This is a genomic window from Leisingera sp. S232, assembly GCF_049800895.1.
Lineage (GTDB): Bacteria > Pseudomonadota > Alphaproteobacteria > Rhodobacterales > Rhodobacteraceae > Leisingera.
In genome coordinates this window covers 1-55,148 of the sequence record NZ_JBNAFX010000004.1, presented here as the reverse complement: position 1 = coordinate 55,148, position 55,148 = coordinate 1, and the positions used below count along the sequence as shown (strand labels likewise).

General features: G+C 57.8%; 62 protein-coding genes and 1 pseudogene (1 of these 63 running past the window's edge). 38 read left to right on the top strand and 25 right to left on the bottom strand.

Annotated features, from left to right (window positions below; all coding sequences use genetic code 11):
- The 4 genes from ACP151_RS04475 to ACP151_RS04460 all read left to right on the top strand — a co-directional run.
- Positions 1-914, top strand: the 3' portion of a protein-coding gene (locus ACP151_RS04475) for a threonine/serine dehydratase (protein WP_424977662.1). It extends 7 nt beyond the left edge of the window; only the last 914 of its 921 coding nucleotides appear in the window; its start codon lies beyond the left edge, outside the window; it ends in the stop codon at positions 912-914.
- A 48-nt stretch (positions 915-962) separates the two neighbouring features.
- Complete coding sequence (locus ACP151_RS04470) at positions 963-1,562, top strand: GntR family transcriptional regulator (RefSeq protein WP_424977661.1); 600 nt, start codon at positions 963-965, stop codon at positions 1,560-1,562.
- 118 nt (positions 1,563-1,680) lie between these two features.
- Entirely contained in the window at positions 1,681-2,508 is an 828-nt protein-coding gene (gene dapD / locus ACP151_RS04465; RefSeq protein WP_424977660.1) for a 2,3,4,5-tetrahydropyridine-2,6-dicarboxylate N-succinyltransferase, read from the top strand.
- 199 nt (positions 2,509-2,707) lie between these two features.
- Positions 2,708-4,075 carry a formimidoylglutamate deiminase gene (locus tag ACP151_RS04460; RefSeq protein WP_424977659.1) on the top strand — a complete coding sequence of 456 codons (1,368 nt, stop codon included), beginning with the start codon at positions 2,708-2,710 and terminating at the stop codon, positions 4,073-4,075.
- Here the strand turns inward: ACP151_RS04460 and ACP151_RS04455 are convergent.
- On the bottom strand, positions 4,072-4,605 hold the full coding sequence (locus tag ACP151_RS04455) for a HutD family protein (RefSeq protein WP_424977658.1): 534 nt from the start codon (positions 4,603-4,605) through the stop codon (positions 4,072-4,074). The genes ACP151_RS04460 and ACP151_RS04455 overlap by 4 nt on opposite strands.
- A gap of 117 nt (positions 4,606-4,722) precedes the next feature.
- Between ACP151_RS04455 and ACP151_RS04450 the strand changes: the two genes are divergently transcribed.
- Complete coding sequence (locus ACP151_RS04450; protein WP_424977836.1) at positions 4,723-5,070, top strand: hypothetical protein; 348 nt, start codon at positions 4,723-4,725, stop codon at positions 5,068-5,070.
- A gap of 9 nt (positions 5,071-5,079) precedes the next feature.
- Here the strand turns inward: ACP151_RS04450 and ACP151_RS04445 are convergent, their stop codons facing one another.
- The gene (locus ACP151_RS04445; protein ID WP_424977657.1) at positions 5,080-6,099 is read right to left on the bottom strand and encodes a transporter substrate-binding domain-containing protein; all 1,020 of its coding nucleotides are present in this window, start codon (positions 6,097-6,099) and stop codon (positions 5,080-5,082) included.
- A 338-nt stretch (positions 6,100-6,437) separates the two neighbouring features.
- Between ACP151_RS04445 and dapE the strand changes: the two genes are divergently transcribed.
- Genes dapE through rnr form a run of 3 tightly spaced genes read left to right on the top strand, consistent with a single transcriptional unit; the run spans position 6,438 to position 10,499 of the window.
- A complete protein-coding gene (gene dapE, locus ACP151_RS04440) occupies positions 6,438-7,589 on the top strand; it encodes a succinyl-diaminopimelate desuccinylase (RefSeq protein WP_424977656.1) in 1,152 nt (383 codons plus the stop codon).
- A 6-nt stretch (positions 7,590-7,595) separates the two neighbouring features.
- Positions 7,596-8,168, top strand: coding sequence for a TIGR04282 family arsenosugar biosynthesis glycosyltransferase (locus ACP151_RS04435; protein ID WP_424977655.1), 573 nt, complete (start codon positions 7,596-7,598; stop codon positions 8,166-8,168).
- Positions 8,169-8,216: 48 nt separating this feature from the next.
- Positions 8,217-10,499 carry a ribonuclease R gene (rnr, locus tag ACP151_RS04430; protein WP_424977654.1) on the top strand — a complete coding sequence of 761 codons (2,283 nt, stop codon included), beginning with the start codon at positions 8,217-8,219 and terminating at the stop codon, positions 10,497-10,499.
- A gap of 39 nt (positions 10,500-10,538) precedes the next feature.
- Here rnr and ACP151_RS04425 read toward each other — a convergent pair whose 3' ends face one another.
- Together ACP151_RS04425 and ACP151_RS04420 are read right to left on the bottom strand one after the other, a co-directional pair.
- Positions 10,539-10,955 (bottom strand): DUF1801 domain-containing protein, encoded by a 417-nt coding sequence (locus ACP151_RS04425; protein ID WP_424977653.1) that lies wholly within the window; start codon positions 10,953-10,955, stop codon positions 10,539-10,541.
- Entirely contained in the window at positions 10,952-11,650 is a 699-nt protein-coding gene (locus tag ACP151_RS04420) for a glutathione S-transferase family protein (RefSeq protein ID WP_424977652.1), read from the bottom strand. Before ACP151_RS04420 ends, ACP151_RS04425 begins: the two co-directional genes overlap by 4 nt.
- Positions 11,651-11,739: 89 nt before the next feature.
- On the opposite strand from ACP151_RS04420, the gene ACP151_RS04415 reads away from it, so the two are divergent.
- The gene (locus ACP151_RS04415) at positions 11,740-12,429 is read left to right on the top strand and encodes a helix-turn-helix transcriptional regulator (protein ID WP_424977651.1); all 690 of its coding nucleotides are present in this window, start codon (positions 11,740-11,742) and stop codon (positions 12,427-12,429) included.
- Between the two features lie 113 nt (positions 12,430-12,542).
- Positions 12,543-13,874, top strand: a complete 1,332-nt coding sequence (locus tag ACP151_RS04410) for a lytic murein transglycosylase (protein ID WP_424977650.1) — start codon at positions 12,543-12,545, stop codon at positions 13,872-13,874.
- 117 nt (positions 13,875-13,991) lie between these two features.
- On the opposite strand, the gene ACP151_RS04405 is transcribed toward ACP151_RS04410, so the two are convergent.
- From ACP151_RS04405 to ACP151_RS04380, 6 genes are all read right to left on the bottom strand, one after another.
- Positions 13,992-15,203 carry an ABC transporter permease gene (locus ACP151_RS04405; protein WP_424977649.1) on the bottom strand — a complete coding sequence of 404 codons (1,212 nt, stop codon included), beginning with the start codon at positions 15,201-15,203 and terminating at the stop codon, positions 13,992-13,994.
- A gap of 5 nt (positions 15,204-15,208) precedes the next feature.
- Positions 15,209-16,483 (bottom strand): ABC transporter permease, encoded by a 1,275-nt coding sequence (locus tag ACP151_RS04400; RefSeq protein ID WP_424977648.1) that lies wholly within the window; start codon positions 16,481-16,483, stop codon positions 15,209-15,211.
- Positions 16,484-16,577: 94 nt separating this feature from the next.
- Positions 16,578-17,681 (bottom strand): extracellular solute-binding protein, encoded by a 1,104-nt coding sequence (locus ACP151_RS04395; RefSeq protein WP_424977647.1) that lies wholly within the window; start codon positions 17,679-17,681, stop codon positions 16,578-16,580.
- A gap of 83 nt (positions 17,682-17,764) precedes the next feature.
- Entirely contained in the window at positions 17,765-18,865 is a 1,101-nt protein-coding gene (locus ACP151_RS04390; protein WP_424977646.1) for an ABC transporter ATP-binding protein, read from the bottom strand.
- Positions 18,866-19,232: 367 nt separating this feature from the next.
- A complete protein-coding gene (locus tag ACP151_RS04385) occupies positions 19,233-20,627 on the bottom strand; it encodes an aspartate aminotransferase family protein (protein ID WP_424977645.1) in 1,395 nt (464 codons plus the stop codon).
- A gap of 66 nt (positions 20,628-20,693) precedes the next feature.
- Complete coding sequence (locus ACP151_RS04380; protein WP_424977644.1) at positions 20,694-21,380, bottom strand: GntR family transcriptional regulator; 687 nt, start codon at positions 21,378-21,380, stop codon at positions 20,694-20,696.
- 142 nt (positions 21,381-21,522) lie between these two features.
- On the opposite strand from ACP151_RS04380, the gene ACP151_RS04375 reads away from it, so the two are divergent.
- From ACP151_RS04375 to ACP151_RS04355, 5 genes are all read left to right on the top strand, one after another.
- Positions 21,523-22,611 (top strand): polyamine ABC transporter substrate-binding protein, encoded by a 1,089-nt coding sequence (locus tag ACP151_RS04375; protein WP_424977643.1) that lies wholly within the window; start codon positions 21,523-21,525, stop codon positions 22,609-22,611.
- A gap of 117 nt (positions 22,612-22,728) precedes the next feature.
- The gene (locus ACP151_RS04370) at positions 22,729-23,856 is read left to right on the top strand and encodes an ABC transporter ATP-binding protein (RefSeq protein WP_424977642.1); all 1,128 of its coding nucleotides are present in this window, start codon (positions 22,729-22,731) and stop codon (positions 23,854-23,856) included.
- Entirely contained in the window at positions 23,856-24,737 is an 882-nt protein-coding gene (locus ACP151_RS04365) for an ABC transporter permease subunit (RefSeq protein ID WP_424977641.1), read from the top strand. Before ACP151_RS04370 ends, ACP151_RS04365 begins: the two co-directional genes overlap by 1 nt.
- On the top strand, positions 24,734-25,549 hold the full coding sequence (locus tag ACP151_RS04360; protein WP_424977640.1) for an ABC transporter permease: 816 nt from the start codon (positions 24,734-24,736) through the stop codon (positions 25,547-25,549). The genes ACP151_RS04365 and ACP151_RS04360 overlap by 4 nt, the downstream gene beginning before the upstream one ends.
- The gene (locus tag ACP151_RS04355) at positions 25,549-26,868 is read left to right on the top strand and encodes an FAD-dependent oxidoreductase (protein WP_424977639.1); all 1,320 of its coding nucleotides are present in this window, start codon (positions 25,549-25,551) and stop codon (positions 26,866-26,868) included. Before ACP151_RS04360 ends, ACP151_RS04355 begins: the two co-directional genes overlap by 1 nt.
- On the opposite strand, the gene ACP151_RS04350 is transcribed toward ACP151_RS04355, so the two are convergent.
- From ACP151_RS04350 to ACP151_RS04340, 3 genes are all read right to left on the bottom strand, one after another.
- Positions 26,841-27,647: a phosphotransferase gene (locus ACP151_RS04350; protein WP_424977638.1), complete on the bottom strand. Its 807-nt coding sequence runs from the start codon at positions 27,645-27,647 to the stop codon at positions 26,841-26,843. The two genes, ACP151_RS04355 and ACP151_RS04350, sit on opposite strands and share 28 nt — an antisense overlap.
- A gap of 118 nt (positions 27,648-27,765) precedes the next feature.
- Positions 27,766-28,455 carry a flagellar hook capping FlgD N-terminal domain-containing protein gene (locus ACP151_RS04345; RefSeq protein ID WP_424977637.1) on the bottom strand — a complete coding sequence of 230 codons (690 nt, stop codon included), beginning with the start codon at positions 28,453-28,455 and terminating at the stop codon, positions 27,766-27,768.
- Between the two features lie 4 nt (positions 28,456-28,459).
- Entirely contained in the window at positions 28,460-30,145 is a 1,686-nt protein-coding gene (locus tag ACP151_RS04340) for a flagellar hook-length control protein FliK (protein ID WP_424977636.1), read from the bottom strand.
- Between the two features lie 127 nt (positions 30,146-30,272).
- Between ACP151_RS04340 and ACP151_RS04335 the strand changes: the two genes are divergently transcribed.
- The 5 genes from ACP151_RS04335 to flbT all read left to right on the top strand — a co-directional run bounded on the left by ACP151_RS04335 (position 30,273) and on the right by flbT (position 32,789).
- Positions 30,273-30,566, top strand: a complete 294-nt coding sequence (locus tag ACP151_RS04335) for a rod-binding protein (protein ID WP_424977635.1) — start codon at positions 30,273-30,275, stop codon at positions 30,564-30,566.
- On the top strand, positions 30,559-30,918 hold the full coding sequence (locus ACP151_RS04330; protein ID WP_424977634.1) for a flagellar biosynthesis protein FlgN: 360 nt from the start codon (positions 30,559-30,561) through the stop codon (positions 30,916-30,918). The genes ACP151_RS04335 and ACP151_RS04330 overlap by 8 nt, the downstream gene beginning before the upstream one ends.
- A gap of 201 nt (positions 30,919-31,119) precedes the next feature.
- The gene (locus ACP151_RS04325) at positions 31,120-31,932 is read left to right on the top strand and encodes a flagellin (protein ID WP_424977633.1); all 813 of its coding nucleotides are present in this window, start codon (positions 31,120-31,122) and stop codon (positions 31,930-31,932) included.
- A 78-nt stretch (positions 31,933-32,010) separates the two neighbouring features.
- Positions 32,011-32,382 carry a flagellar biosynthesis regulator FlaF gene (gene flaF / locus ACP151_RS04320; RefSeq protein ID WP_424977632.1) on the top strand — a complete coding sequence of 124 codons (372 nt, stop codon included), beginning with the start codon at positions 32,011-32,013 and terminating at the stop codon, positions 32,380-32,382.
- Between the two features lie 2 nt (positions 32,383-32,384).
- Positions 32,385-32,789, top strand: a complete 405-nt coding sequence (gene flbT / locus ACP151_RS04315) for a flagellar biosynthesis repressor FlbT (RefSeq protein WP_424977631.1) — start codon at positions 32,385-32,387, stop codon at positions 32,787-32,789.
- Between the two features lie 783 nt (positions 32,790-33,572).
- On the opposite strand, the gene ACP151_RS04310 is transcribed toward flbT, so the two are convergent.
- A complete protein-coding gene (locus ACP151_RS04310) occupies positions 33,573-34,901 on the bottom strand; it encodes a FliI/YscN family ATPase (RefSeq protein WP_424977835.1) in 1,329 nt (442 codons plus the stop codon).
- Positions 34,902-34,989: 88 nt separating this feature from the next.
- Here ACP151_RS04310 and ACP151_RS04305 point away from each other — a divergent pair, with 88 nt between their 5' ends.
- Genes ACP151_RS04305 through ACP151_RS04265 form a run of 9 tightly spaced genes read left to right on the top strand, consistent with a single transcriptional unit; the run spans position 34,990 to position 39,558 of the window.
- A complete protein-coding gene (locus ACP151_RS04305) occupies positions 34,990-35,379 on the top strand; it encodes a FlgB family protein (protein WP_424977630.1) in 390 nt (129 codons plus the stop codon).
- A gap of 11 nt (positions 35,380-35,390) precedes the next feature.
- Positions 35,391-35,783 carry a flagellar basal body rod protein FlgC gene (gene flgC, locus ACP151_RS04300; RefSeq protein WP_424977629.1) on the top strand — a complete coding sequence of 131 codons (393 nt, stop codon included), beginning with the start codon at positions 35,391-35,393 and terminating at the stop codon, positions 35,781-35,783.
- A gap of 22 nt (positions 35,784-35,805) precedes the next feature.
- Complete coding sequence (gene fliE / locus ACP151_RS04295) at positions 35,806-36,102, top strand: flagellar hook-basal body complex protein FliE (protein ID WP_424977628.1); 297 nt, start codon at positions 35,806-35,808, stop codon at positions 36,100-36,102.
- Between the two features lie 3 nt (positions 36,103-36,105).
- Entirely contained in the window at positions 36,106-36,378 is a 273-nt protein-coding gene (locus ACP151_RS04290; RefSeq protein ID WP_424977627.1) for a flagellar biosynthetic protein FliQ, read from the top strand.
- Positions 36,378-37,094: a flagellar hook-basal body complex protein gene (locus tag ACP151_RS04285; RefSeq protein WP_424977626.1), complete on the top strand. Its 717-nt coding sequence runs from the start codon at positions 36,378-36,380 to the stop codon at positions 37,092-37,094. Before ACP151_RS04290 ends, ACP151_RS04285 begins: the two co-directional genes overlap by 1 nt.
- A gap of 10 nt (positions 37,095-37,104) precedes the next feature.
- Positions 37,105-37,890, top strand: a complete 786-nt coding sequence (flgG, locus tag ACP151_RS04280; protein ID WP_424977625.1) for a flagellar basal-body rod protein FlgG — start codon at positions 37,105-37,107, stop codon at positions 37,888-37,890.
- Positions 37,890-38,312: a flagellar basal body P-ring formation chaperone FlgA gene (flgA, locus tag ACP151_RS04275; protein ID WP_424977624.1), complete on the top strand. Its 423-nt coding sequence runs from the start codon at positions 37,890-37,892 to the stop codon at positions 38,310-38,312. The genes flgG and flgA overlap by 1 nt, the downstream gene beginning before the upstream one ends.
- The gene (gene flgH, locus ACP151_RS04270) at positions 38,312-39,052 is read left to right on the top strand and encodes a flagellar basal body L-ring protein FlgH (protein WP_424977623.1); all 741 of its coding nucleotides are present in this window, start codon (positions 38,312-38,314) and stop codon (positions 39,050-39,052) included. Before flgA ends, flgH begins: the two co-directional genes overlap by 1 nt.
- Positions 39,053-39,060: 8 nt before the next feature.
- On the top strand, positions 39,061-39,558 hold the full coding sequence (locus tag ACP151_RS04265) for a flagellar basal body-associated FliL family protein (RefSeq protein WP_424977622.1): 498 nt from the start codon (positions 39,061-39,063) through the stop codon (positions 39,556-39,558).
- Between the two features lie 76 nt (positions 39,559-39,634).
- Here ACP151_RS04265 and ACP151_RS04260 read toward each other — a convergent pair whose 3' ends face one another.
- The 10 genes from ACP151_RS04260 to ACP151_RS04215 all read right to left on the bottom strand — a co-directional run bounded on the left by ACP151_RS04260 (position 39,635) and on the right by ACP151_RS04215 (position 49,439).
- Positions 39,635-40,033: a hypothetical protein gene (locus ACP151_RS04260; RefSeq protein WP_424977621.1), complete on the bottom strand. Its 399-nt coding sequence runs from the start codon at positions 40,031-40,033 to the stop codon at positions 39,635-39,637.
- Positions 40,030-41,121, bottom strand: coding sequence for a flagellar type III secretion system protein FlhB (gene flhB / locus ACP151_RS04255; RefSeq protein WP_424977620.1), 1,092 nt, complete (start codon positions 41,119-41,121; stop codon positions 40,030-40,032). The genes ACP151_RS04260 and flhB overlap by 4 nt, the downstream gene beginning before the upstream one ends.
- Positions 41,118-41,897, bottom strand: coding sequence for a flagellar biosynthetic protein FliR (locus ACP151_RS04250; protein WP_424977619.1), 780 nt, complete (start codon positions 41,895-41,897; stop codon positions 41,118-41,120). Before ACP151_RS04250 ends, flhB begins: the two co-directional genes overlap by 4 nt.
- On the bottom strand, positions 41,894-43,927 hold the full coding sequence (gene flhA / locus ACP151_RS04245; RefSeq protein WP_424977618.1) for a flagellar biosynthesis protein FlhA: 2,034 nt from the start codon (positions 43,925-43,927) through the stop codon (positions 41,894-41,896). The genes ACP151_RS04250 and flhA overlap by 4 nt, the downstream gene beginning before the upstream one ends.
- Before the next feature lie 52 nt (positions 43,928-43,979).
- Positions 43,980-44,300, bottom strand: a complete 321-nt coding sequence (locus tag ACP151_RS04240) for a hypothetical protein (RefSeq protein ID WP_424977617.1) — start codon at positions 44,298-44,300, stop codon at positions 43,980-43,982.
- Between the two features lie 128 nt (positions 44,301-44,428).
- Positions 44,429-46,912, bottom strand: a complete 2,484-nt coding sequence (locus tag ACP151_RS04235; RefSeq protein WP_424977616.1) for a tetratricopeptide repeat protein — start codon at positions 46,910-46,912, stop codon at positions 44,429-44,431.
- Positions 46,909-47,778, bottom strand: a complete 870-nt coding sequence (gene motA / locus ACP151_RS04230) for a flagellar motor stator protein MotA (RefSeq protein WP_424977615.1) — start codon at positions 47,776-47,778, stop codon at positions 46,909-46,911. Before motA ends, ACP151_RS04235 begins: the two co-directional genes overlap by 4 nt.
- A 78-nt stretch (positions 47,779-47,856) precedes the next feature.
- Positions 47,857-48,471, bottom strand: a complete 615-nt coding sequence (locus ACP151_RS04225) for a MotE family protein (RefSeq protein ID WP_424977614.1) — start codon at positions 48,469-48,471, stop codon at positions 47,857-47,859.
- Positions 48,471-48,905: a hypothetical protein gene (locus ACP151_RS04220; RefSeq protein WP_424977613.1), complete on the bottom strand. Its 435-nt coding sequence runs from the start codon at positions 48,903-48,905 to the stop codon at positions 48,471-48,473. The genes ACP151_RS04225 and ACP151_RS04220 overlap by 1 nt, the downstream gene beginning before the upstream one ends.
- Positions 48,906-48,914: 9 nt before the next feature.
- Positions 48,915-49,439, bottom strand: coding sequence for a flagellar basal body-associated FliL family protein (locus ACP151_RS04215; RefSeq protein WP_424977834.1), 525 nt, complete (start codon positions 49,437-49,439; stop codon positions 48,915-48,917).
- A gap of 119 nt (positions 49,440-49,558) precedes the next feature.
- Between ACP151_RS04215 and fliF the strand changes: the two genes are divergently transcribed.
- From fliF to ACP151_RS04170, 9 genes and pseudogenes are all read left to right on the top strand, one after another.
- Entirely contained in the window at positions 49,559-51,232 is a 1,674-nt protein-coding gene (fliF, locus tag ACP151_RS04210) for a flagellar basal-body MS-ring/collar protein FliF (protein WP_424977612.1), read from the top strand.
- Complete coding sequence (locus ACP151_RS04205) at positions 51,232-51,831, top strand: ABC transporter ATP-binding protein (RefSeq protein WP_424977611.1); 600 nt, start codon at positions 51,232-51,234, stop codon at positions 51,829-51,831. Before fliF ends, ACP151_RS04205 begins: the two co-directional genes overlap by 1 nt.
- Complete coding sequence (locus ACP151_RS04200) at positions 51,824-52,120, top strand: FliM/FliN family flagellar motor switch protein (RefSeq protein ID WP_424977610.1); 297 nt, start codon at positions 51,824-51,826, stop codon at positions 52,118-52,120. The genes ACP151_RS04205 and ACP151_RS04200 overlap by 8 nt, the downstream gene beginning before the upstream one ends.
- Complete coding sequence (gene fliP / locus ACP151_RS04195) at positions 52,117-52,860, top strand: flagellar type III secretion system pore protein FliP (RefSeq protein ID WP_424977609.1); 744 nt, start codon at positions 52,117-52,119, stop codon at positions 52,858-52,860. The genes ACP151_RS04200 and fliP overlap by 4 nt, the downstream gene beginning before the upstream one ends.
- 165 nt (positions 52,861-53,025) lie before the next feature.
- Entirely contained in the window at positions 53,026-53,349 is a 324-nt protein-coding gene (locus tag ACP151_RS04190) for a transposase (RefSeq protein ID WP_424977608.1), read from the top strand.
- Positions 53,350-53,404: 55 nt separating this feature from the next.
- Entirely contained in the window at positions 53,405-53,638 is a 234-nt protein-coding gene (gene tnpB, locus ACP151_RS04185) for an IS66 family insertion sequence element accessory protein TnpB (protein ID WP_424977607.1), read from the top strand.
- A gap of 41 nt (positions 53,639-53,679) precedes the next feature.
- The gene (locus tag ACP151_RS04180; protein ID WP_424977606.1) at positions 53,680-54,066 is read left to right on the top strand and encodes a transposase; all 387 of its coding nucleotides are present in this window, start codon (positions 53,680-53,682) and stop codon (positions 54,064-54,066) included.
- A 2-nt stretch (positions 54,067-54,068) separates the two neighbouring features.
- On the top strand, positions 54,069-54,416 hold the full coding sequence (gene tnpB, locus ACP151_RS04175) for an IS66 family insertion sequence element accessory protein TnpB (RefSeq protein WP_424977605.1): 348 nt from the start codon (positions 54,069-54,071) through the stop codon (positions 54,414-54,416).
- A 55-nt stretch (positions 54,417-54,471) separates the two neighbouring features.
- Positions 54,472-54,866 (top strand): annotated as a pseudogene (locus ACP151_RS04170) (IS66 family transposase zinc-finger binding domain-containing protein); the annotation flags it as partial.
- 78 nt (positions 54,867-54,944) lie between these two features.
- Here ACP151_RS04170 and ACP151_RS04165 read toward each other — a convergent pair.
- On the bottom strand, positions 54,945-55,148 hold a 204-nt coding region (locus tag ACP151_RS04165; RefSeq protein ID WP_424977604.1), incomplete at its 5' end, for an integrase core domain-containing protein.

Below are 55,148 nucleotides of genomic sequence, written 5' to 3'. Positions count from 1 at the left end.
GGCAGGAAGAGATTGCAGCAGCCGCCAAGCGGATACGGCCCCATGCGCTGCAGACACCGGTTATACAGGTACAGGGCTTCGAGCTTGATGTCCCTGTCGAGCTGAAGCTGGAGCATATGCAGCATACCGGCAGCTTCAAGGCGCGCGGAGCTTTCAACACGCTGCTGAGCCAGCCCGTGCCGGCCGCAGGCCTTGTTGCGGCTTCCGGCGGCAACCATGGAGCAGCAGTTGCCCATGCCGCCCGGGAACTGGGACACAGGGCAAGGATCTATGTGCCCGAAATGGCCGGCCCCGCCAAGATTTCATTGATCAAACGGTCCGGCGCCGACTTGCAAGTGGTGCCCGGCGCCTATGCCAACGCGCTGGAGCAGGCCCAGGCTTATGAGGCAGAAACAGGTGCCATGCAGGTCCACGCCTATGACGCGCCCGCCACAGTGGCGGGCCAGGGTACGTGCTTTGCCGAATGGCAGGCCCAGGGGCTGGACGCCGACACCCTTTTGATCGCTGTTGGCGGCGGCGGGCTGATTGCCGGGGCGCTGGCCTGGTTTCAAGGCGCAAAGAAATTAGTCGCTGTAGAGCCGGAAACTTCCTGCGCTTTGAAAAACGCCCTACAGGCCGGCATGCCGGTTGATGTCGACGTTTCCGGCATTGCCGCCAATGCGCTTGGTGCCAAACGGATCGGCACCATTTGTTTCGAGCTTGCCGCATCCCAGGACCTGCTCTCGGTGACGGTTCCGGACACTGCGATATCTGACGCCCAGACCGCCCTTTGGCAGGAAAGGCGAATCCTTGTGGAACCGGCCGGCGCCACGGCCTTGGCCGCGTTGATAAGCGGTGCCTACCATCCCGAGCCCGGCGAACGTGTTGCGGCTCTGATCTGCGGCGGCAACATTGCCCCGGACCCCTTCGGGTAATCCTCGATAATCCTTGCAGGCTGCAGACAGCGCCGGTATCGCCAAGACATGTCCGAAACAATTGCCGATACCATCTATCGCTCGTTAAGCGAGCGCATCATCACCGGCAGTCTGGCCGCAGGAGAGAAACTGCGCCAAGACCATATCGCGCGCGCGTTCGATGCAAGCCATGTACCGGTGCGCGAAGCCTTGCTGCGGCTCGAGGCGCACGGGCTGGCTCAATCCGAGCCACGCCGCGGCACACGGGTCAGCGCATTGGACCCTTCGGAAATCCGCGAAGTGATCGAGATGCGGGTGTCGCTGGAGGTGCTGGCCCTCACCCATGCCTTTGCCCGGATGACCGAGACGGATATCACCGCCGCCGACGAGGCCCGGCTTGCCTGCGATGCGGCGGAAGATATGGCCAGCTGGGAGCAGCTGAACCGTGCTTTTCACAGGGTGATCCTTGCTCCTTGTGCAATGCCGCGGCTGCTGGCCTCGATTGACGATCTGCACATCGCCGCCGCCCGGCATTTGTTCGCCAACTGGCAGCATCAGTGGACCCGGCGGGTGGACAGCGACCATGCCGCAATTGTCCAGGCTATGGGCCGCCGCGATCCTGCGACCGCTTGTGAAATCCTGCGCCGCCACCTGCGCCGGGTGCGCTAATCGACTGGAATCCGGCGCTACGCCGTCGGGGGCGGTGTTTTAGACGCAATCCGGACATGACCTTCGGTCGGTTTGCCGGTATGAAGCTGCGAATCTAACCGATGCCGGAGGAACATCCATGTCCAACGCCCAGCTGGAAGCAGCAATCGAAGCCGCCTGGGAGGCGCGCGACACCATCACTCCCGCCACCACCGGCGAGCAGCGTGACGCTATCGAAGACACCCTGAATGCATTGGACTCCGGGTCCCTGCGTGTTGCGGAAAAACAAGAAAACGGCGACTGGCATGTGAACCAGTGGGCCAAGAAAGCCGTGCTGCTGGGCTTCCGCATCAAGGACATGGAAATCCACGAAGGCGGCCCGCAGGCTGGCGGCTGGTGGGACAAGGTCGACAGCAAGTTCAACGGCTGGGGCGAGACCGATTGGAAATCCGCAGGTTTCCGCGCTGTGCCAAACTGCGTCGTCCGCAAATCCGCCTATATCGCTCCGGGTGCGGTTCTGATGCCCTCCTTCGTAAACCTCGGCGCCTATGTCGATGAAGGCACCATGGTTGACACCTGGGCCACCGTTGGCTCCTGCGCCCAGATCGGCAAGAACGTGCATCTGTCGGGCGGCGTCGGCATCGGCGGCGTGCTGGAACCGATGCAGGCCGGCCCCACCATCATCGAGGACAACTGCTTCATCGGCGCCCGTTCCGAGGTTGTCGAAGGCTGCATCGTGCGCGAAGGTTCGGTTCTGGGCATGGGCGTGTTCATCGGCAAGTCGACCAAGATTGTCGACCGCGAGACCGGCGAAGTGATGTACGGAGAAGTGCCGCCCTACTCGGTGGTTGTGGCAGGCTCGATGCCGTCCAAGAACAACGTCAGCCTCTACTGCGCCGTGATCGTGAAACGCGTCGATGAAAAGACCCGCTCCAAGACCGGTATCAACGAGCTGCTGCGCGACTGATCTGCGCCGCATCGCTGAACACACGGAACGCGCCCCGCCCGGGCGCGTTTTTCGTTTCCGGGACCCTCCAGCTTCTTTCTGGTCCAAATACCCCGGGGTGAGGCCGCCAGGCCGAGGGGCAGCGCCCCTCCTCTCTAAAACTCTTGCCGCGGAATAAACCTGCGGCTATTGAGATTACATCTAGACATAAGAGGGTCGGATGCAGACAATATTTGCGCAGCACGCCCGCCTGCCCGTGGGATGGGTCGAGAACCTCCGGCTGACAGTCGAAGACGGCCGGATCACATCTCTGAAAGCCCGCTGCCAGCCGCAAGCCGGGGACCTGCGGACAGATGTCCTGCTGCCCTCACTCGGCAATCTGCATTCTCACAGCTTTCAGCGTGCAATGGCCGGGATGACTGAATACCGCGCAGCCGGCAAGGACAGCTTCTGGACCTGGCGCGAGCTGATGTACCGCTTCATGGACCGCATCACCCCAGAGCAATACGAGGCCATCGCTGCACTGGTGTTTATGGAAATGCTGGAAGCCGGTTATGCCTCGGTCGGCGAATTTCACTACGTGCACCATCAACCGGGCGGCACGCATTTCGCATCCATCACGGAACTCAGCGAACGGGTCTTCGCTGCAGCTGGTCAAACCGGTATCGGCCTCACCCATCTGCCAGTGCTCTACTCCTATGGCGGTGCAGGAAGGCAGGCTCTGAATGGGGGCCAGCAGCGGTTTGGCAATTCGGTTGCGGAGTTTTCCGAACTGGTTTCCCGCGCCCGGGAAATTGCCAAGCAGGAGTTGCCGCAGGACACCCGCGTCGGCATTGCACCGCATTCATTGCGGGCCACCTGCCCCGAGGATCTGGCAGAGGTTCTGCAAGTCCAGAACGATTTTCCAGTGCATATCCATATTTCCGAGCAGCCCAAGGAAGTGGCTGACATCAGCACTTGGCTGGGGGCCCGCCCTGTCGAATGGCTGCTGAACAACGCCGCAGTCGACAGCAAATGGTGCCTGATTCACGCCACCCATATGACCAGCGCCGAAACTATCAGTATGGCGCGTTCAGGCGCCGTGGCCGGCCTCTGCCCAATCACTGAGGCCAACCTTGGCGACGGTCCGTTCAACGGGGCGGAATACCTGGCAAATGACGGCACCTTTGGTATCGGATCAGACTCTAACATCCGGATTTCCCTGCCAGAAGAGCTGCGTACACTGGAGTACTCCCAGCGCCTGCGCGATCTGGCTCGCAATGTCCTGGTCCCGGGCGAAGGATCCGTTGGCGAGACCCTGTATATCGGCGCTGCAAAAGGTGGTGCCCAGGCTTTGGGGCGCGATGCCGGGCGGATCGAGGAGGGCGCGCTGGCAGATCTGGTCGCGATTGACAGCAGCATACCGGCCCTGTGCGCGCTAAAGCCCGGACAGATGCTGGACGGGCTGTGCTTTGCGGCTGGCGACGACAGCGTGACCGATGTCTGGAGCGCCGGGCGCCATATTGTGCAGCAGGGCCGCCACATCGCCCGTGACAGCGTCATTGCAGGCTATAGAGCGGCAATCAATGAATTGCTGAACAGTCTCTAAACAGGTTGGAACCACACATGAATGACAGCGCCGCCACCCGAGACAGCTCCGCTGGTGGCGCCGTCTGTTGCCTGCCCCTCTCCGGGGCCGTACCGGCCTTGTTCACTTAGGTCCAAACTTCCGGATACAACAAAGAAAACTTGGCTGCCTGTGACCTCGGGCAGCTTTCCATCCCTCAGAACCCTGGCCTGTGCCGCCACAAGCTCAGGATCATAAATCACGTTGAAGGCCTTACAGGCTCCGCCGCGCAAGCGGCAGTCCAGAGCCAAATTGCCGTCAAAGGTAAGCGGCTCCAGAAGACTGGCCTCCAGGCGGGTTTCTGCGTTGGACAGAACATGCCCTGGCCCCTCGACGATGCAGTGGATACGGGCAAGACCGGGAAAGGCAGAAAATGCGCCGTCCCGGGTGATATCCGCCAGGCTGAGGCGCCAGACCTGCCGACCGTTTTCTTTTTGCACAGCCAGCTCGCGGGTCACGCCGCCGCCGTTCTTCCAAGGCACCGGCGCGGCAGTGAAAGCGGAGAAGCGCATGGGGGGACCTCGCGGGCAGGGACAAGCCTAGAGATAATGGCCAAGCACGGGCCGCTGCAAGCGCCGACTGCAGCAAATGGATTGACCACCCCCCTGCTCCGGCGCTATGGCGGCGGCATGGAAAAGAAGAAACCTTCCCGCCAACAAGTCTATACCCTGCTTGTCCAGATCGGCCGCAAGGACGGAGACGGACTGCCTGATGGCGCCACAGGTGCTGCGCTGATGATCTATGCCTCAGGCATTGATGAGGCCGAAGCGGTGCGGGAAACCGTGGCAATCCTTAAGCAGGCCGACACCGCGCCTCTGGACGTGACCGGATACGGCACACTGGAAGAGCGCGAGGCCGAAGGGCATGAGATCGGCGAGGAGGAGCGCGCTTTGATGCAGCGGGCGCTGGAAGAAAACGCCGTGATCGTCGCCCAGATGACTCCGTTCTTCGACGGCGAAGAGCTGACTTGCCACTAGCCCCAAGCGTCAGTTCTGACTGCCGAACCATTTGCGGTACAGGGCGTCATAGCTGCCGTCTTCCTGCATCGTCAAAAGAACCTGGTTGACCTCTTCTACCAGTGGTGAGCCGGCCGGGAACACCAGCCCGTAGTTTTCGCGCAGAAATGGCTGACCAATGGTTTGACCGTATTTGTGCCCGCCCTGCCGCTCATAGAAGTTCAGAACCGGCGCATCAAAAACGACAGCCTTGATCTGCCCGACCTCAAAGGCTGCCAGCATCTCTTCCAGGCCGGAATAGGTCGCAAAGTCGATCTCGCGCCGCTCCAGAAATCCGGCTGCCGTAGAACCGCCTATGGTTCCAACCGACCTGCCATACAGGTCATTTACCGAATTCACAGACCCGCTGATCGCCTCAACTGTCATCACCGCTGTGATTTTTGCAACGAAAACCGAAACGATAAACAACGACGAGACAACCAGCACCACGCCAAACATCCGACCGATGGGCGTGCGCGGCACCCGCTCTTCAAACCCGCCGTTGACCACAAGGTTAAGCGCCCACCAGAAGGAGGGGAACCAGGCCTCTTTCAAGGGGCGGTCGAAATAGGGCTGCGCGCGACGTTCAAGGACCCACATCAGCATGCCGCCGCCAAACAGAAGCAGAAAGGCGATGCCTATGGCAGCCACCAGATCCCACGACAACAGTGCCCGCAGCAGCGATGGTTCGCGGATGTCGTCGGACTGTACCATGATCTGCAACCCGCTCTCAAAAATCGGATGGCTGAAGTCCATCTGGATTTCGCGCGATGCGGTGATCGAGATATTGGCGGCGGCCAGATCTGCCTCGCCACTGCGGACGCCTTCCAGCATGCTGACAAAGCTGTCAGTGCGATTGACCCGGTATTCCCACTCCATCCGCTCCGCCATGAGCTTGAACAGCTCCAGTGAGAAGCCAGTGTCGCGTCCCTCTTCCACCATGGAGAACGGTGGCCGTGTAACGGTGTTGACCGTCAGCACCTGCGCAGCGAGCAATTGCCCCCAAAACATGAATAGAACGGCTGGGATCAGACGAAGGTACAGCACGGAAACGCTCGGATTGGCCACTGACTAGGGTTTCAACGTCCTTAGGCGGATCGTGCTTTTCACGCAAGCGCCGAGACATCGCAAGCTTATGTTGGGGAAAAACTGTGTCGAGCCGTCCGCCATTTTGCCGGAAAAGCGGTTTCAATGTCTCTCTCCACCGGAAATTCCGGAAGACTGCACCACCCGCCGTTCACAGCTTTGAAACCGCTGCTTCCGGACCATAATTTCGGCTTGGCCTGTGAATTGCGATCCGATCCGATCCGCGCTAGGCCTGTGCCGAATCGAACCTGAGGAGCCAGCAGATGCCGCAAACCGATCCCGCCCGCCTAACCGCTGAGCTGATCCGCTGCCCCTCTGTCACGCCGGAAGAAGGCGGCGCGCTGGTTCTGCTGGAGAAACTGTTGAGCGCAGCCGGCTTCAACTGCACCCGCGTCGACCGCGGCGGGGTTTCCAACCTGTTTGCCCGGTGGGGAGCCAGGGGCCATGCCAAAACCTTTGGCTTTAACGGACACACGGACGTGGTGCCTCTGGGTGATGAGAATGCCTGGAGCATGCCGCCGTTCGGGGCCGAGGAGAAAGACGGCTTTATGTACGGGCGCGGTGCAACCGACATGAAGTCGGGGGTTGCCGCCTTTGCCGCTGCCGCCATGGATTTCGTACAGGAAACGCCGCCGGACGGAGCCATCATCCTGACCATCACCGGCGATGAGGAAGGTCCCGCCCTGGACGGCACAACCGCGCTTTTGGATCACATGGACCGTGAAGGCGAACAGATGTCAGTCTGCCTGGTGGGTGAACCAACCTGCCCCAATGAGATGGGTGAAATGATCAAGATCGGGCGGCGCGGCTCGATGACAGCCTGGTTCACAGTGACCGGCGTGCAGGGGCATTCAGCCTATCCGCACCGCGCCAACAACCCGCTGAACGCCATGGTGCGGCTGATGGATAGGCTGGCAAGCCATGAGCTGGACAAGGGAACCGAGCATTTCGACGCCTCGACACTGGCGGTGGTCACTGTCGACACTGGAAACCCAGCCACAAACGTAATCCCCGCGCAGGCCACCTCTGCCGTGAACATCCGCTTTAACGACGCTCATTCCGGCGCCGGCCTGACGGATTGGCTGCAGCGTGAATCGAACAAGGCAGCCTCGGAATTCGGTGTCGAAATCAAGGTGGATGTCAAAATCTCTGGCGAAAGCTTCATTACACCGCCGGGTGCCTTGTCGGATTTGGTCTGTGCCGCGGTTGAGGCGGAAACAGGCCGCAAACCGGAACTGTCGACCACAGGCGGCACCTCGGATGCGCGTTTCGTAAAGAACCACTGCCCGGTGGTGGAGTTCGGCCTTGTTGGAAAAACCATGCATCAGGTGGATGAACGGGTGGAGGTGGCCCAGATTCACCAGCTGAAGTCCATCTATGCCCGTATCCTGCGCGACTACTTTGCCACTGCGTGATTTCACGTGAAACGCACTCTGATCATCATGGTCAAGGAGCCGCGCCCAGGCCGGGTCAAAACCCGGCTGGGCAAAGGCATTGGCGTGATCCCGGCCACCTGGTGGTTCCGCCACCAATCCGCCGGGCTGATCCGACGCTTGCGTGACCCGCGCTGGCAAATCGTGCTGGCCGTGGCACCGGACCGTGCAGTGACCTCCAGAGTTTGGCCTGCGGATTTGCCCCGTCTGCCGCAGGGTCATGGCGATCTTGGGCAGAGGATGAAGCGGATGCTCCAATCCTTTCCCGGCCCTGTCTGCCTGATCGGTGCAGACATTCCCGGTATCACCTGCAGCTGTGTCGCCCGCGCGTTTTCGGCGCTTGGCGATCACGACGCTGTTTTCGGCCCTGCCGATGACGGCGGGTACTGGCTGGTCGGGGCCAAACACCCCGCGCGTTTGCCGCGCAGGCTGTTCGAAAATGTCCGATGGTCAACGGAACATGCATTGGCTGATACGCTGGCCACACTGCCCGGACAGCGCGTCTCTCTGATCGATACCCTACAGGATGTCGATACAGCTGCGGATCTGGCCAGACGCTGACGTGCTTTTCACCATGACGCCGCCCGTCCGCCGTGATACGCGGGGAACATGAGCCGTATTCCCTCCAAGGCCGAAATCCTCGACTGGATCTCCGCCAACCCGACCCATACCTCCAAACGCGACATTGCCAAGGCTTTTGGCATCAAGGGCGCCGACCGCATCGACCTCAAGCGTATCCTCAAGGAGCTGGAGGCGGAGGGCCATTTGACGAAGCGCAAGAAAACCTATCGCGACCCGGACCAGCTGCCGCCGGTGACTGTGCTGGAGGTGAAGGCGCCGAACGGTGATGGAGACCTGTATGGTCGGCCGCTGGAATGGCATGGCGAGGGTGTAGAACCCATCATCATGATCCTGCCCAAGGCCTCGGATCCGGCCCTGGGCCAGGGCGACAAGCTGCTGGTCAAGCTGCAACTGGTAAAGGACGAGGACCACAATTACGAGGCCCGCCTGATCCGCCGCATCGGCAGCAACCCGAAACGGGTGCTGGGCATCTTCCGGGCCGGTTCCGAAGGCGGGCGAATTGTGCCGATCGACAAGGCCGCTTCAAGCGAATGGATGGTTGCCCCGGATGCCGTGAACAACGCCAAAGACGGTGAGCTGGTCGAAGCGGAACAAGCCGGGCCGAAAGGCCGCATGGGCCTGCCGCGTGCCCGCATCGTGGAACGGCTGGGCGACCCGACCGCGCCCAAGGCCGTGTCGCTGATTGCCATTCACCAGCATGGCATTCCCGATCACTTTCCCGATCCGGTAATGGCTGAGGCGGATGCCGCCAAACCGATGGGCCTGAAAGGCCGCGAAGACCTGCGCGAACTGCCGCTGGTCACCATCGATCCGGCGGATGCGCGCGACCATGACGACGCCTGCTATGCCCATGCTGACGACGATCCCAAGAATCCGGGCGGTCATGTGATCTGGGTGGCGATTGCCGATGTCGCGGCCTATGTGCGCCCCGGCTCGGCGCTGGACCGCGAGGCCAGAAAACGCGGCAACTCGAGCTATTTCCCGGACCGGGTGGTGCCGATGCTGCCGGACCGGCTGTCGGGCGATCTGTGCTCCCTGCACGAAGGTGTGCCGCGTGCCTGTATTGCAGTGCGGATGCAAGTGGACGCCGAGGGCAACAAAATTGGCCACACGTTCGTGCGCGGGCTGATGCGCTCCGCCGCATCGCTGCATTACGCCGAAGTGCAAGAGGCGCAGGACGGCACTGCTAACGAGAAGACCGCGCCGTTCCTCGACGAAGTGATCAAGCCGCTTTATGCTGCATATGCGGCTCTAACCAAGGCAAAATCTGCGCGCGAACCGTTGAATCTGGACCTGCCGGAGCGCAAGATCGTGCTGGATGAGGACGGAAATGTGACATCGGTCGCCTTCCGCGACCGGCTGGATGCCCACAAACTGATCGAGGAGTTCATGATCCTCGCCAATGTTGCGGCAGCTGAAACGCTGATCAAGAAGCGCTCGCCGTTGTTGTTCCGGGTGCATGAGGAACCGGCGCAGGAAAAGCTGGAAGCGCTGCGGGAAACCGCCCAGGCCGCTGGGCTCAGCCTGGCCAAGGGGCAAGTACTGCAGACGCGGCATCTGAACTCATTGCTGAACCAGGCGGCCGGAACAGATGATGCGGAACTCATCAACATCTCCACCCTGCGGTCGATGCAGCAAGCCTATTACAACCCCGAGAACTTTGGCCATTTCGGCCTGGCGCTGCGCAACTACGCCCATTTCACCTCACCGATCCGCCGTTACGCGGATCTGATCGTGCACCGGTCGCTGGTGTCTTCGCACGGCTGGGGCGATGACGGGCTGGACGCGGCGCAGATTGAGCGGCTGGAAGACACCGCCACCCATATTTCCGACACCGAGCGGCGCTCCATGATTGCTGAACGGGACACAACCGACCGGTATCTTGCCTCCTTCCTGAGCGAGCGGGTGGGCAACGAGTTTGAAGGTCGGATCAGCGGCATTGCCCGCTTTGGCGCCTTTGTGAAACTGGATGAAACCGGGGCGGATGGTCTGGTGCCCGTTCGCTCAATCGGGCGGGAGTTCTTCCATTTTGATGCACAGGCCGGGACATTGATGGGCGCAGACACCGGAATGACGCTGGCCATTGGCCAGCGGGTAACTGTGCGGCTGGTGCAGGCAGCACCGGTCACTGGTGGGCTGGAGCTGGAACTGCTTTCCATCGAAGATCAGGAACTGCCCGCCGGCGGCGGCGGAGGCCGCAAGGGTGGGCGGCGCAGCCCAGCAGGACGCACAGCTAAACGCAAAGCAGCCAAGTCCAAACACAAGGCCGCTAAAGTAAAACGCAAAGTGGAACGCAAGCGGCGGAATTGATCGTCTGCCCCGCCCCGGGCAGACCAACATTCTGTCACACTAGGCATCCAGCGGCGGGCGCTTTTTGTATATCAGCGCCCGTTTAACCAGCCAGCCGTGTCGCAAAGGCTCCACCTGCCGGGGATCGTCGAACAGTACCGCGCGAGTTCCCTCTAACCGGTCCCAGGCTGGAAAAACCTTGGCAAACTCCGGGATCAGTTGGCTTTGGCAATGCACAAAAAGCGCAAAACGCGCAGCTTTTGGCACTCCCAGCCGGATCGTTGAACCGATCTTGGTGTCAGGCGTGATGTAGGATGGCTGCCCCCAGCGCAGCACTTCCTCCACTCGCCCGGCCTCTGGAGTTTCGGCAACGGTATCAAGTATCAGCCGTCGCAGCCGGAGCAGCCCCTCTTGCGCGAGCGGATCAGAAACCGCAAAAGCGGTCTCAATCTCTGGTCCGGCAAAATCAGGTTTCATGGCAAGGGCACGGTTTCGAACACCCGGCTCAGATATGCGCATAGTATCTTGTCATCGCGCAAGCGTTTACTGACCGCAGAGGCCTTTGACGTTTGCAGCATCGAGACCAGGAACGGCGCGATGCTCAGATCCGCAGAAGAGATTCTGTCTCCCAAAAGAAAGGGATTTGCAGAGGCAAGCTCGGCGATAGGCTGCAAATCCTTTTCCAGCCGATGCATCCGTTCCGTCTCAGTAAATCGCGCAAGGCCTTGCCACTGCAACCCGGCCTGGATTTCTGTCCTGACCGGCGAGCTGACCTCTTCGCGCACAGCCTCCGGGACCGCTTCAAAGATTTCATCCCGCACTTCCGGCCAGACTGCATCATCATTCCAACGCATCTGCAACAAGTGCAAACCCAAGTGGTTTTCTGCCAACCGCACCCAGGCGCGGGCATGAGCACGCGCCGCTGAATTTAATCCCTGGTCAAAATCCGCCCCTTCCCCTTCCAGCCAGTCTCGAATGCCCTCGCTGTCTGCGATTTTGCCCAAAGGTGTTTCCAGAACCGGCAATTTCTGGTGTGGCATTGATGTCGGATCCAACATGTCGCTGCGGCGCCAGGGCTGACCAGACAGCACCAGCATCATCGCAGATTTGATGCAGAAGGGACTGATGCTGAACAGCCCGAAGCCTGCGGGGAAAGTAAGGAGAGAAAGCATTTTTGAAATCCCGTTGATTGCATTTACTGGTTCTTTCTCTAAACTCGCCTAATGACAAAAAGCGTCATCAGCGCATAAGATGATCAGCCATGTCCCGGACCCACCGTCTTTTTCAATTAATGCAGGCCCTGAGACTAGGGCCCGGCCCACATACGGCTGCGCGGCTGGGTAATGAACTCGGCGTGTCGGCCCGCAGTATCCACCGTGATATCGCCACCCTGCGCGAGATGGGGGCGGTTATTGATGGCGAAGCGGGCTATGGCTTTACCCTGATCGAGGACAATGCCCTGCCGCCGATGGGGTTTCGCGATACAGAGCTGGAAGCCCTGGTGCTGGGCCTGCGAGAGGTTGAGCAGATTGGAGACCCGGAGTTGGCCACAGCCGCCTCTGAAGCCTTGCGCAAACTTCAGGCCAGACTGCCGCCCCGGCAAGCACACCGTCTGCGCCATGCAGTTCTGGCACCATACCGTTTTGACCGGCCAATCCCGCCCGCGATTTCTTCGCAGGACTTGCGGCAAGCCGCCTGGACAGAAGTCGAAGTGCGTTTTGGATACACCGATGGCCATGGTGCTGTGACAGAAAGGCAAGTGAAGCCGCTGAGCGTGGTCTATTTCGACCGTTCCACAGTTCTGATTGCCTGGTGCGGCCTGCGCGAAGCGGTGCGGGTGTTCCGGCTGGACCGCATGTGCGACCTGGAGGTGACGGACCAAAGTTTCCGCCCGCACCGCGTACCAATGCTGCGGGACGCTCTGGACCAACTTCGGCAGAAACACCATTGAGAACGCGGCCAAGGACCCCGGCAGGCGGCCCCCCGCACATGAAATGACTGGCCTCTTTACCCGGGCTTAGCCGCCGTTAGACTGGTGTTGAGCAGTGAACAACGAGGGGCATCATGCGTAGATGGGTAGCGTTTTCGATGGTGATGGCAGGCAGTGCAATGGCAGCGGAGGCTGCGGCAGCCAATTCCTTGGCCGCTTCAGAGCACCCGGGCACCATCAATGAGGAGGGGCAAAATGACAGCTTTCAGCTGGCTTCAGCCACATCCTTGAGACCGGCCGCCAAGCCTGTTGCGCTTCAAGCGAGAGCTGTGGAACAGGCCGCGGCCGAAAGGGACTTCAAAGGGTGGATCACGGACTTCAAAGGCCGCGCCATGACGCAGGGGATCAGCCCGCCGGTGCTGGACAAGGCCTTTGACGGCGTGGTCTACGATCCCGAAGTGATCCGTCGGGACCGCAATCAGTCGGAGTTCACCAAGACAATCTGGGATTATCTGGACAGTGCGGCCTCGGCCCTGCGGGTGAAGAACGGCAAGGCAGCATTGCGTCAGCAACAGGCGCGGCTGGCGCAGATCGAGGCGCAGTTCGGCGTCGAGAAAGAGATTGTCGTGGCGATCTGGGGGCTGGAGAGCAGCTATGGCGCCTTCCGCGGCAAGATGAATGTGATCCGCTCGCTTGCGACGCTCGCCTTTGACAGCCGCCGTGGTGCTTTTTTCGAAGGGCAGCTGCTGGCGGCGCTGAAGATCCTGCAGGCCGGAGACGTCCCCGCCCGCGAGATGACCGGAAGCTGGGCCGGTGCGATGGGACATACCCAGTTCATCCCGACATCCTATCTCGACTACGCCGTTGATTTTACAGGCGACGGCAAACGGGACATCTGGTCGGACGATCCTGCCGATGCACTGGCCTCGACCGCAGCCTACTTGAAGCAGTTCGGCTGGGTGACCGGCCAGCCATGGGGAGTCGAAGTGGTCTTGCCCAAGCATTTTGACTACACACTGGCCGACCGGGAAATCGAGAAGCCGCCAGCTGACTGGGCCGCCTTGGGCATAAGAGGGCTCGACGGCCATGCGGTGCAGGACCACGGGCCCGCTTCCATTCTGCTGCCGGCTGGCAGTGAGGGCGCGGCTTTCATGATCTTCCGGAATTTTGCTGTGCTGGAGCGTTACAACACGGCGGATGCCTATGTGATCGGCGTCGGGCATCTGGCCGATCGGATCAAAGGCGGCGCACCGATCAAGTCCGGCTGGCCACGCAGCGACCGCGCATTGTCTTTGGCCGAACGGGAAGAGATGCAGACGCGGCTGACCCGGGCGGGTTTTGACACCGAAGGCATTGACGGCAAGATCGGGCCTAAAACCATCGGTGCTGTACGGGCCTATCAGGTTGCAAATGGACTGACACCAGACGGCTATGCCTCGCCGCGGCTGCTGGAAAGGCTGCGGTAGATAGGCCGGGCAAACCCATCTTGGCCTGCGGCCCATTCCTCCCCGGGATGCTTCCGCAGCAGGAAATACAAAAGGCCCCGCTTTTGGCGAGGCCTTTTGTTTGTGATTTGCCTTGGATCAGGTCGGCGACATGCCACGCAACCGTTCGGAACGGCGGCGCAGCATTTCGACCGTGGCAAGAAGCATGATGGAGATCGCCACAAGAATGGTCGCCACCGCCAGAATGGTCGGTGAAATCTGCTCGCGCAGACCGGTGAACATCTGCCAGGGCAGGGTTTTCTGGCCGGCTGAGCCGACAAACAGAACCACCACGACCTCGTCAAATGAGGTGATGAAGGCAAACAGTCCGCCGGAAATCACGCCGGGCAGGATCAGCGGCATCTGCACCCGGAAGAAAGTGGTAACCGGGCCTGCGCCCATGTTGGCCGCGGCACGGGTCAGCGAATTGTCGAAACCCACAAGCGTTGCAGTCACCGTAATGATCACAAACGGAATACCAAGGACAGCATGCGCCAAAACCACTTTGACATAGCCGACAAAGGACTTGGGCAGGCCCAAAGAGCCTTCCAGCCAGTTGCCGATGTCTGAATAGAAGAAGAACATGCCCGTTGCCGAGATGATCAACGGCACGATCATCGGTGAAATCAGGACCGCCATGATCGCGCGGCGGAACGGCACATGGCTTTGGCTGAGGCCGATGGCCGCCAAAGTCCCCAGGCTGACCGAAATGACCGTGGCAATCGGTGCGATGATCAGCGAGTTCTTAAAGGAACGCTGCCATTCATTGTTGTTGAAGAAATCCTGATAGTGCTTCAGCGAATACCCGGCGGGATCCAGCCGCAGCATTTCCGGCGTGAAGGTGAAGAAGTCCTGCGCATTAAAGCTGAGCGGCATCACCACAAGGATCGGCGTGATCAGGAAAACAAAGATCGCGCCGCAGATCACGCGAAAGCCATAGTGCCACAGCACCTGTTTGGGCGTCAGATACGGCAGCAGCCGGGCGCGGTAGCGACCTTCGTACAGCCAGTAGATGAACCAGTGATAGAACCAGCCCGCCAATGCGCCAACGATCATCAGTGCAATCCCGCCAAGCAGGAAGCCGACAACAGCCATGCTGGCGATGGTGATCCACTTGGCCAGCGCTTCGTTCTTCAGAACGAAGATATAGAAGGCTGCCAAACCTGTGATGATCGCCGCCCCAAGGACAACGCCCAGAAGGCCAGAGCCGTTGGCCGTGCCGAGGAAGAGGCCGAAAAAACCGCCAGCCGCTGCCGTCACGGGCAGTACCATCGACATGGGTTTGCGGGAGATAGGTGTCAGTGCCGCCATGATGCTTAACCCAGTTTCACGTTGTCGATGCCCACGATTTTGTCATAGGCCCAGTAGAGGATCAGAACCACCGCCAGCAGGATGGCGCCAAGCGCCGCAGCGAGCCCCCAGTTCAGAGAGCTGGAGATGTGGTAGGCGATCCGGTTGGAAATGAAGACACCCTTGGTGCCGCCGACGATTTCCGGCGTGATGTAGTAGCCGATCGCCAGAATGAAGACGAGGATCGAGCCGGCGCCGATACCCGGAACTGACAGCGGGAAATAAATCCGCCAGAACGCGGTCCAATCGGTGGCGCCCATGGATTTTGCGGCACGCACATAGGTCGGCTTGATTGTCTGCATCACCGAATACATCGGCAGGATCATGAATGGCAGCAGGATGTGGGTCATCGCCACGATAGTGCCGAACTGGTTGTTGATCATGACCAGTCGGGCGTCATCGGCAACCAGGCCAACCCAGACCAGAACTTCGTTGATGACACCTTGTTGCTGCAGCATGACTTTCCAGGCGGAAGTCCGCACCAGAAGAGAGGTCCAGAAAGGCAGCAGCACAAGGATCATCAGCACGTTTGCAGTGCGGGCAGGCAGGTTGGCCAGTATCCAGGCAACCGGGTAACCCAGAACGATGCAGGAGGCCGTGATGACAAGCGACATGATCAACGTACGCTGGAACAAAGTAACCAAAATCTGCTTGTCTTCGGGCTGTGCCTGCGCGCCTTCGGGCGTGCGCCGCATGTCAATGGCATTCAAGAAGTAACCATTGGTGATGCGGACAGAATGGGTCTTTAGCACCTTCCAGGTTTCAACGTCGCCCCAGTCCTTGTTGATGCCGATCAGCGTATCCTTGAACGGAGCGTCGGCGGCCGGATCAAGCTTCTTGATCTTGCGGCCGGACTTGCGGAACAGCGATGACATGCCTGTCTGTTCATAGTTCAGCCTGGTGCCCAGCCTTGTGTGCCGCTTGACCGCAATCGCTGCCACCATATCGGTCACAAAGGCGGCATATACAGGTTCATCCGGAAGCTCACCGCTTTCAGCATCCCAGCTTTCCAGCGCCACAACCGTCAACGGCAGCGTGTCTGCAACAAGGTCGTTGGCCACGGAACGGGACAACATAGTGCCAATCGGGATGATGAAGGACACCAATACAAAGATCAGCAGTGGCGCGATCAGGGCAAGCGCACGCAGTTTCTGGATGCGGAGGGCCCGGGCGAGGCTTTTCTTGAGCGGCGTGCCGTCCGCTGCAAGAACTGGCCCGCCGGTGGCGGCAGTATCGGTCATGTCTTCCCCGTTGGTCTTGTTGTTCCGGTCAAACGATCAGTCATTTACCGGTGGAAAGGGCCAGCAGGCCCTTTCCAATCTTCAGATCAGCCGATTACTTCGCCAGCCAAGCCTGGAACTTGGTTTCGATGTCATCACGGTAGTCTGCCCAGAACTCATAGTTGAAGAGGAAGGTATTCTGAGCGTTGTTCGGATCAGTCGGCATATGCGGTGCCATGTCGATACCCAGTTCCGCGTGCTGGCCAACCAGCGGTGCAGAGGACGCTCGGGCCGGACCATAGGAGATATATTTGGCCTGGTCTGCCAGACGCTGGGTGTCGGTGGCGAACATGATGTAGTCAAGCGCACGAGCCTGACGCTCCGGGCTCAGGCCTGCTGGGATGATCCAGCCGTCCAGATCGAACACCTGCGCGTCCCACAGCATGGCAACCGGCTGTTTCTGCTCTTCGATCACCGAGAACAGACGGCCGTTGTAGGTCGAGCCCATCACAACTTCGCCGTCAGCCAGAAGCTGCGGCGTATCAGCGCCTGCAGACCACCAGATCACGTCGTCCTTGATGGTGTCGAGCTTCGCCAGTGCGCGGTCCTGGCCTTCAGAGGTTTCCAGAACGTCATAGACGTCTTCTTTGGCAACGCCATCGCAGATCAGAGCCCATTCCATGTTGTTGATGGAACGCTTCTCAAGCGAGCGTTTGCCCGGATAGGCTTCGGTGTCGAAGATCGCGCAAACCGAGGTCGGAGCATTGTCGCCCACCATGTCAGTGCGGTAGCCGAAAGTGGTCGAATAAACGATCTGCGGAATGAAGCATTCCGAGACCAACAATTCACCGAAATCTTCGGACGCCGAGGTGCCATCGGGCGCCGCGGCCAGTTGCGTATCCGCGTCGATCTCCAGCGCCAGGCCTTCGTCGCACAGGCGCATGGCGTCCGCCGCCACAACGTCCACCACGTCCCAGGTCACGTTGCCCGCTTCGTTCATGGCACGCAGTTTGGCTACGGCCTCAGCAGAGCTGTCGTCATTGAGGATGGTCACGCCGGTGTTTGCCGAATAAGGCTCATGATAGGCTTTCAGCTGGGACTTGGAGTAGGCGCCACCCCAGGACACGATGGTCATTTCATTTGCCATGTCCTCTGCAAACGCCATCGGCGCGCACAGCGCTGTGGTTGCAGCCAGGGCAGTCAGTTTGGTGAGTTTCATGAACACTCTCTCCTTGTTGAATCGATAGTTATTGCAGTGCCCTCCGATCATTGGTCCGCCGGAGGTTCAGCGCGCGCCGGAACTTAAGCGTCCAGCGCGCGGCAATCTTCAGGCAGCCAGCCGATTTCGATCTGCTGGCCGGGCTGCAGCCGGATCTGGTCCGGTGCATTCCGGGTCTTGATGACGAATTCATCATTGCCCGCGACCCGAAGCCGGGTACGGAAGATGTCACCCATATAGATGAACTCCAGCACTTCGGCCTTCAATGTGTGCACGCCTTCCTGCAGGCGTTCCTTGTTGTATTCCACGCGTTCCGGACGGATGGAAACACGGGTGCGCTCGCCGGGCTTGCTGACATTCACCGGCTTGCAGTCGATCAGCTCACCACCATCCAGCTGAACCAACGCAATACCGTTGTTAATTTCCTTGACAGTGCCTTCAAGCGTGTTGTTTTCACCGATGAACTGAGCAACGAAGCTGTTTTCCGGGCTTTCATACAGCTGATCCGGCGGCGCAATCTGCTGGATGCGGCCGTCGTCGAAGACGGCAACACGGTCCGACATCGTCAGCGCTTCGGTCTGATCATGTGTCACATAGACCACGGTGATGCCCAGACGGTGCGCCAGGTGGGTGATTTCGAACTGCATCTTTTCGCGCAGCTGCTTGTCCAGCGCGCCCAGCGGCTCGTCCATCAGAACCAGCTCGGGTTCGAACACCAGCGCACGGGCCAAAGCGATCCGCTGTTGCTGACCGCCCGAAAGCTGGGCCGGGCGGCGGCCGCCAAAGGCGCCCATTTCCACCATATCCAGCGCCCGCTTCACCTTTTCCTCACGCTGGGATTTGCCCATCTTGCGGACTTCCAGCGGGAAAGAGAGGTTTTCCGCAATCGTCATATGCGGGAACAATGCGTAATTCTGGAACACCATGCCGATCCCGCGCTTATGCGGCGGAATGTTGTTGATCGACGTCCCGTCCAGGCGGATATCGCCGTGGGTCGCGGTTTCAAAGCCGGCAAGCATCATCAGGCAGGTGGTTTTTCCAGAACCAGATGGGCCAAGCATTGTCAGGAATTCACCTTTGGGCATGGTGAGGTTGAGATCTTTGACAACGAGATTTTCGCCATCATAGCTCTTTTGGACACGTTCGAATTCAACGAACGCGTCAACGTTTGACACATCAGCCAAAGCAGGCTCCCCGTAGTTTTGTCTAGGCGGCAGATTTGCTCTGCACTTGTTTAAAGTTAATCACAGCAACGCTATCAGGCGCTAGATATGAAAAAAATATTCTTTCCACCGAGAGAGTACGAAATTCTTACTTTCGCGTCCGACACAGGCGGATATGAATATTCTTTAGCAACTGTAGTCACGATTATGCAGGCCAGACCGGACTTTTTGCGACGCAGCTTGCGTATTTTGCGCCGCTTTAACTGAAGAAACACCTCAAAAACGACTATTCCCACCTCAGATCCGAACAAAAAGGCCCGGCAAATACATGCCAGGCCTGGTCGAGTCGTCGGAAAACACGCCGCATCTGCGGCATTGGGTAAAATGTTCAGGCGCTGTGCAGCAGATCCTGCGTTTTCAGTTCTGCATAGCACTCATCCAGCGACTTCACGGCACGCTCAATCAGCACGTCAATCTGCTCAGGCGTGATCACCAGCGGCGGAGAGATGATCATGCGGTCGCCGACGTGGCGCATGATCAGATTATTCGCAAAGCAGCGTTCACGGCAAATGTAGCCGACATGTCCCGCTTCCGACGCAAAGACCGCGCGGGTCGCTTTGTTGGGGGTCAGTGCAATGGACCCCATCATGCCCACGATCTTGGCCTCGCCCACCAGCGGGTGATCAGCCAGCGCTTCCCATTTCTCTTTCAGATAAGGCGCGGCCACATCACGCACATGGCCCGGGATGTTCTCCTCTTCCATGATGCGCAGGTTCTCCAGCGCCACAGCGCAAGCCACCGGATGGCCCGAGTATGTGTAGCCGTGGTTGAATTCGTCGCTCGCGATCACCGAGGCAACCTCGTCGCTGACGATTGAACCACCGATGGGTGCGTACCCGGAGCTGAGCCCCTTGGCGATGGTCATGATATCCGGGCGAATGTTCAGGGTTTCGCTGCCAAACCAGTTGCCAGTGCGCCCGAATCCGCAAATCACCTCATCTGCGATCAGAAGGATTTCGTACTTGTCGCAAATGCGCTGGATTTCCGGCCAGTAGCTGTCCGGTGCGACAATCACACCGCCTGCGCCCTGCACCGGCTCGGCAATGAAAGCCGCGACGCGGTCTTCGCCCAATTCCAGGATCGCCTCTTCCAATTCACGCGCACGCTGCAGGCCAAATTCCTCTGGCGGCATGTCACCGCCCTCAGCCCACCAATTGGGTTGATTAATGTGGTGAATATCCGGGATCGGCATGCCGCCTTGGGCGTGCATGCCGCTCATACCGCCCAGGGATCCGCTGCCAACAGAAGAACCGTGATAGGCATTCTTGCGGCTGATGATGACGGATTTCGACGGTTTGCCTTTCAGCGCCCAGTAATGGCGCACCATGCGGATGTTGGTATCGTTCGCCTCGGATCCGGAGCCCGCAAAGAACACATTGTTCAGATCGCCTGGTGCCAGTTCGGCAATCTTGGCAGCCAGCGCAATGACAGGCACGTGGGTGGTCTGGAAAAACGTATTGTAATAGGGCAGCTCACGCATCTGGCGGGCGGCAACCTCGGCCAGCTCGTCGCGGCCATAGCCGATGTTGACGCACCAAAGGCCCGCCATCGCATCCAGGATCTGGTGCCCCTCGCTGTCGGTCAGATGCACGCCGTCAGCACGGGTGATGATGCGCGCGCCTTTCTGCGACAGCTCGCCGTTGGCGGTAAAGGGATGCATGTGATGGGCGGCGTCCAGCGCCTGAAGCTCAGCCGTCGGCATGTGGTTGGTGATAACGGTCATGGGACACGCTCCTGAGAATAACTGACTGACGCCAGAATATGATCAAATTATCAGGAGTCAATCGAATCAGTTCGCGTCCCTAACTCCTTCAACCACGTGCTCCATGCCCTGACAGACGTCCCGCTCCATCGCCAATGCCGCCATTTCCGGGTCCTTCTTCCGAAGCGCATCCAGGATGTCCTTGTGACGGTCCGGAAAGCTTTGGGTTCCGAGGCGTCCGCTAACCACGCGCAATGACGGTCCAAAACGCAGCCACAGCCGGTCGGCAATGTCACTGAGAATAGGCGCGCCGGCATGGGAATAGAGCACCGTGTGGAAGCTGTAATTTTGCACCAGATATCCCGCCACGTCGCCGGTCGCGATGGCTTTGTCGAGCGCACTATCGATGGAGGCCAGCTCCTCAATACCAGCGACCCCAATCTGAGATGTCGCCCGGCGTGCCAGCTCACACTCTATTGTTTGTCTGGCAAAGATCAGTTCTTCCAAGTCTTGCGGTCCCAGCAGAGGGACTGACACCCGCCTATTGCCTTGGAAAATCAGCGCCCCATCCGAAATCAGCCGCCGGATTGCCTCACGCACTGGTGTCATTCCGGCGCCCAGCGTCTCCACCAGCCCCTGAATAGTGACCGCCTGTCCGGGTACCAGTTCGCCAAATAGAATCTGCGCCCTAAGTTTCTGATAAACGATCTCATGCGCGGGCAGTTTGGCCGGGCTTTCCTGCCCCGCTGCGGGCGGTGAAGTGGTCTCGGTCACCTGGGATTTTCCTCCTCGATTTTGGGCAGCTTGCACCAGTTTTGAGCAAGTGAAAACATAAAGAGTATTGCCCGACAGAGCAAAACTTGATCAAATCCCACCACAGCCGGACTTCGAAACCGGCACGCACAGGGAGAAATTCATGACACTTAAGACGATGACCATGACCGCCGTCGTTGCACTGGGCACGGCCGCAGCCGCATCTGCTGAGGAAGTGCGCGTTTACAACTGGTCCGACTATATCGACGAAGGCCTGCTGGAAAAGTTCGAAAAGGAAACCGGCATCGACCTGATCTATGATGTCTTCGACAGCAACGAGGTTCTTGAAACCAAGATGCTGGCAGGCGGATCCGGCTATGATGTGGTGGTGCCATCCGGCTCTTTCATGGCGCGCCAAATTCAGGCCGGCGCCTTCCAAAAACTAGATCCTTCAAAATTGCCAAATGCCGGCAATATGTGGGACGCGGTCAAGGAGCGCACCGCCCTGTATGACCCCGGCAACGAATACTCCATCAACTATATGTGGGGTACGACCGGCATCGGCGTGAACGTCGCCAAGGTCAAGGAAGCCCTGGGCGATGATGCCCCGATCGACTCGCTGGAACTGCTCTTTAACCCGGCCAATATGGAAAAACTGGCAAGCTGCGGCGTGCATTTCCTGGACGCCCCGGATGAAATGATCCCGGCCGCACTGAAATACATCGGCGAAGATCCCAACAGCATGGACGCGGATGTGGTTGCCAAAGCGGAACCGGTTCTGATGGCCGTGCGCCCCCACATCACCAAGTTCCACAGCTCCGAATACATCAACGCACTGGCCAATGGTGACATCTGTGTGGCCTTTGGCTGGTCCGGCGACATCCTGCAGGCTCGTGACCGCGCCGCGGAAGCGGAAAATGGGGTTGAGATCGAGTACAACGCACCCAAGGAGGGTGCTTTGATGTGGTTCGATCAGATGACAATTCCGGTCGATGCTCCGAATCCGGAAGGCGCCCACAAGTTCCTGAACTTCATCATGGACGCCCAGAACATGGCGGCTGCGTCCAACTATGTCTACTACGCCAATGGAAACCAGGCGTCCCAGGAGTTTCTGGAAGAAGATGTGATCGGTGATCCCGCGATCTATCCGAGCGAAGAAACCGTCAAGAACCTGTACATCAAAGAAAGCTATCCGGCGAAAGTACAGCGTAAGGCCACCCGCATGTGGACCAAGGTAAAATCCGGCACTTGATCTGCCGCATATGACCTGCGGGGCGTCATTGATGCCCCGCATACCCTGACGCGCCTGGAGAATACCACGCGCGGCCCTCCGAGACATTCGCGCGACGCATCGCAGAAGAGGCCCGGCTTGAATACTTCCGCTTTCGAACCCTGGAACGATCCAGAGGCAAAGCCTTTGATCCACTTCCAGAACGTCACCAAACGCTATGGCGATTTCACCGCCATCGACGATCTGACCATCGGCATTTACGAAAAAGAATTCTACGCCCTGCTGGGGCCGTCTGGCTGCGGCAAGACCACGCTGATGCGGATGCTGGCGGGCTTTGAAACCCCGTCCGAAGGCACCATTCACCTGGCCGGCCAGGATATCGCCCCGGTGCCGCCGAACAAGCGCGCGGTGAACATGATGTTCCAGTCCTACGCGCTGTTCCCGCATCTGTCAGTCTGGGAAAACATCGCCTTTGGCCTGAAGCGCGAAAAGATGCCCAAGCACGACATCAACGACCGCGTCGAAGAGATGCTGCGGCTGACCCGGCTGGAGCAATTCGCCCGTCGCAAACCGCATCAGATCTCCGGCGGTCAGCGCCAACGGGTTGCGCTGGCACGCTCGCTGGCAAAACATCCAAAGCTGCTGCTGCTGGATGAACCGCTCGGTGCGCTTGACAAGAAGCTGCGCCAGGAAACTCAGTTTGAGCTGATGGACATTCAGGAAAAGACCGGCACCACCTTTGTGATCGTGACCCATGACCAGGAAGAGGCGATGACAGTGGCGTCCCGCGTGGCGGTTATGGATCACGGCAAGATCATACAGGTGGCCACACCGGACCGGATCTATGAAACTCCGAACTCTGTCTATGTGGCTGACTTCATTGGCGATGTGAACCTCATCGAAGGCACTGCCAAACCCAACGGCAGCGACAGCTATGCGATGTCCTGGCACGAAGGTCATGAGCCGCTCGCGGTGCAGTCGCCCAACGGGTTTTCCGACGGGCAAAAGTGCCAACTGGCGATCCGGCCTGAGAAAGTCTCGATCAGCGCCGTCAAGCCTGAGACCGCGGACAATGCCGTTCAGGGTAAAATCCTCGACATCGCTTATCTTGGCAATATCTCCACCTATCATGTGGAGCTGCCGACTGGCGCGGTGATCAAGGCACAGGCTGCGAACACCCGCCGCATCGCCCGCCGCGCGTTCACCTGGGAAGACACTGTCTGGCTGTCCTGGACCGCCACGGCAGGCGTTCTGCTGGCAGACTGATGCGCCGGTATTTCCTGATTGCCATCCCGTACGTGTGGCTTTTGGCACTGTTCCTGGTGCCCTTTGTCATCGTCCTGAAAATCTCGCTGTCGGATGCGGCCATTGCCCGCCCGCCCTATTTTCCCCAATTCGACTGGGCCGAAGGCATCCGCGCCTTCTTTTCTGAGCTGGACTTCGAAAACTTCATCTTCCTGACCGAAGACGACCTCTATTGGAAAGCTTACCTGAGCTCGCTGAAAATCGCGCTCATCTCGACGTTCCTGACGCTGCTGGTGGGCTATCCGATGGCCTATGGTATGGCCCGAACCCCCGAAGAGTGGCGCCCTACCCTGATGATGCTGGTGATCCTGCCGTTCTGGACCTCTTTCCTGATCCGCGTCTATGCATGGATGGGAATCCTGTCGAACGAAGGTTTCCTCAATCAGTTTCTGTTGTGGACCGGGATCATTTCCGAACCGCTGACCATCCTCAACACCAACTCTGCAGTCTATATCGGCATCGTCTACACCTATCTGCCCTTCATGATCCTGCCGGTCTATTCGGCATTGGAGCGGTTGGACGGATCGCTGATCGAAGCTGCCGAAGACCTGGGCTGCTCGCGGCTTTCTGCCTTCTGGCTGGTGACCATTCCGCTGTCCAAAAACGGCATTATCGCCGGCAGCTTCCTGGTTTTCATTCCGGTGCTGGGTGAGTTTGTGATCCCCTCGCTGCTCGGCGGCTCCAACACACTGATGATCGGTAAGGTTCTGTGGGAGGAGTTCTTCTCCAACCGCGACTGGCCGGTGGCATCTGCGGTGGCGGTGGTTCTGCTGCTGCTTTTGGTGATCCCGATCGTGCTGTTCCAGCGCAACCAGCAGAAACAGCAGGAGGCAGAGCAATGAAACGTTTGAGCTGGTTCAACGCGGTATCGCTGACCCTGGGCTTTGCCTTCCTCTACATCCCGATGGTGATCCTGGTGATCTTCAGCTTCAACGAAAGCAAGCTGGTCACTGTCTGGGCCGGGTTCTCGACCAAGTGGTATGGCGAGCTGATGCAGAACGAGGCATTCCTGAATGCCGCCTGGGTCACGATCAAGGTCGCCGTGTTCTCCTCTACTATCGCGACAGTGCTGGGCACCATCGCAGCCTATGTGCTGGTGCGGGGCGGGCGGTTCATGGGGCGAACACTGTTTTCAGGCATGATCTATGCACCGCTGGTGATGCCAGAGGTGATCACCGGCCTGTCGCTTCTTTTGCTGTTTATCGGCATCGGGCTGGACCGCGGCGTCTTTACCATCGTTTTGGCCCACACAACATTTGCCATGTGTTATGTCTCAGTCGTGGTGTCCTCTCGCCTGGTGACCTTCGACCGGTCGCTGGAGGAAGCCGCGCTGGATCTGGGCTGCTCGGCATCCGAAGCGTTCCGGCTGGTCACCCTGCCGATCATTGCACCTGCAGTGATTTCCGGCTGGCTTCTGGCCTTCACCCTGTCGTTGGACGATCTGGTGATTGCTTCCTTCACCTCAGGTCCGTCGGCCACCACCCTGCCGATCAAGATCTTCTCGGCCGTGCGCCTGGGCGTCAGCCCTGAAATCAACGCGCTGTCGACGATCATGATTGCCATTGTCACTGTCGGTGTCATCACCGCTTCGCTGGTGACCAAACATCAGGTGGCAAAGCAGAAGCGCGAGGAGATGGAAGCGGTGCGCAACTGATGCGCCGGATCTTCTCTGACTACGCCTATGGCCCCAGACCGCGCAGCAACTGCTGGTGGGATGAGACCATTGCAGCACCGGACTGGCCGGTGCTGCACGGCGAAGCTGAGGCCGATGTCGCCATTATTGGCGGCGGTTTCACCGGGATGTCAGCCGCCCTGCATCTGGCAGAGTCTGGGGTCTCGGTTGCACTGCTTGAAGCGGAGACAGCAGGCTGGGGCGCCTCGGGTCGCAATGGCGGTTTCTGTTGCCTTGGCGGCTCAAAGCTCTCAGCCAGCAGCATGCGCCGCTTCTTTGGAAAAGCTGCCGCTGACACTTATGGCGCCAGTGAAGAGGCAGCAGTGCATCTGGTGCGGGACCTGCTGAACACCCACGGAATTGATGCCGACACCCATTCACAGGGTGAAACCCAGCTGGCCCACAGCGCAAAAGCGGCAGCCCATCTTTCGGCTGAAGCCGAAGCGATGCGGCAGCAGGGGGAAGAACCCGATTTCCTGACCCGTGATCAGCTAAAGGACAAGGGGCTGAATGGTAGCTTTCATGCTGCGCTGACAACGCCGTTAGGCTTTGCCCTGAACCCACGCAAATACCTGCTCGGCCTGGCCGCCGCCGCGCAGAAGGCCGGAGCAAGGCTGTTTCAGCGCAGCGCCGCCCTGGCCGTTAGGCAGGTCGGCGACAGGCATCAAATAGAGACGAACAACGGAGTGTTGCGGGCGTCCAAAGTGATCATCGCCACCAATGGCTATTCTTCCGAGAACCTGCCAGACTGGCTTGCCGGGCGGTATATGCCGACGCAGTCCACGGTTATGGTTACCCGCCCCCTGTCAGAGCAAGAGTTGCAGGCGCAGGGCTGGTTCTCGCACCAGATGGCTTATGACACCCGCAATCTGCTGCACTATTTCCGCCTGATGCCGGACAAGCGGTTCCTGTTCGGAATGCGCGGCGGGTTGTTCGCCTCACCACAGGCCGAGGCTGGCATCCGGCGCAAGCTGCGGCGGGATTTTGACGCGATGTTCCCAGCCTGGAAATCTGTGGAAACCACCCACTGCTGGTCCGGCATGGTCTGCTTGTCACGCAATCTGGTACCTTTTATCGGCCCGGTGCCAGGCCACCCCGGCATGTTCGCTGGTCTTTGCTATCACGGCAACGGTGTGGCAATGGGCAGCTATTCCGGTCGGCTGCTTAGTGATCTTGTACAAGGGCGAACGCCAGAGCTCCCATACTCTCCGGTAGTGCAGAAAATGGCGCGTTTCCCCTTTGGCCGGGGCCGGCGGGTTCTGATGCCGCCAGCCTATGCGTTTCTTGGCCTGACCGACTGAAGCGCCGTACATTCCAGCTCATAGGCCCGCCAGTCTTTCTCATCACCCCGTTCAGCACGCCACAGACAATATGCTGCCATGCGCCAGTGGAACCAGGGTTGCAGCGCCAGCGCACGCCCGGCAATGCGCGGATCAGGGTAAGCTTTCAAAAAACTGTCTTCTTCCGCCTTCGACAGTGGTGTTCCCCGGTACATCAGTTGCATCGCCGGAGACAGGAACAGCGACAGATCCTCTGCCGGATCGCCAATTTGCGGACATTGCCAGTCGATCAATGTCAGAGTGCCGTCATGCGCCAATAGATTACCCGGCACAGGGTCGCCATGGATGAGCTGTAACTGCCGTACTGGCGGAATCCGCCCCAGCGGACGTAGTGCAGTCAATACTTCCCGATCCTTGCAGGACTTCAGAATGCCCATGGTCTGCATCTCCAACGCAATACTGCCATTCACGCCGGTCGGCAGCCCCGGCGGCGGTGAGACGTCATGCAATCGCCCCAGCAGCCGCGCCACATGTCCGGTGTTTTCCTGCCAGGGCTGACCGTTGACATGAGCGTAGCTTAACCATCTCCAACCTTCGAAAACCCCGGTCTGCACCAACGGCGGCACCATACCGGTTCCCGACAGGGCCGTCAGAACCGCGCTTTCCCGGGCCGGGTCATTGGCAAACAACGGGTTGGAGCCATCCGCAGCGTAGAGTTTGATTACCAGCCCGCCTGCACGCCAGACATGATTGGACCGCCCTCCGGTTAACCGCCGAGGGGCCGGCACATGCAAACCCATTGCGGACAAATGTGCAAAGAAACGGGCTTCAAACTGATCAGACGGCAGTTGCAGGGCGGCCTCCGGTGTTAGTCCGCCCTGCTCTTAAACAGTTTTTCCGCTTGCGCCTACAACAGGATTAGCCCTTTGGGTCGCGCAGCGCGCTGACAGAGGACGCCAGAACCACTGAACCGCCTTCAGAAACCAGCCCCACTTCGCTGCCTTGCATCTGGGTTTCGTTCACCTTGAAGTAAATCTCGGCGTATTCTTCAAGCAGCAGATCGTCGCCCTCGTGGCTTTCGACCGAGAAGATGTATTCACCTGTTTCCAAAGGAGTCCCATCACTATCCAGGCCATCCCATTCATACAGGTCGGCAGACACTGGCAGGTCAATTTTCTGAACTTCTGTTCCGTTGGAATCCCTGACAACCAGCGTCACGGAATCAGCGGCTGCAGCCGGGTTTGGTGCAATGGTGATCGGGTTGGTACCGTCAAAATACCCAGGAGCGACAGCGCGGGCTTCCATGCCCACCCAACCGGACAGAGCAGTCATGCTGGCCGCCATGGTGGACAGACCAAGCTGAGATTGCAGTTCTTCCAACAAGGTGTTGGTATGTGTTTGCTGTTCAACCATTGAGAATTGCGCCAGCTGCGCTGCATATTCAGTCGAATCCATCGGCTGAAGCGGATCCTGATTGGTCGCCTGTGCTGTGAGCATTTTTACGAATGTCTCGAAGTCCGACGTCAGCCCAGACGTTTTCTGCGAAGCTGCTGGCGGGAGATTGGATTGCGCGGCGGAGCTGGCCGCCGAACTTACTGCTGTTGTCATTTATTCAGACCCTCATATCTACGCCGGCGCTTCCAAGCCGGAGATTTTGTGTTGCTTGCGTGCCAGCAGTCTCGTCCCCAGACTGAGAGCCAACCACACCGGCAGATTGTCCGGTTCCGTCATCTGCATTTTCGTCGGCATTGTCACCGCCGGATTGCCCCCCGCTAAACTCGAACGAGATATCCTCATACCCCATGCGGCGGAACTCCTCCGCCAGTTCATGGATATGCCGACGCATCAGATCACTGGTTTCAGGACGCTCTGCCTGAATGATCATTGTGATGCCCGTTTCGCTGGTCACCACGCGCATCTTGACCTGCCCCAGTTCCTGCGGGTTCAGGCTAACTTCCACCTTTTGCTCGCCCTTGGCTGCAAAAGCTTCGGCAATCTGCGACGCGATCATCCGTGGCAATTCCGGCCGGTGCGCCGCTTGCGTCCCGATAGAGGCTTCCGCCAATAGCTGGCTCAACCCCGGTGCTTCTCCTGTCAGGCCAAGTGACAGGGTGTGCGGGCCAGTTTCGGCAAGAGCCTCGCCGCTTGCCAGCATAGGCTGGAAAATTGTTGCAGCCTGCTGCGCAGCCTGAGACGGAAGCGCGGTTTGAACAACCTGCCCGCCAGCTCCGGCTGGTTTAGATTTCTTCTCGACAAGGGCTTCAGCCGCCGCATCCTCCGAAACCTCTACACCGGCAGCTCCAAGCTCTGCCCTATGAGATTTTTCCTGATTTGCAGAGTGGCCAGCCGCCAGCGACTGCACTGCAGCGAGGACGCTGGAAGAAGCTGTACGGGCCACGCCGTCCGGCTGCCGGGCAGCGATTTGCTCAACTGCGCGTTCATTCGGAGCAGCGGACATTGTATTGGTGCTGCCTGCCCCCTCTGTTTTGAAAGACTTGGGTTCTCTCGAGCTCCCTGCTTCTGCAACTTGCGCTTTGGGGGCTGCTGCCGATTGCCCTGCTGCCACTAAGCCTTCACCGCTCCCTCTGGAGGGTTTCGTTGTTTCAGTGGCTCCGTTCTCTGCAGCCTCGGGGCTTGGCAAAACACGCGACTCGCTTACCCCAATGTTCTTGGGCTTCGTTTGACTGCCTTCGTTCACTCGACCCTCAGCATGGCTTGCCGCGTTACCAGCTGCCAAAACCTGTTTCACTCCTTCACCGGGAAGGCCTTCGCGGGGAGACACGCCTTTTTCCGGCAGATTGCCAAGGTCTGAACCCGGTTCCTGCATTCCCCTGACAGGCTGTGCATCAAACCGGGAAACTTTCTCGTTCTTGACGGAGCCGACTGATTCTTTGTTTCGCGCGGCCTCATTCACATCAGCACTACCGGCCAATTGCGCAGCGAGACTATCTGCGGTTTCCTCTGCGACGACCTGAGCCTGCTCAGGAATTTCCAACGCTGTGTCTGAAGTGGTTTCAGACACAGCAACTTCCACCACTTGGACAGCTTCCTCCGTTACGTTCTCGTTCAGGCCTGAAGGTTGTGCAGGATGTTCTGAAACCTCATCTTCCGCATTTTCGGCAACAGATTCGCTCGCAGTTTCCGACTCTTCACCGGCAGGCGTGCTTCGTTCAGTCTCTGCAGCCATGAAATCCGAAAATTCATTGGATTCACTGGTTTTTTTCTGACTTCCCACTGGAGAAGACAGGACTTTCCCAGCCGCGGCGGGCTCAACACCAAGGATCGAATTCATCATCATGTTCTGTTCCAGACATTCTATCTCGACAGGAACAGCACTAACGCAAAGCGGTTACGGTAATTTTAACCGGTTCTAGCGCAGTCTCAGAAAATTCGATGGAATTCGAGAGACAACCGGAGAACCGGACATGCCAGAAATATTACCTGCCCCGCCCCAGGCATTGCCTGCAACCACGCCCGTACGGCCTGCTGACAAAGACCCCTTGAGGGAAGCCGCGATCGAACTGGAAGCCTCATTTCTTGCGGAAATGCTGAAGTCTGCAGGTCTGGGAGAATCCAGCGAAGCCTTTGGAGGCGGCGCAGGCGAAGAACAGTTCTCCAGCTTTTTGATCCGCGAACAAGCCAACCAGATTGCCCGCTCCGGCGGCATTGGCCTGGCCGAATCACTTTATCATGCTTTGAAGGAGACCCAAGGTGAGTAACACAGCCCCCCAGCAGCTCATCGATGAGCTGGACCAGATCCTCGATCAGGAACGAACTGCCCTGGTGGCAGGCAATCTTGAAAAGATGGAGAACCTACTGGCTAGGAAAGAGAAGATCATCGGGCAGCTGAACTCGATATCCGAATTGGAGCGCCAGCCACTGGAATTGGTCCAGACCAAGCTGACCCGGAATCAAGACCTTCTGGACAGCGCCATGCAAGGAATTCGCTCGGTCGCAACCCGGATGGCCGAATTGCGGCGTATCCGCAAAGGCCTGGACGTCTACGACCAATCCGGGCGCAGAACCCGCTATGGCACCCGCAACGGAGCCAAGCTGGAAAAACGGGCGTGATCGCAATTTGGGGAAAATTCTAAAAAACCAAATTCTGCCATTAGCACTCCCTTAGCAACTACTGCGCCAAAGTCGCCTTGCACCTGATAACGGGTGGCGCGGAAGCCGGACGGCGGAACGCACAGTCAGAAAGACGTCACACAGCGCCCCCGTGGGGCAAGTAAATCAGGGGCCAAAGGCCCGAAGCTAAAGGAAAAAGCTATGACCAGCATTCTGACCAACAACGGCGCAATGGTTGCTCTGCAGACTCTGAAAACTGTGAACAACAGCCTGGAAGACACCCAGAACCAGATCTCGACCGGTAAAGAGGTCGGGATGGCAAAAGACAACTCCGCTGTCTGGGCCATCTCCAAGTCCATGGAATCTGACATTGGTGCGTACGAATCCGTCCAAGACGCTCTGGATTTTGGTGAGGCAACTGTCGCCGTTGCGTCTTCCGGTATGGAGCAGATCGTTGAAACCCTGAAGGAAATGCGCGAACTGGTTGTTGCCGGTGTTTCGCAGAACGTCGACCATAACCAAATTGATGCTGATTTGGTTCAGAAGAGGGATACCATTCAGTCGATCATCGATTCGGCATCTTTCAATGGCGCAAACTTGCTGGACTCGGCAAACGTCACTACACAGCTTGATGTGTTGGGTGGCCTGGATCCATCGGCGGATACGATCACAGTTTTGGGTGTCGATTCTGTGGCAGACATCATCGACCAGCTTAACCTCGGTCTCGATGACACCAACGCTGCTGCCATTACTACTGAAATTGACTTGGCACTGACTAACGCCATTGGACACGCAGCCACCTTTGGTTCGGCATCGAACCGCCTGTCAGATCAGAACGACTTTGTCTCGAAGTTGACTGACTCGCTGAAGTCCGGCGTCAGCACCATGAGCGACACCAACATGGAAGAAGCCTCGGCCCGCCTGAAGGCGCTGCAGACACAGCAGCAGCTGGCGGTGCAGTCGCTGACCATCGCGAACCAGTCGCCATCCACTCTGCAGCAGCTGTTCCGCTAACAGCCTGATCCGGGGCGCTGATGGCGCCCCGGTCTTCCCCTCTCAGAGAACCTGAAGAACAAAACGTTAGGAAAACACGTGAATGCCCTTCTGAAGGCGAAGAGTGCCTATTCGGCGGCAAAGGCCCCAACCCGGACAGCAAAGAATTTTGAATATGAAGTGATCGCCCGCGTTACCCGCAGGCTGATCACGGCGACACAAAAGGGCCGCAAGGGGTTCAGTGAGCTTGCTTCAGCGTTAAATGACAACCGGAAACTCTGGTCCATTTTCACGGTAGACATCGTTTCAGAAGGCAACCCCCTGCCGGATGATCTCAAACAGAACCTGTTCGAACTGGCGGAATTCACTAGACAACACACCACCAAAGTGCTTCAACGCAAGGCCGATGTCCGGCCACTGGTGGAAATCAATACGGCCATCATGCGTGGCCTCCGCAGCGGAGCATCCTGAATATGAGCGGACTTGTCCTGAAACTTGCCCCGAAAGAGCGCGTCCTTGTGAATGGCGCAGTGATTGAAAACGGCGACCGTCGTAGCCGCCTGTCCATTGTCACTCCGGATGCCAATATCCTGCGTCTACGCGACGCAATTCACCCGGAAGAGGCCAATACCCCGGTACGCCGTGTATGCTATGCTGCGCAGCTGATACTGTCGGGTGATGCAGACCCGGAAGAAGAAAGGCTGCCTATGCTTCGCAGAATTGAAGAGCTTAGCCAGGTGTTCACCGACCCAGACAGCCGTGCGTCCATTTCCGAAGCCACTGATGCTCTTATCAGCAACAATCATTACCGTTGCCTGAAGGCCCTGCGCACATTGCTGCCTCGGGAAGATCGGCTCTTTGCCGTCCGACCCTCGTGACCTTTTTGCCCGCCTAGCCGACAAAGGCCAGGGCGGGCTGAAATCTTCGCTCTTCTGAATGCCTACAGGCCGACCTGTACCACGTTGCCTCTGACGGTTTGAGTTCAGGCAACTGGTAAAAAGCACCGCTCAACCTTGAGCACCGGACTTTTCTAAAGTTCTGCAAAGATGCGTACAGGGCGCCGACAATCCCGGGATTGTCTGAAAAACTGATTGTGTGACACCGGCCTGATCGAATTCAGAACAAAGCTGCTCTGCCCCCCTGAGAACTGAATGGTATCAAGCTGAAGTTGTCCGCTAAGTTTCCCTGACGGGGAACGTGAGGCGCATCAGAGAACAGTCCAGCAGGCTGTTGACCCGCCAAACCGGCTTTGCACGAAGGTATCGAAGTGCAAGGAGGCGCAGAAAGGACTTCGTCCTTGACCTGCTTGCTTCGCGAGGCAAACGCCGCATCCCGATTGTTGAGCACTCGCATTCCCGGCTCCGCCCTACAGCCGTTCCAGGCTTTAGCTATCGGTTCGAAAATGGCGTACAGACGCTCAAACGGGTCGGCTGACAGACCGGCTTGGCAGATACTATTTCATGGTGGATGAGCGTGTTTGAGGCGTGTCAAAGTCAACATGGACCTTGTGCTGCCCCGCTGACGAACAATTTTTTCTGTCCGTCAGTGCACGAACTCAGAAAACCTGCCGGAGAGACAAAAGAATGCAAGCGCAGAAACACTTAATTGCCCTGCATCATTCCCGTGCCAAGCCTATCCTGGCCCGGCTTCCGCAGAAAGGTTCAGCGTCCGGCCTTTGCCCGGCGCAAAAGCAAAAGCAAGCGGTTGAAACTGCTAGTGATGCCTTCCGAATCTTCACGGCCAAAAAATGAATCCAGTTCGGGCCATAGTTTTACCGCTTGGTCCAGCACCGCATCATTGCCTTCAGCATACAGTCCGGCACGGATCATGACTTCTGACTGCTCATAAGCGCCCAGGAATTTGCGCACATCCTGTATCGCCTCATTTTCATCAGGGGTAGCCGCGGCAGGCAGGCTACGTGACACCGATCGCGAGACGTCAATCGCGGGAAACCGCCCCCGCTCGGCAATTTCTCGGTTCAACACGATGTGCCCGTCCAGAACACCGCGCAAAATATCTGCAATCGGCTCGTCCATATCCGACCCAGCTACAAGAACACTGAACACCGCAGTAATGTCGCCCTGCCCTTCTCCGCCAGGCCCGGCCCGTTCACACAACCCGGTGATCAGCGGCGTCACGGACGGGGGATATCCACGCAGCGCCGGGGCCTCACCGGACGCTGCTGAAATCTCGCGGTGTGCTTCAGCAAAACGGGTGACCGAGTCGGCCAGGAAAAGCACGTTCTTTCCTTGGTCACGGAAGTGCTCCGCCACCGTCATGGCTGCCCAGGCACACCGGCGGCGCACCAGTGCCGACTGGTCAGACGTCGCTGCCACTACGGTGGCCCGGCGCATGCCTTCGGGCCCCAAAACCTGCTCAACGAAGTGATTCACCTCGCGCCCGCGCTCGCCGATCAGGGCCATAACGACGACATCTGCATCCATATTTTGCGCCAGCTTCGCCAACAGCGAGGATTTCCCAACCCCGGAACCGGCAAAAAGACCCACTCGCTGCCCCCGTACAATCGGGAGAATCGTATTCAGAACCGCTTGGCCGGTATCCAACCTCTCACCCATGGAGCGGCGCCCCGCTGCCTTGGGCGGCGCAGCCATCAAGTCCCGAGGAGTATTGCCAGGGAGCATGGGCCGGTCATCCAGCGGCTCCCCAAAGGGATCAATCACCCGCCCAATCCAATGGTCACTGGGGGCAAACTCTGGTGACGGTTTCAGCAGTACAGGATCCCCGATAGCAGCACCATCAGGCGCCCTATCTGGTAACATACTGATATTGCTACCGTTAATCTTCAGAACCTCGCCGTGCAAATCATTCTGCGGGTCGCGGCGTAACACCAATCGATCACCGATCCGTGCCGTGGCCGCCAACCCGCTGATTTCAATCTCTCCGCCTGAAATCCCTGTCACCCTGCCTACCTGGGTTGCCAGGCTCTTGCCGGCGATTTGACGGGTCAGTGCTTGCAGCTCTGCTTTCATTGCAGCGGCCTCCCTTGCTGTCCTGAAAACAATTTCTAAAGGAATCGGGGTTAAGTCTTGATTGAAATCGATCAAGGGAGAAGCCCTGATGTTCACAGAATTGAACGTATTCAAAATCGCCTATTCCATGGCGACCCATGCCGGCAAACGTCAGGCACTGGTTTCCCAGAATATCGCCAATGCCGATACACCGGGTTACCACACCAAAGATATCAAACCCTTCAAGGAAGTCTTTGCAGCCAGCGCTCATCCGACTGGCATGATTGCAAGCCGCGGCAGCCACTTGAATGGCGCAGCAGGCAACGAGATGAACTGGGTTGTCACCTCTTCTGATGACGGCAGCGACCCCAATGACAATTCTGTTTCCGTCGAAACCGAATTGCTGAAAGGGGTTGAGGTCGCACGCCAGCACAAACGCGCCATGGCAATCTACAAATCCTCCATGAACATCCTGCGCTCCAGCCTGGGCAAACAGTAAGGGAATATGCAATGAGCGAGTTTTCGAGAGCCCTTTCCGTCACCGCCAGCGGGCTGAAGGCGCAAGCTTCAAGGCTGCGCCACGTGTCTGAGAACATCTCCAATGCGGACACCCCAGGGTACCGGCGCAAAACAGTGCCCTTTGAATCCGTGCGCGAATTACAAACTGATGTCGAGCATGTCCGCACTGGCAGGATCGCCTTGGACCGCCGTGATCTGGAGGAAGTCTATGACCCCTCGCATCCCTTGGCGGATGAAAGTGGCCACTACAAAGGGTCGAACGTCGATCTCATGATCGAGATCGCGGACGCACGAGAAGCCCAGCGCAGCTACGAGGCCAACCTGAAAATGTTCGAACAGACCCGGTCGATGTCGACTTCGCTTATGGAACTTTTGAGACGTTAACTGAACCAATTGGAGATCCAGAATGGATATTCGCAGTCTTTCCGCCGCTAGCGGCTATACCGCCGCCCGGCCCGCCACCAAGGCAGACCCCAATCATGACGCCGTTGGCGCTGGCGCCCGTCTGAAGGAGAGCTTTGAAAGCTTCGCCGCAAACTTGCAGCACAGCGAACAGGTATCTGTGCAGGCCATGACCTCGCAGGCCGATCCGCATGCTTTGGTACAGGCGCTTGCTCAAACCGAACTTGCCGTTGAAACCGCCGTCACTGTTCGCAACAAGGTGGTCGAGGCCTATCAGGAAATCCTGAGAATGCCGGTCTGAGCCATGATGAGTGAAAGCCTTTTCTACGACACCCTGCGCCAGGCCATATGGGCCGCCGTCACCATGTCGACCCCGATCCTGGTTGTGGCGCTGGTTGTCGGTCTGACCATTGGCCTGTTTCAGGCACTCACATCGGTGCAGGAAATGACGCTGACGTTTGTCCCGAAACTGACTGCGATCATCGTCGTTTTCTGGATGACCATGGGCTTTATGACTCAAACCCTCGTGGCCTTTTTTGATGGTCACGTCGTTCCAATGATTGCCGGAGGACTGTAATGGAAACAGCAGGTTACGCCACGCTTTCCCGTCAATCGGGATTGATGCGCGAAATGCGTGTCATTGCAAACAATATCGCAAACTCCGCCACGTCAGGCTACCGGCAGGAAGGGCTGGTTTTCTCTGAGTTCGTACAGACATCCCCAGGGCAGCAATCTCTGTCGATGTCGCGTGCCAACATCTTCAACACCTCAATGGAGCAAGGCCAGCTCACAAAAACCGGCGGGACATTCGACTTCGCTGTCGAAGGCGACGGCTTCTTCATGGTGGAAACTCCCCAGGGTGAACGGCTGACCCGCTCAGGCGCCTTTTCTCCCAATGCTGATGGCGATCTTGTGAACATGGATGGCTTCCGGGTTCTGGACGCAGGCCGCGCCCCTGTTTTTGTACCTCCGGATGCAGGCAAAATCGAAGTTGGCGCAGATGGCTCCATCAGTGCAAATGGACGGCTGCTCGGTCAATTGGGCGTCTTCAAACCAATGGAGAGCCACACGCTGGTGCGCGAAGACGGGGTGATGTTCCGCGTCGACGGCGAAATCGAGGATTCCTTGGACTCAAAAATCCTGCAAGGGTTTCTGGAAGGTTCCAACGTTAATGCGATTTCCGAAGTAACCCGGATGATCGAAGTCCAGCGCGCCTATGAGATGGGCCAAAGCTTCCTGCAGACGGAAGACGAGCGCATCCGCAATGCAATCAAGAACTTGATCAAGACCTAGGAGAATCCAGATGCGTGCCTTGAAGATCGCCGCGACCGGCATGAGCGCTCAGCAGTTGCGGGTGGAGACCATCTCCAACAACCTCGCGAACATGAACACCACTGCCTACAATGCACGGCGGGCTGAATTCGCCGATCTGCATTACCAGCAGGTCTCACGCGCGGGCACAGTAAACGCGTCAGACGGCACAGTGCTGCCTACCGGTATCCAGGTTGGCCTTGGTGTACGCCCGGCTGCAGTATCGGTCCATCTGTCCCAGGGCGCGTTGCAGCAGACCAACAACGATCTGGACATTGCAATCGACGGCAAAGGCTACTTGGAGGTCACTCTGCCTTCCGGCCAGAACGCCTATACCCGCGACGGTGCGCTAAAACGGACGTCCGAAGGGCTTATCGTGACTTCAGACGGTTACGCGGTATCACCAGAGGTCACTATTCCTGATGATGCCACCGGCATTTCGATCAATGCCGAGGGAGAAGTTTACGGCTACTTCAACGAAACCACCGAAGGCCAGCTGCTGGGGCAGCTCACTTTGGCTGGCTTCACAAACCCGAAAGGGCTTGAAGCAATCGGAGGCAATCTGTTCACCGCGACCGAAGCCTCTGGCACCGCAACTGTTTCTACCGCTGGTGAGGACGGACTTGGCACTTTCCGCCAAGGCTACTTGGAAGCCAGCTCGGTTGATGCTGTTCGCGAAGTGACAGAACTGATTGAAGCCCAGCGCGGTTATGAAATGAATGCCAAGGTCATCTCGGCTGTCGACGAGATGATGGGCGCAACCACACAGGTACGCTGATGAAACATGCTCTTGCCTGTCTGATTGCCGCCGTGCTGTGTGCCCCGCCTGTCTGGGCGGACTACCTGGTTCCGACACGCACAATCCGTGCGAAAGCAATTGTAAACGCCGAAGACCTGGCCCTGAAGAAGGGCGAGATTTTAGGTGCGCTGTCCATTCCAGGCGACGTTATCGGCATGGAAGCACGTGTGGCTCTTTATGCAGGCCGACCCTTGCGCCCGGGCGATATCGGTCCGCCCGCCATTGTCGAACGCAATGACCTTGTGACGCTGATTTTCCGCCAAGGCGGGCTTTCCATCGCTGCAGATGGACGCGCGCTTGGTCGCGGTTCGGCCGGTGAGGCTGTCCGGGTCATGAACCTTTCTTCCCGCACCACCGTCACTGGCCGGATTACCGAAGACGGATCCGTAGAGGTAAACTGATGTCTAAGAAATTTTCTCTTGTAAAACCGATGCTGTACGGGCTTGCCCTGCTGGGTGCCTGCGGCCGGATGGATCACCTGGGCAAAGCCCCTTCCTTCACACCGGCAAACGAAACACCCGAGCATGTAGCCATGCTCTATCAGGGACTGCCGGCCCAAACCCATGCCCGGCGTACTGTCGACGGCGCCTCGCTTTGGAGCGGTTCGCAGCAGTCTCTTCTGGGTGACCGTCGTGCAATCAAGCGCGGGGATATCCTGACGGTCGTGATTGAAATCGATGAAGAAGCTGAAATTTCCAACGATACCCAACGGTCCCGCTCAGGATCAGAAACCCTGAACGTACCGCAGCTGCTGGGACTGCCGCAACGACTGGATCAGAAGTTGCCTGATGGCGCCTCGTCGGCAGAAGCAGTTGAGCTTGGCAGTTCAAGCGCCTCCGGCGGAAAAGGATCTGTCAAGCGCAGTGAAAAACTTGAACTGCGGGTTGCTGCAACGGTGGTCGATGTTCTGCCCAATGGAGTTCTGGCAATCAGCGGCACCCAGGAACTGCGCGTGAATTTCGAACTGCGCGAGCTTTTGGTGACCGGCTATGTCCGCCCCCAGGACATCAGCCGACAGAACGAAATCACCTATGACAAAATTGCTTCCGCCCGAGTGTCCTATGGCGGCCGCGGCCAAATCACTGACATGCAGCAGCCGCGCTATGGCCAGCAGCTGCTTGATGTAGTCCTGCCATTCTGAGAGTTATCATGCTATCAAAACTCCTGCCTATCATCCTGCTGCTCCTCGGAACCGGAGGCGGTATCGGCGCCGGCATTATGCTGGCGCCCGCACCTGAAGAAAACCACGCCGCCGCAGGAGAAGAAGCTGCCCATATGCCTGCTGAGGACGCGGAAGAACCCGCCGAAGAAAGCGAGGAGGACTTACGGGAGTACATCAAGATCAACAATCAATTCGTGGTGCCGGTTGTCGATCGCGACCAACTGACATCCTTGGTCGTCATATCCCTCAGCCTGGAAGCGGCAACAGGCACCAGCGAAAAAGTAAGGGCTTATGAACCAAAACTGCGTGATGCCTTCCTGCAGGTTCTTTTCGATCACGCAAACATGGGCGGCTTTCGCGGGGCTTTTACACGGTCTGATGTCTTGGAACCGCTGCGCACCGCCTTGCGAGAAGCCGCACAGAAACATGTCGGCAAAGGTGTTTATGATGTGCTGATCATGGATATCTCACGGCAGGACGTCTGACCTAACAATTTTGACAAACTGACAATACCAGGCCGGTTCCGCAGAACCGGCCTTTTTTCGGCCTGAGCCATACACTTCAGCTGTCCAGAAGCTTGTCCATCAGCATCTTTGCCCGCGCGGTCTTGCAGCGTTTACGTTCAGCGGCAGCCATTGTTTCAACGGCTTGCTTACGTCCGAATGCCTTGCGCAATTCATCCATCATCCGCAGTTTTTGCGCCGTGGCTTTAGCCAGATCCATGTTCAGCTGGCGCCGTGTGCGGGTATGCCATCCCTGCCAGAGTAGATCCGCACCAAGGGCTTTTAGCGCGTGGTCGCCGTCTGTCAGCGCGCGTGTCGCTTGGACCTGGTCATTGAGTCTGGCCAACTGACCGCGCAATTCGGCTTCCCGAGCCAATGCCGGTTGAATTTTGGCATGCTCTTGCATGTATTGTGCAGCAGTCACTGCCGCCATTTGGTCTAGCATCTTTTGCTTCATGTAACCTTCCCTTTGGCACGCCTGCGCATTTCTTCGGCAAAGCGGATTGCTGCTGCCACCGGTGCATAGTGTTCTTCTAGAATTTCATCACCAATCTCAGTTGCTGCGTGCAAGGCCCGAGCGGTTGGCGGATCACTGTGTATGGGAACCGCATTTTCATTGGCAACCCGCCGGATAGCCGCGGCGACCTCATCAACCCCTTTGGCAACACAAACCGGAGCAGCCCCCTTTTCGCGGCTCCATTTCAAGGCCACCGCATAATGGGTCGGGTTGACGATCACCACGTCCGCATCCGGCACAGCCGCCATCATCTGACCCATCGCAATTTCCTGGCCGCGCTGGCGCCGTTTGCCCTTCATATGAGGATCGCCTTCAGCGTCCTTAATCTCATCCTGGATTTCTTTTCGCGACATCATGTTCTTACGGTGATGTTCAGCATGCTGAAAAACCGCATCCACAACCCCGATGGCCAAAGAAATGATCAGCGCGAGAAACAAAAACTCGAGCGCAAGCTGCGATAGCATCAGAACAACAGATTGCGGTCCAGTACCCGACGATGAGATCATGTCAGGCAGCCGGTAGTTCAGATAGACGCCCAAACAAACGGAATAGAGAGACAGTTTCAGAAAACTCTTCAGAAACTCAAACAGGCCGGAACGGCCAAACTTGTTTTTTGCATTAGATATGATCGAGATTCGCGACAGTTTTGGTTCCAGCTTACTGGGGGCAAAAACCAAAGCGCGCTGGCCCACAATAGACAGCAAAACCAGGACAAACGGCACCAGAAACCACGGAAGAACCGGCCGCAAAACGCTGGTTATAAAGCCGCCTGTAGGGGCGGCAGTAGATCCATCGTTAAAAAACATTGCAGCCAGCCGGTCGGGCTGGTCCAAAAACGCCATCAGCGCTGAGCCCATTCCCTCAACCCCGGAGCTGCCTGCCGAGTAGAGCGCCACAATCAAGCCGAGATAGGCTGCCGACACGGACAAGTCCGTGGATTTGGCCACCTCGCCCTTTTCTCGGGCTTTGCGGAGCTTCTGTTCCGTAGGCTCAAATGACTTGTCGGAATCGTCGTCCTTGTCGCTCATGGCATTCCGCCCCCAGGATTGGAGAGGAACGCCATCAGCGCACGGGACCATACATCCAGGATCATTGGACTGCCGACCATAAGGATGAACAATCCAAGAAATGTGATCAACGGAGCGCCAACCATGGCAACCATTAGCTGCGGCATTGCCCTGTTAATAACGCCAAGCGCCAAATTGTAGATCACTGCAGTGATGACAAAGGGAGCGGCGAGAGTGAACGCCATCGAAAAGCTCTCTGATATCCGGTACACACCCCACTCTGTCAGTCCCGCCGCTGCAGGAAACTGCCCGGCGGGAAACATCCGGTAAGAACCGATGAGAAGCTCAGCCACTCGGATATGCAGCCCAAGCATGACCGCCAGTGTTACACCTGAGATCATGAGAATTGCCCCAAGAGCGGGCATTGGTTCCGCGCCAATGCCGCCCAGAACCTGTGACAATGACGTGCTTTGTGCCGCAATCGTTCCGGCCGTCTGCAAGGCCAGTACAAAAATTCGCACGCCAATGCCTAACGCTAGACCGATAATGGCCTCTGTCACTGCAAAACGCGCATAGCCCATGACACCGTTTGGTTCGGGATAAGGCGGAAGCGCAGGAGCCACGATAAAGGTAAAGGCCAGGGCGATTGCCAGTTTGACCCGAGCTGAAACATAAAGTTCGCCCACGGCCGGCAAGACCGACACCATGGCGGAAACACGCAGAAAGACGATAGCTGCGTGCCAGAATCCTGCTCCCAGAAGCAATACCAGCTCCGGCGGCAGAAAATTCATATTCATGCCTGAACCATTCCGACCAGAGCCGGCCGTGCCTCGAGGCCGATTTCCTCGAACGACAGAACTGGGTTGGTAATGCCTCGCGACTTAAGGATTGTCTTCAAATACCGGCGGCGGCGGGTTGACGTTACAACTGCGGCAAAAATGCCCTGATCAGTGATTGTCACCAGCTTGTCGCTCAACCCGTCTGCAAGCCGATTAAACAGGTCAGGCGGTAACGCAATATCCAGGCCGGCACCTTGAGCATCCACCTGGTACGTAGAGAATTTATCCTCCCATTCCGGTGCCAACTGGATCAGCGGAATGGTGCCGTCCTCGCGCTTCATTTCGGCCACCAGCTGGAAACCCAGGCGCTGGCGCACATGCTCGCAAATCAATTCTGGCTGGGTTGTGTGCATCCGCGCCTCAGCAATCGATTCGAGAATCAGAGGCATGTTGCGGATCGACACCCGCTCCTCCAGCAGAAGCCGCAGAACTGCATGCAAGGTATCCATCGGCACCTTGTCCGGCACCAATGCATCCAACAGCTTGCGGTTTGCTTCAGACCTGAAGCCATCGGACAGCTGTGTCATCTCGTCCAGCAGTCGGCGCAATGATTTGAGTGTCAGCAAGCGGGAGAAGTTCTGCTTTATGATCTCAAGAAGATGGGTCGCCAAAATTTCCGGAGGCGTGACCACCGTGGCGCCGGCCAGCGCGGCTTGCTCCTGAGCCTTTGCTGAAATCCAGCGAGCCGGTGCGCCATAGACCGGTTCAGTCACATCAGTGCCCGGCGGAAGTGTGTCATGATTGTCAGGCATGAGCGCCAGAATCATATCCGGGTGCAGCGTACCGCGGACCTGCTCCACCCCCTGAACCTTGATGACATAAGTGCCTCTTTCCAGATCATGCTGATCAGTCAGCCGGATTTCCGGCAGGATCAAACCGAATGTCGTGGCAATGTGGGAGCGCATATTGGCAATTCTGGCATCCAGCCCGGTGCCGGCATCAAGCACCATGCCCACCAGATCCGGCGAAAACTCTAAATGCAGATCATCCAGGTCCAGGATATCGCCCAGCGGCCGTGATGCAGCCGGGTCCGCGGCTTCCTCGATCTTTTCCTCGATCTCCGCTTCGGCATCATCCCTTTTCTGTTTGGCCATTCTAAAGGCCATGAACCCCAGCACGCTGCCGCCGGTCACAAACGGCAAAAAGGGCAAGCCCGGAACCAGCGCGAACATCACCATCAGCACGGCAACAGTGGTCAGTGCAGCAGGATGACGGCCGAATTGTTCAAACAGGGCGGTGTCTGTGGCACCGGTAGTACCGCCACGGGCCAGCAGCAGCGCCGCCGCAATGGAAATGATTACCGAAGGGATCTGCGAAACCAAGCCATCACCTACGGTCAAGATTGCATAGGTCTCAAAGGCACTGCCAACCGGCATGCCATGGACCAGGACACCCATGATCAGCCCCATGACCAGGTTCAGCAAAGTGATCAGTAAACCAGCAACGGCATCGCCCTTGACAAACTTCGAGGCACCATCAAGCGAGCCGAAGAAAGTGGTTTCCTGCTGGTCACGTTCCCGGCGCTCCTTGGCCGTTTGGTGATCAATCGCACCGGCCGACATGTCGGCGTCAATCGCCAGCTGTTTGCCCGGCATACCATCCAGAGCAAACCGCGCGCCGACTTCAGCCATTCGCGCCGCACCCTTGGTGATAACCATGAAGTTGACAATCAGCAGAACGCCAAAAACCACAAGGCCGAGGAAAACACTGCCCCCCATGACGAACTGAGCGAAGCCTTCGATCACATCGCCCGCCGCGTCGGTGCCAGTATGCCCCTGTCCGATGATTAGTTTGGTCGACGATACATTCAGCGACAATCGCAGCATTAAGGAGGCCAGAAGTATCGTTGGAAAAGACGAAAAGTCCAATGGCCGCTCAATGAACAATGTGATGGTGAAGATCAGGATTGCCAGTCCAAAGGATGCCGCTAGACCGACATCCAATACCCAGGCCGGCATCGGCAGGATCATCATTACAATGATGGCCATCAGCGCAAGCGCAAGCAAAACCGTCGGACTGAAAAGTTGTTCTATTGTCAGCTTAGGCACTGGTCAGGCCCCGCAGTTTATGTTTCCCGAACTGCATGGCGCCCAGACGCCCCGCTTCTGTTGACGGCTTGCGCATGATGGTGATCAAGCCATTGAAATATGGCCATTTCTTCAAGGCCAACACAAACTGAACAGCTTGCAGACAGCATCGAATTTGCCGCAGCAAATGTCCCCTTCGCAGACCGAAACGGAAAAGAAATGTTGAGTAGAAAGATGGCATGCACATGCACCACAGACCGGCGGCCATGCACCCATGGTCTGCTGCACGCAAAACCTGCCCTTTCGGGCAATTTGTTATGTATTTGTCCGGCATTCTGCCCGTTCCAATTCAGGATTCACCCGTCTGTCACGTTAGCGGCCGCTGGTTGACAAAATGTTATCAGAAAATACAACGGCCGCCTTTTAAAAGGCGGCCGGAAAATCAGGAGATCCCAGTCAGGCTTACTGGTCTTCTTCAGGTTTGTCCAAACCTGCTTCGATCTGGTTCAGCAGGTCCGCAATGCCGCCGCGGGTGCCTTCGCTGCTTTCCACCAGTGCCCTCGCGTGTGCAAGCGGAGCCAACCCTACAGGATCCTGCGCAGTTTCTCCTATTTGCGTCGTGACCGAGGCAACGGAGCCAAAACGTATTTCGGCCCTTTCATCTATGGCCTCAATTGCCTCAAGATCTTCTGAATGCCAGAATCCCCGGGCAGCTGCGCCTGTCTCGTCTTCGCCAAGCAGATACTCACCTGCCCGGCTGTATTCACCGTTGCGCCATAAAGCCTGCGCTCGCATTTTGTTGGCAGCTGACCCTTCCAGCCCCATCAATTCGACAAGTGCCCGATGCGGTTTTTCCAATTCCAGAGCAGCCTCTGCCATCAACAGACGGCGCGACTCGTTTTCCGGCTCCAGTGCAAGTTTGGTCAGAAGATCTTGCGCCTGCTGCGCAAAACCTAACTCCAGCAGCCGGCGCGCCACCTGTTCTGCCACAGGCGCGGCCTCAGCCGGAGTCGCCAGCTCGGCAAACATCAAGGAATGCTGCAGGAAGGTTACGTCGTCGGCTCGCTCTGCCAAGAGCAGCATCAGCGGTTCCAGTGCGGCGGCCCGCGCAGCTGGGCCATCCCTTTCAGTCACGCTCTCCAATTCTGTGAACGATTCGTGGAATTGCCCCATCAGAGCCATTGCAGACACCAAAGCAAAACGGAGTTCGGCACCAAGTTCAGTTTCGCGGCTCTCCAATTCATAAGACGCAATCAAATCAGGAACATCAGGCGAAATCGCTTTCCTCTCCTTCACGCTCAAGGCAACCAGTTCGATCAATGCAGTCGGCGCATTGCCCGTTCTTTCAACGACTTCGCTCGTCAGCTCCTCAGCCATCCTTTCACTGTCGCCTTCCAGCTCTGCTATTGCCGCTTCGGCCAGATTGATCTCAGGAACATCCTCTACTCCGGTCCGGTCCACAGCCCGCAAAATCGCCTCTGCGACGTGATGGTTTCCTGCTTCGGCAAACATCTTGCTGACACGCGGGCCCAAATGCACACGCAGATGAGCTGGCAGCTTGGAGAACGCCTGCTGGATGGCGTCGGTGTTGGCGCTCCTCTTGACTTCGCCGTCAGCCAGGACGCCCCACAGGGCACTGTCGCTATCACAGCCTTGCTGACTGGAAAGCACATGATTGACCGGCAGATCGATACCATCCATCAGGACTGCCATTGTGTCCAGAAGGGCGGCTTCAGAACTGCTCTGCTGCTCAGGAGGCAGCAGCGCTTTGATCGAGCGTGCTTCCGCACCAAAACTGAAGTAAAGATACAGCCGGACAAGCGCATAGACATTAGCCGGATTCACATCATCAAATTCCTGCACCAAAGCGCTGCGCAAAGGTGCCAGCTGGTCAGCAAACGGACCTTCTTCACCCCAGGTATGAACAGCGAGATCCCGGCTTTTCAGGCAATGAGACTCCTCGCCGCGGTCAGCGGCCAAAGCCGCAATCAACCCGGTTTCACGATCAATCGCAGAGGTCACTGAGATATGGTCAAGCGGATTGAGAGGCCTGTCTGCCGCGCCAAACGGGTCAAGGCCGACGGTGTCTGCCTCAACAGAAGGATGTTCCTCTGATACAATCACTAGGCCTTGGTTCGCTGCCCGGCTGATCTGCTGTAGGAGCCGCTGTTCGGACAGGTCAACTGCAGCAGCACGTTCAGAATCCTTCAAATCAATCATTAAGGATGTTTCGGGAATGCTAACAGGGCGCTCTTCCAGAACAGCCTCATCAAAGGGTTCGGCTTCTTGTACAACTGCGATATCGTGGCGGCCGTCCAGCGGCAGGGTCAGCCCGTTGATCTGCGACAAAAGTTCATTCTCAACTGCTGACACCGATCCTGCGCCGGCTTGGACCTGTGTCTCCTGGGAGGGGGCCGCCTTACCATTGTCACCTGACACGGCATTCGCCGCCGCAAGCTCGAGCGCCAGACGTGCATCTGTTGCAGCCGTTTGGGAAAAGCCAAAACGGTACCCGGACTGCGGCATCTGTGGTGTGAGCGGCAGAACACTAGACGCAGCATTGAATTGCGGCTTCGCGGAATGTTTGCCGCCATCCCGGATATCGACCACCAAGTAGCCGTTTTTCTGCAGGTAGGAAGAGACAGTGCAGCTACAGGCCAATTGCAACCGAAGTGGTTGCCCTGGACCATTCTGAGCTAGAGATTGCAGCCTTGTTCGGGGGATCAAATTAAACACACGGGAGGTGTCAAACACAGCTTCCGGCGCATCAATGTTTATTGTTGCGACTGTTCCGCTTTGCGTCAGCGACCAATCAGCGTCAGCAGGCAACCGCATAACCAGCCGCGTAAAACCCTTGTGCTCACCCGAGCGGGTCACAATGGTCTGCGCTTGTGCTGCGCCCGCCGTCAGCAGAACAGCTGCAGTGGCAAATGCCCGCCAGATCATGCTGCGTCCTGCTTCACCGATTTGAGGGCTTCTTCAAGTTCCGAAAAGCCCGGACGGAAGTGGGAAGGCGTATTCTGGCGACCAACCTCGATGCAAATCGCAGCTGCATGATTGTGCAGGTTTGCGACCAGAACTTCCCGGATCAACTGATAGAAATGCGCGTCATCCTCAACCACGTTCTTCACCTTTCCGGCAAAGGGAGCGGCCAAACAGTAGGCCAGGAAGATGCCCAGGAAAGTCCCCACAAGAGCACCACCAATCATCTTGCCCAGAACCTCGGGCGGCTGATCAATTGAGCCCATGGTCTTGATCACGCCAAGAACCGCGGCAACGATCCCAAGTGCAGGAAGCCCGTCTGCGAGAGTTTGCAAAGCATGGCTGCCATGCAGGGCATGATGATGGTTCGCTTCTATCCGCTTTTCCAGCACTTCTTCCACCTGATGCGGATCATCATAGTTCATCGATGCCGAACGCATTGTGTCGCAGATCAGGTTCACAGCTTCCTTGTCCGCCAGGATTTTAGGATACTTGTTGAAAACGGAGGAATTCTCTGGGTCTTCGATATGCTGTTCGACTTCAACCGGGTTCGCACGGGCAATCCGGATCAATGCAAACAGCAGGCACAACAGATCCCTGTAGTCATCGGGTTGCCATTTAGGCCCCTTGAAAACCTTACCAACATCCTTGAGCGTGTGTTTTATCCCGCCCATGTCATTGCTGATTAGGAAGGTGCCAACTGCGGCCCCACCGATCATCATCATTTCAAACGGCAGCGCCTTAATGATGATCGCCAATTTGCCGCCGGCCAGAAGGTATCCGCCAAAGACCATGGCAAAGATCACCACAATGCCCACAATCCCGATCATAGGTTCACTCCGAATTCCGTTGGTTTTTACTAGTTTAGGCGAGTCTCCCTAAGGAAAGACTAAGCCGCTGCGCCCAAGTTATTCCTTGGGCACAGATCCATTGCGCCCAGCCAGCACCACACTGATAGTATAAGCCGCTTCAGGGCTGAGACCGGCCATTATTCCTGCAGCGGCCTCAGGCTGCATTCGGGCCAGGAATCCTGCCGCAAAGGCCGGGTCCATTTCCTCGAACAACGCGGATGCATCCTTGGGCTTCATTTGCTCATAAACCGTCGTCAGGCGGGACACATCTGCTTCTGTCGCGCCATCCGCCAGAGCGAGAGTTGCACGCAGATTTTCTTCTGCCTGCTCCAAGGCCGCGAGTTTCTTCTCGATTGCCTGGTCAGCGATTTCCAGTGCTTTCATACGGTCCTGAATTTCCGCCTCACGCGCGGCCAAGACCTTTTCACGCTGCTGAAATGCGGCAAGCATCGTTTGAAGCTCGGCAGTGTCGGGCATCGCCCCTCGCTGTGTCTCACCTTGGTGCGCAGGCTCTTCTTGGCCACCCTCTTTCAAACTTGCGACTTCACGGGCTATGGCAGGGCCTGCTTCAAGCCCCAGCCGCACGATGGCAGACCCCATCAGCAGCAAAGCCAGCATCATCAACGTCCCGCTGCGCCGGAACCGTCTGCTTTTTCCTGCTCCTTTTGCCATCACGCCACCCGGTTTTGGCTGCGGTTATGGCGCACAAACATCAAACCAGAAGACTTTGCCTCCTCCTGGGTCTCAGCAGCGGCATCTAAAGCAGCGGCCATTGCGGCATCCTCGTCCGCAGCCGCGGCTGAAGTCGGCGCGGTCTCGGCTTCAGGAATATCATGCATCGAAGCCATCATCAGCTCCAGCCGCTGCGCCACCGATTCGGCACGCCCTGTCAGCTGCTGCAGCGCTTTGCTGGAGCCATCCGACACCTGCTGCGCTGATTGCAGTGACTTGTTCAAATCATCAACCTGCGCAGACAAGACGGCCACCGCGCCGCCCACTCCTTTTTCCAGGTCATTAAATCGCTTCAGCCGGCGCGACAGCACCAAGCAATAGAATCCGGCACCCAGCGCTCCGGCCGCAAGCAGGATATCAGCTATAATGTCCATCCTGTCCTCCTAGTTCAGTACGAAATCCATAATCAGCAGATCGCGCACCCGGCCTTGGCCGGTTGCGATATTGATCCGCCGCAGCATTTGCGCCCTCAGTTTTGGCAACGCCATCGGATCGGACAGATCCTCTAGCTCCAGTGCTCTTAGGTAGCTGTTCAGGACATCGACAACCCGCGGGAGGACTTTTTCGACTTCGGCCTGATGAGCCAAGCCGACCTCTAACTGGGCACGGAACCGAAGATGTTTCAAACCACTGGCTTTGCGCAGGGTAATCATAATCGGATCCATTTCGATAAAGGCAAGATTGGCAATATCTGCTGCCGACTCGCCGGTGTCCACGCCTTCTGGCGCCACTTCGGCCGCGTGCACCGGTTCTGGTGCCGCTTTTTGACCAAAGGGAAGAAGGCCTGACTGAACGGCAAAGAATCCACCGCCCCCTCCAACCAATGCCAACACCACCCCGATAATCAGAGGTAATTTGCTTTTCTTGGCCGGAGCTTCTGCTTCGATATCTACTGCAGCGTCTGTCATGGCTATCCCTAAAACGTCGTGCAGCTTCTTCATAACCTGTGAGGAACTAACCGAATGTTAAGGCCGATGCGTCAAAACGGTTGCATGCCGGAGAGAACGCCGGTGCGACGGAGGTTAATGTGCAGCAGATCAAGAATGTCTGGGCAGAAATGGATATGCGGAAGCGTCTGATTGCCGTGGGGGCCACGGCCATCATGATTCTCAGCGTCATCGCAATGTCCCATGTGGCAAGCAAGCCAACAATGACACTGCTCTATGCCGGGCTGGAAAGTGGTTCGGCAGGAGATGTGGTGCGGTCGCTGGAACAGCGCGGCACTCAATTTGAGGTGCGAGGCGGCTCGATTTATGTGCCTTCCACCCAACGCGACGAACTGCGAATGACACTCGCCAGCGAAGGCCTGCCTGCCAACGGTGGCAAAGGGTATGAATTGCTTGATTCGCTTAGCGGATTTGGCACCACCTCTCAAATGTTCGATGCAGCTTACTGGCGCGCAAAAGAAGGGGAATTGGCCAGAACCATTGTCGCCAGCCCCCATGTGAGCCAGGCGCGGGTTCATATTGCCAACACCGGATCGAACCCTTTTCAGCGCACGGTTGAGCCGACGGCTTCGGTCTCTATTGTGCCGATGGGGTCTCCGATCACCCCAGCCCAGGCGAATGCCATCCGCTTTCTGGTGTCATCAGCCGTTACTGGTCTGCCCGTAGAAAACGTCGCAGTGATCGACGCGAACGGAGCTTTGGTTGGCTCTTCGGATACAGCGGCAGCGGCTGGCGCCGGCGTTGATGACCGCTCCCAAACGATTCGCGAACGTGTCCTGCGCCTGGTGGAAGCCCGCGTCGGCCAAGGCAACGCCGTTGTCGAAGTCAGCGTGGAAAGCGTTACCGACACCGAATCGATCCGCGAAAAACTGGTGGATCCGAAAAGCCGTGTCGCGGTCAGCACCGATGTTGAAGAACGGGCCGATTCCTCGACCAACCAATCAGGAGAAGTCACAGTCGCCTCCAACATCCCCGATGGCGATGCCGCTTCCGGCCAAGGATCAAAGGCCAACACAAGCGCAACCCGGGAGCGGATCAACTATGAAGTCTCAGAAACTGAAAAGGAGATTCTGCGCGGCCCCGGTGCGATCAAGCGCCTGACAGTAGCGGTCCTGATCAATGGCACCGGCGTCACCAATGACACAGGCGAGACCATCTTCCAGCCCCGACCGGACGAGGAACTGGCAGCTTTGCGGGAACTGATTTCCGCAGCTGTGGGGTTCAACGCAGACCGCGGCGACGTAATCACTCTGAAGTCGATGGAGCTTCCTGCCGTAGAACCTCAAGGCACGGTTGTGACGTCGTCTTTCATGGATCAGCTCAATTTTGACGCCATGTCATTGGTTCAAATCCTGGCTCTTGCCATTGTCAGTCTGATCCTCGGTCTGTTCGTGGTGCGCCCGATTCTGTCGAACCAGGCGACTCCGGCCCTGGAAGCAGCCGGTTCGGGAGCAGATGCCTTGGCAAGCCTGCCCGGTATGGGCGGTGACAGTTTCATGACTGCCCCCGATCTGGGAGCGAATCTCGCGCTGGATGGCGAGATTGAAAACAACGAAACCGGGCAATTCGAACCATTGGGAGACCTACCGGCCATGGGAACCGGCGGAGATCTGATGGGAGCTGCCGGTTTCGGTGGAATGGGCGGCGGAATGGATGACCCGGTCGACAGGCTGCGCAATCTCATTGGCGAACGGCAAGAGGAAACGGTCCAGATTCTGCGCGGCTGGCTAGAAGAGAACAAGGAGCAAGCCTGATGACAATTGCCCATTTACTCGAAGATTTTGGGATGAAAACGCCTGTAGAGCCCATTCTACCGGCAATTTCGGAAGAGGTCATCGAAGAACAGCGGCTCGCATCCTTCGAAAACGGTTACAGCGCCGGCTGGGATGACGCGGTGTCAGCAAAAGATCAAGAGAACACCCGTATCTCAGCCGAACTGGCCAGCTCTCTGGAGGATCTGAATTTCACCTATCAGGAAGCCCAAAGCCAGCTTCTCGATTCACTGGATCCGATGTTCAAAGTACTGACCAGCGCTGTGTTGCCGGATGCAATGGCGGCTTCCTTCGGTCATCACATTGTCGACCAGCTCGACGGTATGGCAAAGGGGCAGACTGATCAGCCAATGCAGATTGTGGTTGCTCCGGGAGAAGGTCCCGCCGTGCGCAGCCTTTTGCCAGAGAAATTTTCAGTACCCGTAACGGTGAGAGAAGACAGCGTGTTGTCACCTGGTCAAGCCTACCTGAGCGTTGGCAGCACTGAGTGCGAAATAAACTGCGATGCCCTCCTCGAGTCGATCCATGAATCGATTGAGGCCTTTACCTATCACGCAAATGAGGACAGCCACTATGGATGACGCTGCCGATCTCAACATGAAGTCCGCTGACGCAAGCAACCCATTCGTCTCAGTTCCCGTCGAAGTGGTTGTATCGGTCGGAAAAGCCCGTCCCTTGATCCGCGACTTGGTCAGCCTCGGAGAAAACGCCGTGCTGACATTGGACAAACGGGTTGAAGACCCCGTGGATCTTTACGTCGGTGACAGGCTGGTGGCCCGCGGTCAGCTGGAAGAACTGGAAGGCGACCAAGCCGGCCAACTGGCCGTGCGTCTGACGGAAATTGCCGATCTTCAAAGCGGTTTGGGATGACACATTCGACATTTGTGCGGGCGGCTTTTGTGTCAGCAGTTCTTCTGACGCTGCCGCACACCGCCCTGGCTCAAGAATTGAGCCTTTCACTGGCAGACGGGCAGTCGATCTCAGCCCGCTCAATCCAGTTGATCCTTCTGATTACAGTGCTCAGCATGGCCCCCGGCCTGCTGATCATGATCACCTGCTTCCCGTTTCTGGTGACTGTCTTGTCAATTCTGCGCCAGGGTATCGGCCTGCAGCAAGCGCCGCCAAACATGCTTATTATCAGCCTGGCGCTTTTTCTGACCTATTTCATTATGGAGCCGGTCTTCACCGAAGCCTGGGCCACCGGAATCAACCCTCTTTTGGAAGAGCAACTTGAACCCGGCGAAGCGATAACCCGCAGCTTGGAGCCATTCCGGGTTTTTATGGCCAACCGGCTGGATCCGGACACGTTCTATGCAATTGCTGACCTCAGACTCGAAACGCAAGGCTTGGACCCTGCCCCTGAGGCACCGCTATCTGCTCTGGTGCCGAGCTTTCTGCTCTCAGAAATTTCGCGTGCTTTTCAGATCGGATTTCTGGTTTTCCTGCCATTCTTGGTTATTGATCTCGTTGTGGCCGCCATTCTGATGTCAATGGGGATGATGATGGTCCCGCCAGCGATTGTGTCTCTGCCGTTCAAACTGGCGTTCTTCGTTGTAGCCGACGGCTGGAGTCTCATCGCAACTGCGCTGGTGCGCAGCTACTACCCCTAAAACACAAAACTTCAGAAAAATCGCTCTGGGCACTGGTTTGTGCCCAGAGCGATTTTTCTGTGGGGCCTGGACCAGTAAAGTGAGCGTCCGATGAACCCGACCTCACGCGTCGTTGCTGGGTGATCTAAGTGTCCGCTTGGCTAAATGGACACTTAGGGGACAGTTATGAGTAATCGCAAAAAGCGTCGGAAGTGGTCTGACGAGGAAAAACGGGAGATCTGCCAGCAGGCCGTTCTTCCAGGGGCCTCGGTGGCACAGATAGCACGGCGCTATAGCGCCAATGCCAATATGATCCACAACTGGTTGAAGGACCCGCGATTTGCGCCGGATGCGGAAGATCTTGCGATGCCTACGGACGCGTCTTTTTCTTCGAATTGGATGTGTCGGCGGCAGCCTCCCATTCAGTTCCGGATATTGTTGCCACGCCCGCCGCCGCACTTTCCGCAAACAAGGTTGATATTACATTGTCCGATGGGCGGCGCGTGTTGATCGAAGGGCCGGTGTCTCTTGGGTCCATCATTGGTTTGGTACAGGGGTTAATGGCTTGATCCCGGTTCCCAGCAATACGCGCGTCTGGCTGGCGACGGGTGTCACGGACATCCGGCGAGGTATCAACACGTCGGCGTCGCAGCCCGATAAGGCCCTAGAGCTTGCCCCCTATTCCGGACATCTGTTCGTGTTCTGGGGGCGGCGCGGGGATCTGCTCAATATCATTTGGTGGGAGAGAGGTCCGATCGTAAGCGGTACTCCGTCCCCACACTTACGGCATAGCGGTTGATCTGCGATTCAGAGGCTTCTTTGATTTGTGGGAGTTTTTCGATGGGAGCTACAAGTGAGTTTCTAGCAATGGTGGCGCGCCGGGCAGATGGGAAACGAGATTGGCCGCCAGAGTTGAAGGCCCGGATTGTTGCTGAGACGTTGATCGAAGGCGAGACGGTTAAGCAGGTTGCCGAACGTTATGAGTTGGTCCCAAGCATGGTGTCTGATTGGCGGCGGATGGTGCGTCAGGGCAAGTTGGTTTTGCCCAATTTGGAAGGCATGGATTTTGTTCCGGTCGAGATCGAGGCGCCTGTGCCCGTGGCCCAGCCTCTGGTGACGACATCCTCCAGCATGATTGATGTGATCAAGGGCGACGTCACCGTTCGTCTTGATGCGGCGACGCCCGCGACACGGATCGCCGAGATCGTACAGACCATGGCTCCGTGATCATGACATCCCACAAGGTGCGGATCTTTGTGGCCAGTGAACCGGTCGACTTTCGCAAGGGCCATGATGGTTTGGCCACCCTGGTGCAAAGCCAGTTGCGCCAGAAGCCGTTTGATGGGCCTATCTATGTCTTCCGGGCCAAGCGGGCGGATCGGCTCAAGCTGATCTATTCGGACGGCAGCGGGCTGATGATGGCGTACAAACGGCTGGAGGACAACAGCTTCAAGTGGCCGGCCATCAAGAACGGGGTCATGCGCCTGGAACCGGCCCAGTTTGAGGCGCTGTTTGCCGGTTTGGATTGGCGGCGCGTGCGCCCCCTGGAGGTGGCGGCTCCGGCTGCGGCGGAGTGACTCACGGTGGCTTTTGATCGGGGCATTCTGCGCCTGTTTTGGTATGGAACCGGGCATGAGCGCACCTGATAAATTGCCAAACAACGTCGCCGAGTTGAAGGCGCTCATCCGTGCGCAGCAGGATCAGAATGCGGGGCTTGAAGCGTTGCTTGCCTCCTTCAAGAAAGCGCTCTTTGGGAGCAAATCTGAGAAGGTCGATCCAGCTAAATACGAACTGGAACTCGAGGATATCGAGACCGCCATCGCGCAGGTCGAAGCCGAAATTGACGCCGATGAACGCACCGCGCCTGTGCCTGCGGTGCAGAGCGTCATATGATTGGTGAGGAAGTGATTGAACGGCTGGATATCATCCCGGCCCAATTCCGCGTGATCGTCACCCGTCGCCCCAAGTACGCCTGTCGGTCTTGCGACTGCGGGATCCCCCAAGCCTCGGCACCAGCAAACATCATCGCAGTGTCCGTCGTCAGGTTATTTGGGTCCAAGAGCGGCGTAAACTAAGAGAGTGCTCGGCTCATCTGGTTGGTTTGATTATGCGGCGCGTTGTCTGTGATGCAAGCGTCGCGCTTCGAACGTGTTCTGTTTGATCCTTTCTCTTTGTTCCAGAATGGCTTGGTCACGCCCGAAGTAGACGTCGGCTGGCGTGACGTTGTTCAGGCTCTCGTGGTAGCGCTGGTGGTTGTAGTGATCGACGAAGGCTTCGATTTGGGCTTCGAGATCGCCCGGTAGGAAGTC

Coding starts and splice junctions, on each gene's coding strand:
- ACP151_RS04235 (WP_424977616.1), bottom strand. CDS start 46,912: ATGATCTGGCGGGCATTTGCCACTGCAGCTGTTCTGCTGACGGCGGGC.
- ACP151_RS04310 (WP_424977835.1), bottom strand. CDS start 34,901: ATGAAAGCAGAGCTGCAAGCACTGACCCGTCAAATCGCCGGCAAGAGC.
- ACP151_RS04425 (WP_424977653.1), bottom strand. CDS start 10,955: ATGAAACCTGATTTTGCCGGACCAGAGATTGAGACCGCTTTTGCGGTT.
- ACP151_RS04470 (WP_424977661.1), top strand. CDS start 963: ATGTCCGAAACAATTGCCGATACCATCTATCGCTCGTTAAGCGAGCGC.
- ACP151_RS04340 (WP_424977636.1), bottom strand. CDS start 30,145: ATGATGATGAATTCGATCCTTGGTGTTGAGCCCGCCGCGGCTGGGAAA.
- ACP151_RS04345 (WP_424977637.1), bottom strand. CDS start 28,455: ATGACAACAGCAGTAAGTTCGGCGGCCAGCTCCGCCGCGCAATCCAAT.
- flgA (WP_424977624.1), top strand. CDS start 37,890: ATGAAACATGCTCTTGCCTGTCTGATTGCCGCCGTGCTGTGTGCCCCG.
- dapD (WP_424977660.1), top strand. CDS start 1,681: ATGTCCAACGCCCAGCTGGAAGCAGCAATCGAAGCCGCCTGGGAGGCG.
- ACP151_RS04365 (WP_424977641.1), top strand. CDS start 23,856: ATGCGCCGGTATTTCCTGATTGCCATCCCGTACGTGTGGCTTTTGGCA.
- rnr (WP_424977654.1), top strand. CDS start 8,217: ATGAGCCGTATTCCCTCCAAGGCCGAAATCCTCGACTGGATCTCCGCC.
- tnpB (WP_424977605.1), top strand. CDS start 54,069: ATGACATCCCACAAGGTGCGGATCTTTGTGGCCAGTGAACCGGTCGAC.
- ACP151_RS04240 (WP_424977617.1), bottom strand. CDS start 44,300: ATGCCGGACAAATACATAACAAATTGCCCGAAAGGGCAGGTTTTGCGT.
- ACP151_RS04385 (WP_424977645.1), bottom strand. CDS start 20,627: ATGACCGTTATCACCAACCACATGCCGACGGCTGAGCTTCAGGCGCTG.
- ACP151_RS04205 (WP_424977611.1), top strand. CDS start 51,232: ATGACAATTGCCCATTTACTCGAAGATTTTGGGATGAAAACGCCTGTA.
- ACP151_RS04250 (WP_424977619.1), bottom strand. CDS start 41,897: ATGAATATGAATTTTCTGCCGCCGGAGCTGGTATTGCTTCTGGGAGCA.
- flhB (WP_424977620.1), bottom strand. CDS start 41,121: ATGAGCGACAAGGACGACGATTCCGACAAGTCATTTGAGCCTACGGAA.
- flhA (WP_424977618.1), bottom strand. CDS start 43,927: ATGGCCATCATTGTAATGATGATCCTGCCGATGCCGGCCTGGGTATTG.
- flgH (WP_424977623.1), top strand. CDS start 38,312: ATGTCTAAGAAATTTTCTCTTGTAAAACCGATGCTGTACGGGCTTGCC.
- flbT (WP_424977631.1), top strand. CDS start 32,385: ATGAGCGGACTTGTCCTGAAACTTGCCCCGAAAGAGCGCGTCCTTGTG.
- fliE (WP_424977628.1), top strand. CDS start 35,806: ATGGATATTCGCAGTCTTTCCGCCGCTAGCGGCTATACCGCCGCCCGG.
- ACP151_RS04420 (WP_424977652.1), bottom strand. CDS start 11,650: ATGCTTTCTCTCCTTACTTTCCCCGCAGGCTTCGGGCTGTTCAGCATC.
- motA (WP_424977615.1), bottom strand. CDS start 47,778: ATGATCGGGATTGTGGGCATTGTGGTGATCTTTGCCATGGTCTTTGGC.
- ACP151_RS04410 (WP_424977650.1), top strand. CDS start 12,543: ATGCGTAGATGGGTAGCGTTTTCGATGGTGATGGCAGGCAGTGCAATG.
- ACP151_RS04200 (WP_424977610.1), top strand. CDS start 51,824: ATGGATGACGCTGCCGATCTCAACATGAAGTCCGCTGACGCAAGCAAC.
- ACP151_RS04225 (WP_424977614.1), bottom strand. CDS start 48,471: ATGGCAAAAGGAGCAGGAAAAAGCAGACGGTTCCGGCGCAGCGGGACG.
- ACP151_RS04355 (WP_424977639.1), top strand. CDS start 25,549: ATGCGCCGGATCTTCTCTGACTACGCCTATGGCCCCAGACCGCGCAGC.
- ACP151_RS04415 (WP_424977651.1), top strand. CDS start 11,740: ATGTCCCGGACCCACCGTCTTTTTCAATTAATGCAGGCCCTGAGACTA.
- ACP151_RS04215 (WP_424977834.1), bottom strand. CDS start 49,439: ATGACAGACGCTGCAGTAGATATCGAAGCAGAAGCTCCGGCCAAGAAA.
- flgC (WP_424977629.1), top strand. CDS start 35,391: ATGAGCGAGTTTTCGAGAGCCCTTTCCGTCACCGCCAGCGGGCTGAAG.
- ACP151_RS04460 (WP_424977659.1), top strand. CDS start 2,708: ATGCAGACAATATTTGCGCAGCACGCCCGCCTGCCCGTGGGATGGGTC.
- ACP151_RS04450 (WP_424977836.1), top strand. CDS start 4,723: ATGGAAAAGAAGAAACCTTCCCGCCAACAAGTCTATACCCTGCTTGTC.
- ACP151_RS04180 (WP_424977606.1), top strand. CDS start 53,680: ATGGGAGCTACAAGTGAGTTTCTAGCAATGGTGGCGCGCCGGGCAGAT.
- ACP151_RS04220 (WP_424977613.1), bottom strand. CDS start 48,905: ATGGACATTATAGCTGATATCCTGCTTGCGGCCGGAGCGCTGGGTGCC.
- ACP151_RS04455 (WP_424977658.1), bottom strand. CDS start 4,605: ATGCGCTTCTCCGCTTTCACTGCCGCGCCGGTGCCTTGGAAGAACGGC.
- ACP151_RS04445 (WP_424977657.1), bottom strand. CDS start 6,099: ATGTTTTGGGGGCAATTGCTCGCTGCGCAGGTGCTGACGGTCAACACC.
- ACP151_RS04190 (WP_424977608.1), top strand. CDS start 53,026: ATGAGTAATCGCAAAAAGCGTCGGAAGTGGTCTGACGAGGAAAAACGG.
- ACP151_RS04325 (WP_424977633.1), top strand. CDS start 31,120: ATGACCAGCATTCTGACCAACAACGGCGCAATGGTTGCTCTGCAGACT.
- ACP151_RS04290 (WP_424977627.1), top strand. CDS start 36,106: ATGATGAGTGAAAGCCTTTTCTACGACACCCTGCGCCAGGCCATATGG.
- fliP (WP_424977609.1), top strand. CDS start 52,117: ATGACACATTCGACATTTGTGCGGGCGGCTTTTGTGTCAGCAGTTCTT.
- ACP151_RS04265 (WP_424977622.1), top strand. CDS start 39,061: ATGCTATCAAAACTCCTGCCTATCATCCTGCTGCTCCTCGGAACCGGA.
- flgG (WP_424977625.1), top strand. CDS start 37,105: ATGCGTGCCTTGAAGATCGCCGCGACCGGCATGAGCGCTCAGCAGTTG.
- dapE (WP_424977656.1), top strand. CDS start 6,438: ATGCCGCAAACCGATCCCGCCCGCCTAACCGCTGAGCTGATCCGCTGC.
- ACP151_RS04350 (WP_424977638.1), bottom strand. CDS start 27,647: ATGGGTTTGCATGTGCCGGCCCCTCGGCGGTTAACCGGAGGGCGGTCC.
- ACP151_RS04400 (WP_424977648.1), bottom strand. CDS start 16,483: ATGACCGATACTGCCGCCACCGGCGGGCCAGTTCTTGCAGCGGACGGC.
- ACP151_RS04260 (WP_424977621.1), bottom strand. CDS start 40,033: ATGAAGCAAAAGATGCTAGACCAAATGGCGGCAGTGACTGCTGCACAA.
- ACP151_RS04395 (WP_424977647.1), bottom strand. CDS start 17,681: ATGAAACTCACCAAACTGACTGCCCTGGCTGCAACCACAGCGCTGTGC.
- ACP151_RS04405 (WP_424977649.1), bottom strand. CDS start 15,203: ATGGCGGCACTGACACCTATCTCCCGCAAACCCATGTCGATGGTACTG.
- ACP151_RS04335 (WP_424977635.1), top strand. CDS start 30,273: ATGCCAGAAATATTACCTGCCCCGCCCCAGGCATTGCCTGCAACCACG.
- ACP151_RS04360 (WP_424977640.1), top strand. CDS start 24,734: ATGAAACGTTTGAGCTGGTTCAACGCGGTATCGCTGACCCTGGGCTTT.
- ACP151_RS04285 (WP_424977626.1), top strand. CDS start 36,378: ATGGAAACAGCAGGTTACGCCACGCTTTCCCGTCAATCGGGATTGATG.
- ACP151_RS04305 (WP_424977630.1), top strand. CDS start 34,990: ATGTTCACAGAATTGAACGTATTCAAAATCGCCTATTCCATGGCGACC.
- ACP151_RS04375 (WP_424977643.1), top strand. CDS start 21,523: ATGACACTTAAGACGATGACCATGACCGCCGTCGTTGCACTGGGCACG.